Annotated in this window: 58 protein-coding genes, 1 tRNA gene and 1 other annotated feature (2 of these 60 only partly in view); of the genes, 18 read left to right on the forward strand and 41 right to left on the reverse strand. The window is 36.4% G+C overall.

The window, feature by feature from the left end:
* The 5 genes from LKF16_RS02920 to LKF16_RS02940 all read right to left on the reverse strand — a co-directional run.
* Positions 1-267, reverse strand: the beginning of a protein-coding gene (locus tag LKF16_RS02920) for a bifunctional folylpolyglutamate synthase/dihydrofolate synthase (protein WP_291468482.1). It extends 1,002 nt beyond the left edge of the window; 267 of the gene's 1,269 nt are visible here — the first part of the coding sequence; it begins with the start codon at positions 265-267; the stop codon falls past the left edge of the window.
* Between the two features lie 59 nt (positions 268-326).
* Positions 327-2,975, reverse strand: a complete 2,649-nt coding sequence (locus LKF16_RS02925; protein ID WP_291468483.1) for a valine--tRNA ligase — start codon at positions 2,973-2,975, stop codon at positions 327-329.
* A 39-nt stretch (positions 2,976-3,014) separates the two neighbouring features.
* Positions 3,015-3,201 (reverse strand) — a binding site (T-box leader).
* Between the two features lie 40 nt (positions 3,202-3,241).
* Positions 3,242-4,459, reverse strand: a complete 1,218-nt coding sequence (thiI, locus tag LKF16_RS02930) for a tRNA uracil 4-sulfurtransferase ThiI (protein ID WP_291468485.1) — start codon at positions 4,457-4,459, stop codon at positions 3,242-3,244.
* Positions 4,460-4,468: 9 nt separating this feature from the next.
* Positions 4,469-5,614, reverse strand: coding sequence for a cysteine desulfurase family protein (locus LKF16_RS02935; RefSeq protein WP_291468488.1), 1,146 nt, complete (start codon positions 5,612-5,614; stop codon positions 4,469-4,471).
* 76 nt (positions 5,615-5,690) lie between these two features.
* The gene (locus LKF16_RS02940) at positions 5,691-7,379 is read right to left on the reverse strand and encodes a septation ring formation regulator EzrA (protein WP_291711393.1); all 1,689 of its coding nucleotides are present in this window, start codon (positions 7,377-7,379) and stop codon (positions 5,691-5,693) included.
* Positions 7,380-7,708: 329 nt separating this feature from the next.
* Here LKF16_RS02940 and rpsD point away from each other — a divergent pair, with 329 nt between their 5' ends.
* Positions 7,709-8,317, forward strand: a complete 609-nt coding sequence (gene rpsD / locus LKF16_RS02945; protein ID WP_291468493.1) for a 30S ribosomal protein S4 — start codon at positions 7,709-7,711, stop codon at positions 8,315-8,317.
* An 80-nt stretch (positions 8,318-8,397) separates the two neighbouring features.
* Here rpsD and LKF16_RS02950 read toward each other — a convergent pair whose 3' ends face one another.
* The gene (locus tag LKF16_RS02950) at positions 8,398-8,985 is read right to left on the reverse strand and encodes a DUF1054 family protein (protein ID WP_291468496.1); all 588 of its coding nucleotides are present in this window, start codon (positions 8,983-8,985) and stop codon (positions 8,398-8,400) included.
* Between the two features lie 57 nt (positions 8,986-9,042).
* Between LKF16_RS02950 and LKF16_RS02955 the strand changes: the two genes are divergently transcribed.
* The 3 genes from LKF16_RS02955 (at position 9,043) to LKF16_RS02965 (ending at position 11,174) form a co-directional block, all read left to right on the forward strand.
* The gene (locus LKF16_RS02955) at positions 9,043-10,329 is read left to right on the forward strand and encodes a replication-associated recombination protein A (protein WP_291468498.1); all 1,287 of its coding nucleotides are present in this window, start codon (positions 9,043-9,045) and stop codon (positions 10,327-10,329) included.
* Between the two features lie 3 nt (positions 10,330-10,332).
* Positions 10,333-10,614, forward strand: coding sequence for a hypothetical protein (locus LKF16_RS02960; protein ID WP_291468499.1), 282 nt, complete (start codon positions 10,333-10,335; stop codon positions 10,612-10,614).
* A gap of 83 nt (positions 10,615-10,697) precedes the next feature.
* Entirely contained in the window at positions 10,698-11,174 is a 477-nt protein-coding gene (locus tag LKF16_RS02965; protein ID WP_291468500.1) for a universal stress protein, read from the forward strand.
* Between the two features lie 62 nt (positions 11,175-11,236).
* On the opposite strand, the gene LKF16_RS02970 is transcribed toward LKF16_RS02965, so the two are convergent.
* The 22 genes from LKF16_RS02970 to LKF16_RS03075 form a co-directional block, all read right to left on the reverse strand.
* The gene (locus LKF16_RS02970; RefSeq protein ID WP_291468502.1) at positions 11,237-12,100 is read right to left on the reverse strand and encodes a helix-turn-helix domain-containing protein; all 864 of its coding nucleotides are present in this window, start codon (positions 12,098-12,100) and stop codon (positions 11,237-11,239) included.
* A gap of 97 nt (positions 12,101-12,197) precedes the next feature.
* A complete protein-coding gene (locus LKF16_RS02975; protein WP_291468503.1) occupies positions 12,198-12,491 on the reverse strand; it encodes a glycine cleavage system protein H in 294 nt (97 codons plus the stop codon).
* 16 nt (positions 12,492-12,507) lie between these two features.
* Complete coding sequence (locus tag LKF16_RS02980; protein WP_291468504.1) at positions 12,508-13,710, reverse strand: FtsW/RodA/SpoVE family cell cycle protein; 1,203 nt, start codon at positions 13,708-13,710, stop codon at positions 12,508-12,510.
* Positions 13,711-13,721: 11 nt separating this feature from the next.
* Entirely contained in the window at positions 13,722-13,943 is a 222-nt protein-coding gene (locus LKF16_RS02985) for a DUF2969 domain-containing protein (RefSeq protein WP_291468506.1), read from the reverse strand.
* 9 nt (positions 13,944-13,952) lie between these two features.
* Positions 13,953-14,246 (reverse strand): membrane protein insertion efficiency factor YidD, encoded by a 294-nt coding sequence (gene yidD / locus LKF16_RS02990; RefSeq protein ID WP_291468508.1) that lies wholly within the window; start codon positions 14,244-14,246, stop codon positions 13,953-13,955.
* Between the two features lie 2 nt (positions 14,247-14,248).
* A complete protein-coding gene (locus LKF16_RS02995) occupies positions 14,249-14,431 on the reverse strand; it encodes a DNA-directed RNA polymerase subunit beta (protein WP_291468510.1) in 183 nt (60 codons plus the stop codon).
* Between the two features lie 10 nt (positions 14,432-14,441).
* Positions 14,442-15,431: a rod shape-determining protein gene (locus LKF16_RS03000; RefSeq protein ID WP_291468512.1), complete on the reverse strand. Its 990-nt coding sequence runs from the start codon at positions 15,429-15,431 to the stop codon at positions 14,442-14,444.
* Positions 15,432-15,527: 96 nt separating this feature from the next.
* Complete coding sequence (gene murA, locus LKF16_RS03005) at positions 15,528-16,850, reverse strand: UDP-N-acetylglucosamine 1-carboxyvinyltransferase (protein ID WP_291468514.1); 1,323 nt, start codon at positions 16,848-16,850, stop codon at positions 15,528-15,530.
* A gap of 28 nt (positions 16,851-16,878) precedes the next feature.
* On the reverse strand, positions 16,879-17,112 hold the full coding sequence (locus LKF16_RS03010) for a DUF1146 family protein (RefSeq protein ID WP_363305155.1): 234 nt from the start codon (positions 17,110-17,112) through the stop codon (positions 16,879-16,881).
* A gap of 194 nt (positions 17,113-17,306) precedes the next feature.
* The gene (locus LKF16_RS03015) at positions 17,307-17,738 is read right to left on the reverse strand and encodes a F0F1 ATP synthase subunit epsilon (RefSeq protein WP_291468516.1); all 432 of its coding nucleotides are present in this window, start codon (positions 17,736-17,738) and stop codon (positions 17,307-17,309) included.
* Between the two features lie 16 nt (positions 17,739-17,754).
* Positions 17,755-19,206 (reverse strand): F0F1 ATP synthase subunit beta, encoded by a 1,452-nt coding sequence (gene atpD, locus LKF16_RS03020; protein ID WP_291468518.1) that lies wholly within the window; start codon positions 19,204-19,206, stop codon positions 17,755-17,757.
* A 20-nt stretch (positions 19,207-19,226) separates the two neighbouring features.
* Positions 19,227-20,144 (reverse strand): F0F1 ATP synthase subunit gamma, encoded by a 918-nt coding sequence (locus LKF16_RS03025; RefSeq protein ID WP_291468519.1) that lies wholly within the window; start codon positions 20,142-20,144, stop codon positions 19,227-19,229.
* Positions 20,145-20,161: 17 nt separating this feature from the next.
* Complete coding sequence (gene atpA / locus LKF16_RS03030) at positions 20,162-21,691, reverse strand: F0F1 ATP synthase subunit alpha (RefSeq protein ID WP_291468521.1); 1,530 nt, start codon at positions 21,689-21,691, stop codon at positions 20,162-20,164.
* 15 nt (positions 21,692-21,706) lie between these two features.
* A complete protein-coding gene (gene atpH / locus LKF16_RS03035) occupies positions 21,707-22,255 on the reverse strand; it encodes an ATP synthase F1 subunit delta (protein WP_291468523.1) in 549 nt (182 codons plus the stop codon).
* Positions 22,242-22,769, reverse strand: a complete 528-nt coding sequence (gene atpF / locus LKF16_RS03040; RefSeq protein ID WP_291468525.1) for a F0F1 ATP synthase subunit B — start codon at positions 22,767-22,769, stop codon at positions 22,242-22,244. The genes atpH and atpF overlap by 14 nt, the downstream gene beginning before the upstream one ends.
* Before the next feature lie 69 nt (positions 22,770-22,838).
* Positions 22,839-23,051, reverse strand: a complete 213-nt coding sequence (gene atpE, locus LKF16_RS03045; RefSeq protein ID WP_291468527.1) for a F0F1 ATP synthase subunit C — start codon at positions 23,049-23,051, stop codon at positions 22,839-22,841.
* 23 nt (positions 23,052-23,074) lie between these two features.
* Complete coding sequence (atpB, locus tag LKF16_RS03050) at positions 23,075-23,785, reverse strand: F0F1 ATP synthase subunit A (RefSeq protein ID WP_291468529.1); 711 nt, start codon at positions 23,783-23,785, stop codon at positions 23,075-23,077.
* Between the two features lie 91 nt (positions 23,786-23,876).
* Entirely contained in the window at positions 23,877-24,506 is a 630-nt protein-coding gene (gene upp, locus LKF16_RS03055) for a uracil phosphoribosyltransferase (protein WP_291468530.1), read from the reverse strand.
* Positions 24,507-24,517: 11 nt separating this feature from the next.
* Positions 24,518-25,528, reverse strand: coding sequence for an L-threonylcarbamoyladenylate synthase (locus LKF16_RS03060; RefSeq protein WP_291468532.1), 1,011 nt, complete (start codon positions 25,526-25,528; stop codon positions 24,518-24,520).
* Between the two features lie 2 nt (positions 25,529-25,530).
* The gene (gene prmC, locus LKF16_RS03065; RefSeq protein WP_291468534.1) at positions 25,531-26,415 is read right to left on the reverse strand and encodes a peptide chain release factor N(5)-glutamine methyltransferase; all 885 of its coding nucleotides are present in this window, start codon (positions 26,413-26,415) and stop codon (positions 25,531-25,533) included.
* Positions 26,360-27,457 (reverse strand): peptide chain release factor 1, encoded by a 1,098-nt coding sequence (prfA, locus tag LKF16_RS03070; protein WP_291468536.1) that lies wholly within the window; start codon positions 27,455-27,457, stop codon positions 26,360-26,362. Before prfA ends, prmC begins: the two co-directional genes overlap by 56 nt.
* A gap of 14 nt (positions 27,458-27,471) precedes the next feature.
* The gene (locus LKF16_RS03075; protein WP_291468538.1) at positions 27,472-28,053 is read right to left on the reverse strand and encodes a thymidine kinase; all 582 of its coding nucleotides are present in this window, start codon (positions 28,051-28,053) and stop codon (positions 27,472-27,474) included.
* A 166-nt stretch (positions 28,054-28,219) separates the two neighbouring features.
* Between LKF16_RS03075 and LKF16_RS03080 the strand changes: the two genes are divergently transcribed.
* Positions 28,220-29,557 carry a Mur ligase family protein gene (locus LKF16_RS03080; protein WP_291468540.1) on the forward strand — a complete coding sequence of 446 codons (1,338 nt, stop codon included), beginning with the start codon at positions 28,220-28,222 and terminating at the stop codon, positions 29,555-29,557.
* Between the two features lie 120 nt (positions 29,558-29,677).
* Here LKF16_RS03080 and LKF16_RS03085 read toward each other — a convergent pair whose 3' ends face one another.
* Genes LKF16_RS03085 through LKF16_RS03095 form a run of 3 tightly spaced genes read right to left on the reverse strand, consistent with a single transcriptional unit; the run spans position 29,678 to position 34,306 of the window.
* Complete coding sequence (locus LKF16_RS03085; protein WP_291468542.1) at positions 29,678-30,649, reverse strand: serine hydrolase domain-containing protein; 972 nt, start codon at positions 30,647-30,649, stop codon at positions 29,678-29,680.
* 55 nt (positions 30,650-30,704) lie between these two features.
* The gene (locus tag LKF16_RS03090; protein WP_291468545.1) at positions 30,705-32,585 is read right to left on the reverse strand and encodes an ABC transporter ATP-binding protein; all 1,881 of its coding nucleotides are present in this window, start codon (positions 32,583-32,585) and stop codon (positions 30,705-30,707) included.
* A complete protein-coding gene (locus LKF16_RS03095) occupies positions 32,585-34,306 on the reverse strand; it encodes an ABC transporter ATP-binding protein (RefSeq protein WP_291468547.1) in 1,722 nt (573 codons plus the stop codon). Before LKF16_RS03095 ends, LKF16_RS03090 begins: the two co-directional genes overlap by 1 nt.
* A 99-nt stretch (positions 34,307-34,405) precedes the next feature.
* Here LKF16_RS03095 and LKF16_RS03100 point away from each other — a divergent pair, with 99 nt between their 5' ends.
* Positions 34,406-35,080: a CPBP family intramembrane glutamic endopeptidase gene (locus LKF16_RS03100; RefSeq protein WP_291468549.1), complete on the forward strand. Its 675-nt coding sequence runs from the start codon at positions 34,406-34,408 to the stop codon at positions 35,078-35,080.
* A gap of 278 nt (positions 35,081-35,358) precedes the next feature.
* A tRNA-Glu gene (locus LKF16_RS03105) sits at positions 35,359-35,431 on the forward strand.
* 1,247 nt (positions 35,432-36,678) lie between these two features.
* Here the strand turns inward: LKF16_RS03105 and LKF16_RS03110 are convergent.
* The gene (locus LKF16_RS03110) at positions 36,679-37,386 is read right to left on the reverse strand and encodes a DUF3800 domain-containing protein (protein WP_291468551.1); all 708 of its coding nucleotides are present in this window, start codon (positions 37,384-37,386) and stop codon (positions 36,679-36,681) included.
* Positions 37,387-37,564: 178 nt separating this feature from the next.
* On the opposite strand from LKF16_RS03110, the gene LKF16_RS03115 reads away from it, so the two are divergent.
* The gene (locus LKF16_RS03115; RefSeq protein WP_291468552.1) at positions 37,565-38,506 is read left to right on the forward strand and encodes an AbiH family protein; all 942 of its coding nucleotides are present in this window, start codon (positions 37,565-37,567) and stop codon (positions 38,504-38,506) included.
* An 877-nt stretch (positions 38,507-39,383) separates the two neighbouring features.
* Here LKF16_RS03115 and LKF16_RS03120 read toward each other — a convergent pair.
* Entirely contained in the window at positions 39,384-39,767 is a 384-nt protein-coding gene (locus LKF16_RS03120) for a hypothetical protein (protein ID WP_291468553.1), read from the reverse strand.
* A 1,758-nt stretch (positions 39,768-41,525) separates the two neighbouring features.
* Here LKF16_RS03120 and LKF16_RS13035 point away from each other — a divergent pair.
* The 3 genes from LKF16_RS13035 (at position 41,526) to LKF16_RS13045 (ending at position 42,650) form a co-directional block, all read left to right on the forward strand.
* Positions 41,526-41,792: a transposase gene (locus tag LKF16_RS13035; RefSeq protein ID WP_363305163.1), complete on the forward strand. Its 267-nt coding sequence runs from the start codon at positions 41,526-41,528 to the stop codon at positions 41,790-41,792.
* Positions 41,768-41,881 carry a helix-turn-helix domain-containing protein gene (locus LKF16_RS13040; RefSeq protein WP_363305293.1) on the forward strand — a complete coding sequence of 38 codons (114 nt, stop codon included), beginning with the start codon at positions 41,768-41,770 and terminating at the stop codon, positions 41,879-41,881. Before LKF16_RS13035 ends, LKF16_RS13040 begins: the two co-directional genes overlap by 25 nt.
* A gap of 229 nt (positions 41,882-42,110) precedes the next feature.
* Entirely contained in the window at positions 42,111-42,650 is a 540-nt protein-coding gene (locus LKF16_RS13045) for an IS3 family transposase (protein ID WP_363305165.1), read from the forward strand.
* 22 nt (positions 42,651-42,672) lie between these two features.
* Here LKF16_RS13045 and LKF16_RS03125 read toward each other — a convergent pair whose 3' ends face one another.
* Positions 42,673-43,878 carry an IS110 family transposase gene (locus LKF16_RS03125; RefSeq protein WP_291711371.1) on the reverse strand — a complete coding sequence of 402 codons (1,206 nt, stop codon included), beginning with the start codon at positions 43,876-43,878 and terminating at the stop codon, positions 42,673-42,675.
* Positions 43,879-44,262: 384 nt separating this feature from the next.
* Between LKF16_RS03125 and LKF16_RS03130 the strand changes: the two genes are divergently transcribed.
* On the forward strand, positions 44,263-44,526 hold the full coding sequence (locus tag LKF16_RS03130; protein WP_291468555.1) for an IS3 family transposase: 264 nt from the start codon (positions 44,263-44,265) through the stop codon (positions 44,524-44,526).
* A gap of 1,579 nt (positions 44,527-46,105) precedes the next feature.
* Here the strand turns inward: LKF16_RS03130 and LKF16_RS03135 are convergent.
* Positions 46,106-48,214 (reverse strand): glycoside hydrolase domain-containing protein, encoded by a 2,109-nt coding sequence (locus LKF16_RS03135; RefSeq protein ID WP_291468556.1) that lies wholly within the window; start codon positions 48,212-48,214, stop codon positions 46,106-46,108.
* A 770-nt stretch (positions 48,215-48,984) separates the two neighbouring features.
* Entirely contained in the window at positions 48,985-49,470 is a 486-nt protein-coding gene (locus LKF16_RS03140) for a hypothetical protein (protein WP_291468558.1), read from the reverse strand.
* Between the two features lie 441 nt (positions 49,471-49,911).
* Between LKF16_RS03140 and LKF16_RS03145 the strand changes: the two genes are divergently transcribed.
* From LKF16_RS03145 to LKF16_RS13055, 4 genes are all read left to right on the forward strand, one after another.
* Positions 49,912-50,427, forward strand: a complete 516-nt coding sequence (locus LKF16_RS03145; protein ID WP_291468560.1) for a transposase — start codon at positions 49,912-49,914, stop codon at positions 50,425-50,427.
* A gap of 108 nt (positions 50,428-50,535) precedes the next feature.
* The gene (locus LKF16_RS03150) at positions 50,536-50,748 is read left to right on the forward strand and encodes an IS3 family transposase (protein WP_291711365.1); all 213 of its coding nucleotides are present in this window, start codon (positions 50,536-50,538) and stop codon (positions 50,746-50,748) included.
* 131 nt (positions 50,749-50,879) lie between these two features.
* Entirely contained in the window at positions 50,880-51,134 is a 255-nt protein-coding gene (locus tag LKF16_RS13050; protein ID WP_434735155.1) for a DDE-type integrase/transposase/recombinase, read from the forward strand.
* A 15-nt stretch (positions 51,135-51,149) separates the two neighbouring features.
* Entirely contained in the window at positions 51,150-51,269 is a 120-nt protein-coding gene (locus LKF16_RS13055; RefSeq protein ID WP_363305295.1) for an IS3 family transposase, read from the forward strand.
* Positions 51,270-51,335: 66 nt separating this feature from the next.
* Here the strand turns inward: LKF16_RS13055 and LKF16_RS03160 are convergent, their stop codons facing one another.
* The 5 genes from LKF16_RS03160 to LKF16_RS03180 all read right to left on the reverse strand — a co-directional run bounded on the left by LKF16_RS03160 (position 51,336) and on the right by LKF16_RS03180 (position 55,509).
* Positions 51,336-52,394, reverse strand: coding sequence for a permease (locus tag LKF16_RS03160; protein WP_291468562.1), 1,059 nt, complete (start codon positions 52,392-52,394; stop codon positions 51,336-51,338).
* A gap of 265 nt (positions 52,395-52,659) precedes the next feature.
* Entirely contained in the window at positions 52,660-53,793 is a 1,134-nt protein-coding gene (locus LKF16_RS03165; RefSeq protein ID WP_291469388.1) for a cobalamin-independent methionine synthase II family protein, read from the reverse strand.
* Between the two features lie 148 nt (positions 53,794-53,941).
* Positions 53,942-54,277, reverse strand: a complete 336-nt coding sequence (locus LKF16_RS03170) for a preprotein translocase subunit TatB (protein WP_291468564.1) — start codon at positions 54,275-54,277, stop codon at positions 53,942-53,944.
* 193 nt (positions 54,278-54,470) lie between these two features.
* Positions 54,471-55,070, reverse strand: coding sequence for a TVP38/TMEM64 family protein (locus LKF16_RS03175; protein ID WP_291468566.1), 600 nt, complete (start codon positions 55,068-55,070; stop codon positions 54,471-54,473).
* Positions 55,071-55,245: 175 nt separating this feature from the next.
* Entirely contained in the window at positions 55,246-55,509 is a 264-nt protein-coding gene (locus tag LKF16_RS03180) for a hypothetical protein (protein WP_291468568.1), read from the reverse strand.
* Positions 55,510-56,752: 1,243 nt separating this feature from the next.
* Between LKF16_RS03180 and LKF16_RS03185 the strand changes: the two genes are divergently transcribed.
* Entirely contained in the window at positions 56,753-57,514 is a 762-nt protein-coding gene (locus LKF16_RS03185; RefSeq protein ID WP_291468570.1) for a glycosyltransferase, read from the forward strand.
* Positions 57,486-57,671: the 5' end (the start) of a glycosyltransferase family 39 protein gene (locus LKF16_RS03190; protein WP_291472670.1), read on the forward strand. The gene runs 1,236 nt beyond the window's last position; 186 of the gene's 1,422 nt are visible here — the first part of the coding sequence; it begins with the start codon at positions 57,486-57,488; the stop codon falls past the right edge of the window. The genes LKF16_RS03185 and LKF16_RS03190 overlap by 29 nt, the downstream gene beginning before the upstream one ends.

The following is a 57,671-nucleotide window of genomic DNA, read 5'->3' on the forward strand; positions in this document are numbered from 1 at the left end:
ATGATTGATCTGAATTCTTTCATTGAATTTAATAACAAAAGGCGAAGTAAACATTCCTACGCGACGATTGGTTTTTTCAAGCAGATTGGCTAAGTAATTGACAGTTGAACCCTTTCCGTTAGTTCCAGTGACATGGACGGTCGGATAATCATTTTGCGGATTGCCAAGCTTCTTTAGAGCATTCTTGATATCGGTCAGATCATTTCGTTTGTGCATCCTGGGCAATGAATGAATATAATTAACTGCTTGTTCATAAGTTTCAATCATAATACTGTCCTTTACAAAAAAACATCTAGTCAAATGGCTAGATGTTTTATTTTTCATCGTTACTTATTCTTTTTAAGTTGAGCGATTCTTTGGCTGATCTTGTCTTGACGACTTTGATAATCAGCTAATTTAGCTTTTTGTTCATCAACGACTTTTTCAGGAGCCTTATTGACAAAGTTCTCGTTTGAAAGTTTCTTTTCAATTCGAGAAATTTCTTTATCCATTTTCTCCATCTCTTCATTTTGACGAGCAATCTCTTCGTCCAAATCAATCAACTCAGCTAATGGAATATACACTTCTGTCCCATTAGTTACGGCAGTCATTGCTAATTCAGGTGCTTGAAGATCTGTTTCTATCTTAAGTTCCTTTGGATGAGCAAATCGGTCGATGTATTCTTGATTGTTCAAAAGGATTTCTTTGATCTCATCAGTTTGAGGCTTGATGAAGATGTCAATTGCACTTGATAATGGTGCATTAGCTTCAAGGCGAATCTTTCTAACAGATTTGATCAATTCGATCATGACTTCCATTTGTTCTACAGCTGAATCGTCCTTAAATTCATCATGATTTTCAGGATATTTAGCTAACGAAATTGATTCGCCATTGTGTGGCATTGATAACCAAATTTTTTCAGTAACAAATGGCATGATTGGGTGCATCAATCTCAATGTTTGATCAAGAACATAAGTCAAGATCATCTTCTTTTGAGTTTTAGCAGCTTCATCGTCACCAGTTAATGTAGCTTTACTCATTTCGATGTACCAGTCACAGAAATCGTTCCAAATAAAGTTATAAAGATTTCTGCCTGCTTCGCCAAATTCAAATTTGTCCAACAAACGAGTGACCTCGTTAACTGTTGTATTTAATTTGGCTAGGATCCACTTGTCAGATAAATCATAACTAGTTACTTTTGAAAGATCATCCATTGCTGGCGTATCGTCGTCCAAGTTCATGATAACGAAACGAGAAGCATTCCAGATCTTATTGATAAAGTTCCAAGCACCATCCATCTTGTCATAGCTAAAACGTGTATCCTGACCAGGAGTCGATCCAACCATTAAGAACCAACGAAGTGCATCGGCACCATACTTATCGATAACATCCATTGGGTCAATACCATTACCCAATGACTTACTCATTTTTCTACCTTGTTCATCACGAATCAAGCCATGAATCACAACGTGGTCAAATGGACGTTTTCCAGTGAATTTCAAACTTTGGAAAATCATTCTTGAAACCCAGAAGAAAATAATGTCATATCCAGTAACTAAAGTATTTGTTGGGAAATAACGTTTGTAGTCAGCTGCGTCTTCATCAGGCCAACCCATTGTTGAAAATGGCCATAAAGCACTTGAGAACCATGTATCAAGAACATCTGATTCCTGATCCCAGTTTTCAATATCTTTAGGTGCTTCTTCGCCAACGTATGTTTCGCCGGTCTTTTTGTTATACCAAGCTGGAATTCTGTGACCCCACCATAATTGTCTAGAAATAACCCAATCATGAACGTTATCCATCCATTGAGTGAATGTGCCTTCAAATCTTTCAGGAACAAAGTTTACCTTGTTGTCGCCTTCTTGGTTCTTCAACGCAGCTTCGGCAAGTGGCTTCATCTTAACGAACCATTGCGTTGAAAGTCTTGGTTCAACTTGAACGCCAGAACGTTCTGAATGTCCAACACTGTGAACATATGGTTCAATGTTGATCATATAGCCCTGATCCTGTAAGTCTTTAACGATTGCCTTACGTGCATCGAAACGATCCATGTCCTTGTATTTACCAGCATTTTCATTCATTGTTCCATCAGGATTCATGGTATTGATACGTTTCAAGTCATGACGGTTACCAACTAAAAAGTCGTTAGGGTCATGGGCTGGCGTAATCTTAACCATACCAGTTCCAAAGTCTTTATCAACGTAATGATCAGTAATGATCGGAATCTTACGGTCAACTAGAGGAACGATAACTTCTTTACCAACTACGTCTTTATAACGTTCATCGTCTGGAGCAACGGCTACGGCAACATCCCCAAACATTGTTTCAGGACGTGTTGTTGCAATTTCAATAAAGCCAGAACCATCAGCATATGGATACTTAACGTGATAAAAAGCACCTTGATCATCCTTATGGATAACTTCAATATCTGATAAAGCAGTTTGAAGTTGAGGATCCCAGTTGATGATGTATTCGCCACGATAGATCAAACCTTCGTTGTAAAGCTTAACGAAGACTTTGCGAACCGCTTTAGAAAGTCCCTCATCAAGTGTGAAGCGTTCACGAGAATAGTCTAATGAAAGTCCTAATTTACCCCATTGAGATTTAATGATCCCTGCGAATTCATCTTTCCATTTCCAAACTTCTTGAACGAACTTCTCACGACCTAGATCGTATCTAGAAATTCCTTGTTCGCGTAATTTAGCTTCAACCTTAGCTTGTGTAGCAATACCAGCGTGATCCATTCCTGGAAGATACAAAGTATCGTATCCTTGCATACGCTTGTATCTGATCAAAGTATCTTGAATCGTTGTGTCCCAAGCATGACCTAAATGCAACTTACCAGTAACATTTGGTGGTGGGATAACGATTGAATAAGGCTTTGCTTTCTTGTCGCCAGAAGGTTTGAAAACGCCTTGATCAAGCCAAGTTTGATAACGGCCTTTTTCAACTTCGGTTGGATTATATTTTGTATCCATATCGATTTCTCTCATATTGTCCTCCATTTTTAAATAAAAAAAGAGCACCCGTCCGAATAGGACGAATGCTCGCGGTGCCACCTAAATTAAGGGTAATATTTACCCTTCACTTACAGATAACGGATGGCCCGATCATATGATAGCTCGCAGGTAACAGTCAATATTCAAAATTAAGCAACTCTCAGCAAATATTGCTCTTTCTGAAATTTATTCTAATGACACTCCTGTTCAAAGCTGTTGAATTGATATTAAAACATTTTTGTTAAATCGTCAAACAATTTCTATAGTAAATCATTGATTTGCTTTTGGTCTTGTTCCATAAAGTGGTCGCCGTGTTCGATCGTAGTGATCTTAACGCCATCCATGGCACGCTTGATCAAACCGTCAATATCTAGGACGCTTTCAAATTCGCGTGTCTTTTCGATGCCGGGACGAGTCTTTGGTGCTGGTGGAGCAAAAACTGTACAGCAATCTTCAAATGGTTGGATCGATAAGTTGAAGGTATCGATATCTTCGGCGAGTTTAATGATCTCAGTTTTATCCATCGTTGCTACTGGACGTAAAATTGGCGTTGTCGTGACATCATTGATTGCAGCCATACTTTCCAACGTTTGCGAAGCCACTTGTCCAACAGCTTCACCATTGAAAATTGCTAACCCGCCTTCTTTTTCACGGAGCATGTCAGTTAATCTCAGCATGAATCGACGTTGAATCGTCATCAAATATCCTTCAGGAACTGAGGCCTTGATAGTTTCTTGAATCTCGGCAAAAGGTACTTCGATAAATTTGATATTGCCACCGTAAACGGTCAATTTACTAGTTAGCTCTTTAGCCTTATTCAAAGCTTGTTCAGAAGTATATGGTGGACTAAAGAAATGGACCATCTCAATGTCCACGCCACGCTTCATAGCTAAATAACCAGCAACCGGTGAGTCGATCCCACCAGATAGCATCAACATAGCTTTACCTGCTGTACCAACTGGAAGACCACCGGCACCTTTAACCGTCAAGTATGATAAATAGATTCCATCTTGGCGAACTTCAACCGAAATCTTAATATCTGGACGTTTCATCTCAACAGGAATATCAGGAAATTCCTCGCAAATAGCATCCCCAAGTTGTAAGTTGATCTGATTAGTGTCAAGTGGATATGAATGATCAGAACGCTTCGTGGCAACTTTGAAACTATCGCCAGGTTGATATGCTTCATGCATCATTTCGATGGCTTTTTTCTTCACATCTTCAAAATCTTTTGAAACCTTGACACTCAATGAAAAAGTTTGGATACCAAAAACTCGTTTAAGTTTTTCCATAATTGGTTGAGCATCGGTTCCATTTAATTTGATATGGAGACGATCGCGATGTGGTTGTAATTTAAGGTCAGGAAAATCCTTTAACACTTTAGTTACGTTTCCGTGCAAGCGGCCAATGAAATTCTTGCGGTTCTTTCCCTTTGTCGATAGTTCGCCATAGCGAACCATAATTTCAGTATATTGCATATGTTTCTCCTAGTTTAAAATTTGAAAATGGTCATGGATCTCGTCTAAATTTTTGATGAATTCTTTCATTTCTTGTTCTGTATTGTTCTCGTCCAAACTAACACGAATTGCACTTGTTGCGATACTTTCACGAGTATTCATAGCCTTTAAGGTGCCTGATTCTAAGCCTTTTTTCGAAGAACAAGCACTTGTGGTAGAAATATAAATATCTCGGTCTTCAAAAGTATGAACAGTTGTCTCTCCACGAACTCCATCGATAGTAAAGCAAATAATGTGAGGAGCAAAATCGGGTGCTAATTTTGAAAACACATGGACGTTGTCGAGCGTTTGTAAATGTTCGATCAACATAGTCTTTAATTTCAACATTTCAGCAGACTTAGCAGCTTCATTTTCCTTTAATAAACGTAAAGCCCTTGCCATGGCAGCAATTGCTGGAGTATTTTCCGTACCGCTGCGTTGGCCTTTTTCTTGACCGCCACCGGCCATCAAAGGTTCGAGCTGTTTACCTTCTTTCATGTAGATAAATCCAATCCCTCTAGGTGCATGGAATTTATGTCCAGAGAAAGTATAAAAGTCGACGCGTGGATCGATAAATTGATCATCGATACCCTTGCCGATTGCTTGAGTGCCATCGACATGCAAACTAATACTTGGATAATCGTCTAAAACTCGAGCAATTTCTTTGATTGGTTCGATCGAACCGATCTCATTGTTAACGGCCATTACCGACACCAAGATCGTATCATCACGAATAGCTTCTTTTAAGTCTTTAGCACTAACATGACCTGTTTTATCTACAGGTAAATAAGTGACTTCAAATCCTAATTGTTCAAGTTGTGCCATCGTGTTCATAACTGATGGATGTTCGATCGATGAAGTAATAATATGTTTACCGAACTCACGCTTTTTAAAAGCAGTTCCTTTAATGATCCAGTTATTACCCTCGGTACCACCACTAGTAAAAAAGATTTCATGGGGTTTAAATCCCATTAAATTAGCAATGTTCTTTCTGGATGATTCAAGTAGCTCAAATGCTTTTAGTCCCAGTTTATGCAAACTGGATGGATTGCCAAAGTATTCTTGACTAGCGACGTTGTATGTCTTTAATACTGAATCCTCAATTTTTGTTGTTGCACTGTTATCAAAATATATCATAATTTTCCCACCAAAATAAAAAGGCCTCAACGGCCTTAAATTTTTTACCTATTATAATCTACAACAAAAACAACTTTTATGCACTAATTGTATCTTTTATTCTATCGACTGAACCTGGTTCAACGGTTTCAAGCGACTTTGAAAGGACTTCAAATGCTGCATCGTAGTCAAAATCATCATCGAACAATGAGCGTGCATGTTCTAAGTTATCTTTGAAATCGTCGTCTCGATCTGCGAAGCGATTAGCATACTGGAATAACTTTTCATCCAATATAACAGTTTTCTTCAAGGCGTTCGTTTTTTGAACTAGATTATCAAGATCTTCTTGAGTCACGATAACTTGCTTGCTGATATCTTCCATATTCACGCGTTCGCTGTTTAAGCCATCGTAGAGCTTTTGGATCTCATCAGAAACCATATAGAAATATTCGAGATAGTCTTCTGGCAATCCTTTTAGATTTAATTGTTCAAGCGACTTCTTTTGAATTTCGATCCGACTAGCATACTTCTCAACACTATTACGTGAGATCTGTTCACTCGACAACATTTGATTCAAATTATCATTAATAGTCTTTTCACGAGATTCGATTCGATCTAAGTCAGCAATTATTTCTTTAAAATCTGCTTCTGCCTTTGAAAATACGATACTATTATCAGCAATACTTTGAACATCTTGATCGTATTCAGCAACAATTCGATTTAATGTTTGACCATGTTCTTTAAAATCATTCATATCATCTTCGTTAAGAATATAATTTTCTTGAAGTTTTTGGATAATTTCATCCAAATGATTGTGTTGAAATTTAGCATGGTTCAAATAATCAAGCACAGGTTTTTGTTGCTTTAAAACATCACGTTTTGAATTGATCTCTCGACTTAGTGCGTCATATAGGTCATTGATATCATCATGGATCTTTTCATTAGTACGATCCACGATATCAAAATTTAAATCGCTCAATGCAGCATTAGATTTCTCAATGTTGGCATTAACTTGTTCAATTTCTCCTTCAATATCTTCATTGAATCGATATTGTTGTTGGACTAATTTTTCATAGACTGAATTGATCTCTTCAATTTGTCCAGGATAAACCTTGTTTAAATTATTGAATAAAGGAACGATCAACTGAACTTGATCCTTGATCATCGACAATTTAACTTTAGCATCGTCCAAATACTGGCGTGCCTCTAAGTGATCGCCTTGTTCGGTCAATTTATCTTCTTGATCTAAAAATCCGGCGATCTCATTTAACTCTGATTCCAATTTGTCAGTTGCAGGTCCATAATTAAAGGACTTCGTTAAAATTTCTTTACGCAGCGCTTCATAATCAGAATGAAGCACCTCACTAGTAGAAGCGTTCTGTTCATTGCTTTCGACGATTTTAGAAAAATCAGCCTTAATCGACTCTGCATGTTTTTCTAACTCATCAACCTGCGTGCTGATATTTTTGGTATCATTCGCTGCGCCAAAAACATTGAATTTATCATTCTTACTAGTGGCGTTACTGATTTCAGCTAACAATTTAGGAACAGAATCGTTTCTTTGTTTGGAATACTCTTGACGGCTACGACCGAAACTTTCCAAACTGGCACCCGTCAATTTCATATCCTCAAGATCTTGAATCTGATCTTTTAATGTGTTTTCCTTTAGTGCTTCAGCACGTTGCTTATATAGATGCAACTCGCTGTTATTCCGTTTTTGTACAAACCACATGTACCACAGAAATCCCAGCACCAATAAAATTACTACTATTATAAATACAAACAAAATTCCACCCCTAGCCACTATACCTAGTCATTATATCCACGTCATTATACCAAAATAGCTATGTTAGAATTTAATTCGTAACGTTTCATAATAAAGTTTTAAAATCTTTCAATAAAAAAATCTTTTGACAATGGCCTCGAATCACGATACACTAGCCTTTGTGTAAAATATGCAGCAAAGAGCGGCAAGCTCGTCAACAGTTATCGGCTGGATATAGTGCAATCAGTAACCTGCGGCTGCACGAGGTGAAAATTGTAACGATGACTGAACGAATGCTAAACTCTTGTTAAATTATTTTACTCCAATCAAATTTTTTGGAGGACAATTAAATGTCTAGATATACAGGACCTCGCTGGAAGTTATCACGTCGTTTAGGACTTTCACTTTCAGGTACAGGTAAAGAATTAGCTCGTCGTAACTACGCTCCTGGCCAACATGGTCAAAACCAACGTCGTAAGATCTCAGAATACGGTTCACAATTACGTGAAAAGCAAAAATTACGTTTCATGTATGACGTTAACGAACGTCAATTCCGTAACTTGTTCTTGCGTGCCGGTAAACTTGACGGTATCCACGGTGTTAACTTGATGGTTCTTCTTGAAGAACGTCTTGACAACTTAGTTTATAGATTAGGTTTTGCATCATCACGTCCACAAGCTCGTCAATTAGTTAACCATGGTCACATCACAGTTGATGGCAAGCGCGTTGATATTCCTTCATACGAAGTACAAATCGGCCAAGTTATTGCCTTGAGAGAAAAATCAAAGGATCTTGCAATTGTTAAAGATGCCCTTGAAAATGTTGTTGGTCGTCCTGGTTTCGTAAACTACGACGAAAACACACAATCAGGTTCACTTGTACGTTTACCAGAACGTGATGAACTTGAACCAAATATTGATGAATCACTTATCGTTGAATACTATAACCAAATTCTTTAATATTTTGGCAAAAATCCACTTCGGTGGATTTTTTTTTTACAGTAAATTAAAAAGCCACCCTAATCAGGCGGCTAAATAAACTAATGATTGAATTGAACCATAAACTTGCTCAATGACATAAATTTATCAAAAAGCAGTTGATCATAATTTCCGGACTTAACAATCTGACTGTTGGCCATCAAATTAAAACCAATCACCAAATCGCTGGACTTAACTTTCATATATCGAGCTAAGGCATCTGGGAAATGATCAGCAGAAAGCATCTCTGGATTTGTGTGGTCATTTGAAACCAGCCAGTCGCTTTGAACAATTTGATCAGAAATATCCTGATATTTTGGATAAAACTCAGCACGGTTATAAGCATCTGCGAGCAAACTAAAGGTAACGAAATATCGATCTGGCCAAAGTCCCAGTTCAACGTGAGGATTTTTCTTATATCCCCTTTTATCCTGACTAATGGCTAACCATGTGTCAGGAGGCGGATTTCTGGTCCGACGTTGATGTTTGGCTATCTTCATGTAAAATTGTTCCTGATATTCTTTTTCAAGCGCAGACATCAAATCAGAGCCGATTTTTTCAAATGAAGGGTCGATCTCTTCCCTGATCAATTTCAAGCGACCATCCAAAGTGTCGTCGTGGAAAACTGTAAAATCATCTTTGGTAAACATGTTTCAACGTCCTTTGATGTAGAATAATATTAATACACTAATTATAAAGGAGACATTATGCAAAAGCCACTAGCGTATCGTATGAGGCCGACCAATATCGATGAAGTCGTCGGCCAACAACATTTAGTGGGCAAAGATAAGATCATTCGGCGAATGGTTCAAGCTAAAATGCTCAGTTCAATGATCCTGTATGGTCCTCCAGGGATTGGTAAAACTAGTATTGCTAGTGCGATTGCTGGATCAACTAAATACGCATTTCGCATGCTAAATGCTGCCACCGACAGTAAAAAAGATCTGCAGATTGTGGCTGAAGAAGCTAAAATGAGCGGAACTGTCGTTTTACTGCTTGATGAAATCCATCGGCTCGATAAAACCAAACAAGATTTCTTGTTGCCACTGCTTGAAAGTGGCTCGATCATTTTAATTGGTGCCACGACTGAGAATCCATATATCAATATCAGCCCTGCTATCCGTTCCAGAGTGCAAATTTTTGAATTAAAGCCTCTTGAACCTGCCGATTTAAAAATTGCGGTTGAACGTGCCTTGCATGATAAAGAAAAAGGTCTAGGCAAGTACGATGTTAAAATTGATGACAACGCCATGGATTTATTAGTCAGTTCTACTAATGGCGACTTGAGAAGTATTTTAAATGGCCTGGAACTATCAGTTCTCTCAACCGAACCAGAAGAAAATGGCCAAATCCATATCACCTTGAAGGTAATCGAAGAATCTGTCCAGAAAAAAGCTATTTCTGCGGATAAAAATGGTGACAGCCATTACGATGTGATCTCGGCTTTTCAAAAATCCATTCGTGGAAGTGATCCTGACGCTGCCCTGTTATACTTAGCCAGGCTCTTGGAGGCCGGAGAACTCACAACAGCAATTAGGAGACTAATCGTCTGTGCATATGAAGATGTTGGTCTAGCGAACCCTCAGGCCTGTTCTCGAGCAGTTCAAGCCGCTCAGGTGGCTCAAATGGTCGGATTGCCTGAAGCAAGAATTCCATTAGCCGATGCGGTGATCGATTTATGCTTGTGCCCAAAGTCTGACACTGGTATTGTCGCAATTGATGCTGCATTAGATGATGTTCGTTCTGGTAAAGCTACCTCGATACCGGATGACTTAAAAGATGCTCATTACAAGGGTGCTGCTAAATTGGGGCATGGTGTGGGCTACAAGTATCCTCACAATTACCCAAATGATTGGGTCGAACAACAGTATCTACCAAACAACTTAGTCAATCGCACATATTACCAACCTAAGACTACTGGTAAATATGAACAAGCCCTCAAGATGCGTTTAGAACAAATTAACGGTCTTAAGAAAAATACGAAACGGAGCTAATTTATGATTATTCAAATCCTGATGGTAGTATTCATTTTATTTTTACTAGCATTGGCCTACAATTTATGGTCTCATTTAGACAAAAAATTCTTGATCTACTCACCTGGCGAAAATAAACGTTTGCAGAACGCAATGAAATTTACTGCAATTTTATTAGTAGTAATTTCCATTGTCGGCGTACTGATCTTATTATTTGGGAGCAAAGAAGCCAACTTTATTACTTTGATCTTAGGTAGTATCACAGCAGCAAGTTTTTCAATTTATTTAGGTAATATTCGTGGATAACTGTATTTATTTTATGAAATCAACTAAAATGAAGTTATAGGAAACTATTATCCAATCAATAAATAAAACATGGGGTGATTATTATGTTACAACAATATAAAAACATTCTTGTGCCTATCGATGGTTCTTTTGAATCTGAATTAGCTTTCAAAAAAGCCGTAGAAGTTGCTAAGAGAAACGATGCCAGCGTTCATCTGGTACACGTTATCGATACACGTGCATTCCAAAACGTTTCAAGCTTTGATTCAACAATGGTAGAACAAATTACTGAAAAGGCTAAAGAAACCGTTAAAGGCTATGTCAAAACTGCTAAAGAAGGCGGTTTGGAAAACATTGACTACAGCATTGAATACGGTGCCCCTAAGGCAATTATTGCTACAGAGTTTCCAAAGAAATTAAACGTTGATTTGATCATGATCGGTGCTACTGGTTTAAATGCCATGGAAAGATTGCTCATTGGTTCAGTTACAGAATACGTAACAAGAACTGCTGCATGCGATGTTCTAGTAGTTAGAACTGACCTTGACAACAAGTCAATCAAGAAACCTAAAGAAAACTAGATCATAACCATAAAAAGGGACTTAGTTCAGAAAATCTGAACTAAGTCCCTTTTGTGTTGCATCTAGTTATTGAAAATATTTAAACTCATCTTGCTGATCTTTGATTTCAATGTATCAAAGACATTCTTGTTGTCGCTAATACTTGAGATGACATAAGCTTTGATGTAATCTTCATCACTCTTTTGACCATCTTTAGTACCGGCTTCAGCCATGTAGCAATACATTGAATCAAGTTTGAACAATGATTGTTCTTTTCTAGCAATGTAAATTCCTTCGTTAGCATATTCGATGACACTTTCGTTATCACCTAATTCAAGTGCTAATTCAGCCATGTTAGCATAAATTAAAATGCTGTCACGGTAATTTTCATCGTTGATTTTTTCAACGCTAGATTTGATAAGTTCTTTAGATTGATCATAGTAAACTTTAGCTTCATCGTCAGAACCCTTGTTGACATAAGCCTTGGCTGTATAAATATTAATTAAAATATCATACATATCAACGCTCACAATATTGACGTTCATAGCACGGTTGAAGTCAAAGATTGCTTTGTCATAATTCTTTTCCACTTCATATTCAACGAGACCGCTGAAGAAGTGAATTAATTTAATTTCTTGTTTATTGTTAATATTAATATCTTTTAATTTATCCAATTTTGCAACGATACCATCGTAGTCATCTTGATAAAACAACTTCTTGATTTCGCTAATAATTGAATAAATTTGACTATCGTCATTTACGATTACGAGGTTCATTGTGATACCCAGTCTTTCACAAATACGAACCAAGATCTCCATGCTAGGAATCTTATCCTTTTTTTCGATCAGACTTACGGTTGCCTGTGTACAGATACCATCAGCCAATTCTGACTGTGAAATACCTCTTAATTTTCTGTAATGACGAATCTTTTCACCCAAGATTTTCATAAAAACTATCCCCATTCATTTATTAATTTCAAGATAATTTAAACAGTTTTGAAAAAACCTTGCAAGAAATACGCAACAATAAAAGAATAAATTAAAACTATTCGTTAACTTCGAAAAGCCAAGCGTCAGATTCAGAACCATTCAATAGTTCTGGATCGTCGTTCAATTTATCATTCACAGTAACAATTTTACCTGCGACTGGTGATTGTAATTCAACCACAGCCTTTTGAGCCTCAACAGAACCAGTTGAGTCACCTTTACTGATTTCTTTACCAATCATTGGTAAATCGACAAATTTAACTTTACCTAAAGCTTCTTGACCTTCTTTAGTTAAACCGACACGCTTTGAATCAGCAATGTCTTTTACCCATAAATATTCTTTTTTTGCCATTAATATTCCCTACTCTCTATCTCTGTTTAAACGATCCATTTTCGAACATGTAACTCTTGTGATGGAATCTCATCGACATGACTAACCCGATACCAATCATATTCCCAAGTAACGCAGAACCACCTTGAGATATAAACGGTAACGGAATACCCGTTAGCGGCAAGAGTCCAACACTCATACCAATGTTTTCAAAGACGTGGAACAAGATCATCATAATTACACCAGTCGAAACATATGCGTAAAATTCGTTCTTCGTATCAAATGTGATTTGTACCATTTGGTAGATCAACAAGAAGTACAAGAGAATCAATACACATGAACCGATGAATCCGAAGTTCTCAGCAATAACTGAGAAAATCATATCTGATTCACGAACTGGCACATAGACATTGGAAACATTAAAACCTTTTCCAAAAAGTTGACCTGAACCAATCGCCTTCATATTTTGCCATATCTGATAGCCGTTTTCAGTCGTATCCTGAGAAGGATTCAACCAACTATCAATACGGTTAAATTGATATGATTTAAAACCTAAGTGCATTAGAATTGGACGTCCCCAATCAGTCGCAGCAAGAGTTAACGCAATACCACCAACAATTGCAACGACTCCAAAGACGGTTCCAATGATACGCCAATCAATTCCTGAAACTAGAACCATTCCGCCTAAAATCGCAACGAAAACCAGCAATGTACCAAAATCATTTTGTAGTTTTAACAAAACCATAATTGGAGCTGTCCATAGAAGTAATTTACCTAGCAAGATAAAGTCAGTTCTGATCGTATGGACATGATACTCGCTGTTATGCATGGTAATTACTTTACCCAGCATTAAGATATACGCGGGTTTCATAACTTCAGACGGCTGGAAAGTTAATGGTCCAAGTGCAAACCAACTCTTAGCACCAGTCGTCTGGGCATAAGATCGACTATAGAAAATCAGGACTAACAGCAATAGCGCTAGCCCTGCGTAGTACGCGTAATTAGCTATCTGCCACAATTGCTCTGCATCAAATTGCATTACCACCGCAACAATGATTGCGCCAATCACGTACCAAATTACTTGAGTAATGACATTCTTCAGTGGATTCTGCGAATCATGAATGGTCGCGACGTAAATCGACATCAGACCAATAATTGCAAGCATCATAACTGAAAAAATAATACCATAATCAATCCGTGATTCTAGTTCATTTTCTTTATTATTATTCCTCATTTGCATTTTAACACCTATTAATGATTATGTAGATTATATTGCATTAACAATTCGTTTATTGCATCATCCAATTTTACAGACTTAAATGGTGTGTCGTTACTTTCGACAAATGACAAATAACGGTCGCCCTCTTTACGAATTGTACCGATATATTTTTTGCCATCCCAAAGTTCATAAGTTTCGGGATCACTACTTATATCTTTTAAATTAACTTCAATGGATTTATTCTTTCTTGCCATTAAATTTTCCTATTCTTTACTATGAAATTTTTTTGCAATGATTTCGTCTTCGTAGGCTTCAGGATGTGGGTTCCTAAAAATCGTGAAATTATCAGGAACTGGATCCACTCCACCACGAACAAAGGGATTGCACCGAAGAATTCTTGCAGTCCCCATGATCGTCCCTAAAATTGCACCGTGTTTCTGCACAGCCGTAATAAAATAACTTGAACAAGTTGGGTAATATCTACAACTGGGTGGTAGCACGGGTGAAATAAATTTCTGGTATATTCTCACTATACCAATCAAAAGTTTTTTTAACATATTTATCTCAGAAAGTCGAACATATGAATCCAAGTTCCTGGCCATAAGACTGCTAATGGATTAGATCCACCTAAGCCTGAACCGATCAACATACCTAAAACGAAAAAGATGATCATGAATAAGATAACCCAGCCAATCTTTTTAAATATGTCGCGCCGATATTCTTTTCCAAAGTCTCGTTTCATATATTACACCTTAATATTTCTTATGTTTTTCAATATTCTCAAGTAGTATTCCTGTACCCAAGGCCACTGAATCTAGTGGTCTGTCAGTCATCAAAACTGGGACCTCAAGCTCTTGCGATAGTAATTTATCCAAGTTCTTCAACAAGGCGCCACCACCAGTGAGCATGATACCACGATCAATAATATCTGCAGATAATTCTGGAGGAGTTTCCTCTAAAACGCTCTTAGCAGATTCAATGATCTGATTGATACCATCACGCAAAGCATCCTCGATTTCTTTTTCGTTGAGCGTGATTTCTTTTGGCAAGCCAGAAACGATATCAATACCACTAGCAGAAAATGTTGTACTTTCGTTTCCGCCCTCAGCAGAACCAATTTCCATCTTGATTGCTTCAGCAGTACGTTCACCAATAATCAAGTTATGAGCGGCCTTAACGTACGTTTGAATAGCAGTAGTCATTTTATCGCCGGCAAATCTTAAAGAGCGGCTAGTAACAACATCGCCCATTGATAAAACAGCGATATCACTAGTACCACCACCGATATCAATTACCATATTCCCTTGTGGTTTGAAAATGTCCAATCCTGCACCAACAGCAGCTACTTTAGGTTCAAGTTGAAGATAAACTTTCCCCCCACCTGCTTGTTCCGCAGCCTCAATAATGGACTTTTGTTCCACTGGAGTTACGTTTGTAGGCGCACAGATCATAATTACAGGCTTTGAGAAAAAGCTCTTAACGTTCAATTTATCGATAAAGTATTGAAGCATTTTTTCAGTGATGTTAAAGTCAGCAATCACACCATCTTTAAGTGGTCGAATGGCAGTGATGTTAGCTGGTGTTCTACCAACCATTTGGTAAGCATCTTTACCAACAGCAACCACATCGTTTGTTTTCGAGTTGATTGCAACAATCGATGGTTCGTTTAGAACAATACCCTCGCCTTTGACATCAATTAATACATTCGCAGTTCCTAAATCAATTCCAAGATATTTCGCCATACTATATCCTCCAAAAATCTAGACAAAAAAAGTATATCATAACCAGCAACAGCATGACATTGTTAAACAAAAAAAGAAAGTGGCTAAACCACTTTCCTAAGCAAGTTTATCGGCACTAGAAACAGTTTTGAAGACTAAACTCTCTCTTCCGTTCTGATCTATTGAGACACGTCTGATATTTGCTCCTAAGTTTTGGAGCTTTTCAGTGAAATTGTAATAGCCTCGATCTAAATATTGCAAGTTTGAAACACGTGTTTCACCCTCGGCAACGATTCCAGCTAAAACAAGAGCTGCAGCAGCTCGAAGATCAGTCGCAGAAACATTAGCACCTGTTAATTGTGCTGGCCCAAACATTATGGCTGAATTACCTTCGATCTTGTAATCGGCATGCATCTTACCAAGTTCTGGAAAATGCATAAAACGATTTTCAAAGACAGTCTCAGTCATGACCGTTGTACCATTACTCAAAAGTTGAGCCAATGTCATTTGAGCTTGCATATCAGTTGGAAATCCTGGATGTGGCAATGTTTTAACATCAACTGCCTTCAAATCATCTGTACCAATCACACGAATCCCTTCGTCAGAATCAATGATTTGAACACCCATTTCAGTTAATTTTGAAATTAATGGTTTGTTGTGTGCTACTAAAGCATCTTTAATCATGATATCGCCGTTTGTAACTGCAGCCGCAACCATGAATGTTCCAGCTTCAATACGATCTTGCATGATTGCATGTTCACAGCCATGCATTTCTTTAACACCTTTAATGCGGATTGTATTGGTACCTGCACCAGAAATATTTGCACCCATTTTACTTAATACGTTAGCAAGGTCAACAATTTCTGGTTCACGGGCAACGTTATCGATGACCGTCTCGCCTTCAGCAAGAGTTGCCGCCATCATGATATTTTGAGTTGCTCCAACACTTGGAAAGTCCAAATAAATGTTTGCACCATGTAATCCATCAGTTACAGCATCGATGAAGCCGCCGTTTTGTGAGAATTTGGCACCCATTGCTTCGAGTCCCTTTAAATGCAAATCAATAGGACGTGAGCCAATTGCACAGCCACCGGGCATGGCAACATGTGCTTCCTTTTTACGAGCTAAAATAGGTCCTAAAACAACAATTGAAGCACGCATTTTATCAACTAAGTCCTCAGGAGCAGTCGTTGAAATACCGGCAGCTGAGTCTACGACGATTGTTTCAGTATCTTGATCAAAATCTACTTTGGCATCCAATGCTCCCAAAACTTTGCACATCGTTGTGACGTCAGATAAAGGAGGAATATTACTTAAATACGTCTTTCCTTCCGAAGCTAACAATGTCGATGCAAGAATCGGCAGTACGGCATTTTTGGCACCTTCGATCTTTACAGTTCCTTTAAGGCGTGAAGGCCCGTCTACGATTATTTGTTGCAATGTATTTCCCTCCAAAACGTTCAGCTAATTACATTAGTAATGTTAGGTTTTGCGATACATTTATGATGCTCAAGAAAAATGAGCTCACTGTATAACCCAGTGCAATTGAAATTAGCGCTACGAGTAATTGTAACATTCTTGTGTTATTTTTGTCATAAATCTTTCGCCAATCAACTGCTTGAAGTGCATTATAACTAAGCCAAATAAAAAATAAGTGACTCACGATGGTAATTATTGCGGTAATTCCTAAACTGTGCATCATCAAAACCTCTATTCAAACGGTAACACGAATGGATACCTGATAGTTTGTTCTTTAAAGTAATTTAAAATATAAAAAAATGAGTCAAATTGACTAAAAAAATGATTTTTTATCTAGCAATTCGTTTCATTGTAACAGACTTAATACAATTTAAATACAAAAAAAGTCCAGGAACATGTCCTAGACTTTTGGTTGAATTATTTGTGTTCACTAACGTTAATTCTGTTAATAGCTTTCCGCAATGAAACTTCAGCACGGTCCAAATCATCAACATTATTACCATCACGAGCAGTTTGAATAGTTTGTTCAGCTTGCTCTTTTTGATATTTGGCACGTCTTAAGTCAATGTCGCGGGCTCTTTCAGCAGAATTTGCAACAATTGAAACAAGATCATTGCTGAACTCCAGGAAACCACCGTTAACCGCAATACAATCCTCATGATTAGGATTGTCTACTCGTTTAACACGAACTTCAGCGATTTTGAGTGGCGCAATTATTGGTTCATGTCCACGCATGATACCAATATCACCATCAATAGCACTTGCAACGATGACTTCAGCGTGATGATTATAAACGACACCATCAGGAGTAACAATATTGACCGTCATTGGTTGTTCTTGATCAGCCATATCATACCCTCCTTATTTAGTTTGCAACTGCTTGAGTTGAGTTATCGTCTTGTTCATCAGCTGGTTTCCAGCCCATCTTCTTAGCTTTGTCCAATACGTCAGAAATTCCACCGACACCGTTGAAAGCATCTTCAGGAACATCATCGTATTTACCTTCCAAGATTGACTTGAAGTCTTTAACTGTTTCTTCAACAGGAACGTATGAACCTGGAAGACCAGTAAATTGTTCAGCAACTGAGAAGTTTTGTGATAAGAAGAATTGGATACGTCTTGCACGAGCAACGACTGTCTTTTCTTCATCAGACAATTCGTCCATACCCAAGATAGAAATGATATCTTGTAATTCACGATATCTTTGCAATACTTGTTGAACTTGTGTAGCAACTTCATAATGTTCTTTACCAACAATTGCTGGGTCAAGAGCAGAAGATGATGATGCTAGTGGATCAACAGCTGGATAAATACCCATTTCAGTTAAACTACGTTCCAAGTTGGTTGTTGCATCCAAGTGAGCGAAAGTTGTAGCTGGAGCAGGGTCAGTATAATCATCAGCAGGAACATAAACGGCTTGAATTGAAGTGATTGAACCCTTCTGAGTTGAAGTGATTCTTTCTTGCAATTGACCCATTTCTGTAGCCAATGTTGGTTGATAACCAACGGCTGATGGCATACGTCCAAGCAAAGCAGAAACTTCAGAACCAGCCTGTGTAAATCTAAAGATGTTATCAATGAACAATAGAACGTCTTGTCCTTCAACATCACGGAAGTACTCAGCAATTGTCAAACCTGTTAAGGCAACACGCATACGAGCACCAGGTGACTCATTCATTTGGCCATAAACCATGGCAGTCTTTTTCAAAACACCTGATTCTTTCATTTCATAATACAAGTCATTACCTTCACGAGTTCTTTCACCAACACCAGTAAATACTGAGATACCACCGTGTTCTTCGGCGATATTGTGAATTAACTCTTGAATAAGAACGGTTTTACCAACACCGGCACCACCGAACAAACCAACTTTACCACCACGAACGTATGGTTCGAGAAGGTCAATAACTTTAATACCTGTTTCCAGGATCTCTGTAGATGTATTTAATTCATCGTATGCAGGAGCATTACGGTGAATACTATCACGTCTAAAGTCAGCAGGGAATTTCTCTCCGCCATCAATAGATTCACCTAAAACGTTAAACACACGTCCTAGGGTTTCTTTACCAACAGGAACCGTGATAGGACTTCCTGTATTAATAACTTCAGCACCTCTTTGAAGTCCATCAGTTGAACCCATAGAAATAGCACGCAAGGCGCCATCACCAAGTTCCAATGCAACTTCAACGGTGATTACTGATCCATCGCTCTTAGTAATCTTAAGAGCATCATTTAATTCTGGAAGATCTCCATCTAAAGGAAACTCCACATCAACAACGGGACCAATAACTTGAATAACTGTACCTTTGCTACTCATTAATTTGGCTCCTTTCTAAACTATTCTAGTGCCGCAGCACCGCCAACAATCTCTGTGATCTCAGTAGTAATTTGAGCTTGACGTGCACGATTATAGTGAAGCGATAAGCTGGAAATTAAGTCATCAGCATTATCGGTAGCACTCTTCATCGCTGTAACTGAAGCAGCATGTTCTGCTGTTTTAGCGTCCATCATTGCTCCAAACATCAATGATTCAATATATTGCGGAACGATCGCTGAAAGTACTGTTTCAGGATCTGGATCAGTAATATATTCACTGGCAATATTTTCTTCTTCTGCCGTAACGTCGTCAGGTTTATCTAGAGGCAATAATTTTTCATTAGTGAATCTAGATACCAACGAGTTAACGTGATGGTTGTGGTCAAGGTATATTTCATCAAATGTACCTGCTTGATATAACTGGAGGATCGATTTAACAATCGGAGTAATATCTTCGACAGTTGGAATATCTGGCAAGCCACGATATTCGTATGCAATGTCGTAACCACGAGCTTTAAAAAATTCTGTTCCGGTATTACCTAATGAGATAATCGTAAATTTACTTTTATCATTGTTATGTTTAGTACGGAAGATATCCATCATAGCTTTTAAAATATTACTATTGTATCCGCCAACTAAACCACGATCACTAGTTAATACGATGTAAGCAGTCTTTTTAACATCACGAACTTGAAGAATATTATTGACACTTAATGGATCGGCAGCATTGCTACAAGATGGAACATTTTTAAAAACATTCCCTAGCGTCAAGTGACGAACAATATCTCCAACTTTCTTAGCATAAAGTTGATAAGCTACAGATTGTTTTTCAATACGTGAGAGTTTGGCACCAGAAACCATTTGCATGGCTCTTGTGATTTGACCGGTTTTTTGAGTAGAAGTGATTCTTCTTTTAATGTCCATTAGGGACTCAGCCATGATTCAAACCTCCTGTATTATTTGTCCTGCTTATCAGCGCTCTTTGAAGCTAAAAAGTTCTTTGTGAATTCATCCACGCCGGCCTTCATAGCATCTTCATCAGGAAGAGCACCAGTATCTTTGATTGTCTTTAAGAGATCAGCATGATTGGCTTCGAAGTATTCAGAAAGTGAAGCTTCATAACCAAGGATATCGTCAACCTTTACCTTGTCCAAGAATCCTCTTGTCAAAGCAAATAAGATCAATACTTGATGTTCCACTGGCATTGGAGCGTGAACTGGTTGTTTTAATACTTCAACAGTTCTTGCACCACGATCTAGTTTGGCCTTTGTAGCTTCATCTAGATCTGAACCAAATTGGGCAAATGATTCAAGTTCACGGTATGAAGAAAGGTCTAGACGTAATGTACCAGCAACCTTCTTCATTGCCTTGATCTGTGCGTCACCACCAACACGAGAAACAGATTCACCGGCATTAATAGCTGGTCTTGTACCTGAATAGAATAAATCACTACTCAAGAAAATCTGTCCATCAGTGATGGAAATAACGTTAGTTGGGATATATGCTGAAATATCACCGGCTTGTGTTTCGACGATAGGCAATGCAGTCATTGAACCGCCACCTAGATCGTCACTCAACTTAGCAGCACGTTCTAGCAAACGTGAATGCAAGTAGAAAACATCACCAGGATATGCTTCACGCCCAGGTGGTCTACGGAGCAATAGTGATATTTCACGATAAGCATTAGCTTGCTTGCTTAAATCATCATAAACGATTAAAACATGCTTGCCGTTATACATGAAATATTCACCCATTGCACAACCAGCATAAGGTGCAAAGTAAAGCATTGGAGATGGTTGACTAGGACCAGCTTCGACAACGATAGTGTAGTCCATGGCACCATTTTTTCTCAATGTTTCTACTTGGTTTCTAATTGTTGATTCTTTTTGACCAATAGCTACGTATACACAGATCATATCTTGATCTTTTTGGTTGATGATTGTATCAATAGCAATTGATGTTTTACCTGTTTTACGGTCACCGATGATTAACTCACGTTGACCACGCCCGATAGGAACTAATGAGTCAACAGCCTTTAAACCAGTTTGTAAAGGTTCGAAAACTGATTTACGTTGCATAACTCCGGGTGCAGGAGATTCGATAGGTCTAGTTTTATCGGTTTTGATTTCACCAAGTCCATCAACTGGTTGGCCCAAAGAATTTACGACACGTCCAATTAGTGCGTCACCAACTGGAACTTCCATGATACGACCAGTTCTTTTAACTGTATCGCCTTCACGAATTTGATCATAATTTCCTAAAATGATGATACCAACATCATCACTTTCAAGGTTTTGAGCCACACCAAAAGTACCGTCTTGGAATTCAAGTAACTCACTCGCCATAGCATTTTCAAGGCCATTAGCACGAGCAATACCATCACCGACATATGTAACTGTACCTACTTCATCAACTGAGAGTTCATTGTTATAGTTCTTTAATTGTTCTTTGATTAGAGAACTAATCTCTTCAGTTTTGATGCTCATTCTTTTCACCTCGACTTAATTGTTAACTAATAGCAAATTCTTGATAGCAGTGTAACGTTTGAGCACGCTGCCGTCGATAACTTGATCACCAACACGGATAATGACTCCACCGATGATTGAAGGATCTACTATTTTTGTTAAGTTTACTTGTTTCACTGAGAAACGTTGTTCGATCACGGATTTTAATTTATCTTCTTGATCAGAACTCAACTCAATTGTTGAAGTTACTTCAACTTCAACAATTCCGTTATCAGCATCATATTTATCAATATATGCGTCTGCAATCTCATCAACGCAGTCCATTCTTTTACGATCGACTAACATTGATAAAAAGTTTTGCATGAGCTCGCCAAAAGGCTTTTTCAAGGTATCCATAATCTTGTTCTTTTCAGTGGCACTAATTGAATTGCCTGAAAGAGCAAAACCCAAATTTGGATTTTCCTTATAGATAACCTTGAGAGCTTTGAGGTCTTCAAGAATTTCGTCAACGACGTTTTCTTCTTGAGCGACTTCATAGAGAGCTTTACTGTAACGTTTTCCCACTTGTAATTTACTTATCTTCATTGTGTACAGTCAACTCCTTAATATAAGAGTCGATTAGTGACTTTTGATCGTCAGCGTTCAGCTCTTTGGAGATAACTTTTGAAGCAATCTCTAAAGACAAGCTTGCAATATCATTTTGTGCTTCTGACATTGCGTCTTGTTTAGCTTTTTCAGCGTCCGACTTAGCCTTTTGTCTTACAACTTCTGCTTCGCTATGTGCATCGGCAACGATTGATTTCTTTTGAGTATCACCGCTGTCCTTTGCTTTATTAACAATTTCAATAGCTTCAGCACGTGAATTGCGTAGTGCTTCTTCACGTTCCTTTTTCAGCTTTTCTGCACTAGCACGTTCAGAATCTGCATAATCAAGGTCTCCCGTGATCTTTGCAGAACGAGCATCCATCATCTTAGTGACTGGACCCCATGCGTAATGCTTTACGGCTAAGGTTAAAAGGATAAAAGATATAAGAATAAAAAGCATGTCACCCAAAGCTAACTTACCTGTACCTGCTCCAAGTACTAAAATACCTGCCATATTCTCAACTCCTTCCTCTCATATAAAACATAAAAAGGCGATCTATTATCGCCGGAAATAATTCGATGTTTATACGAAAAGAATAACGAAAGCAATAGCGATGGCGATGATAGGAACAGCTTCGATCAAACCAACACCAATAAACATAGTACCTCTTAGTTGGCCAGATACTTCGGGTTGACGTGCCATACCTTCAAGTGTCTTAGAGATAACGAGTCCGTTACCAATTGATGCACCAAAAGCGGCTAAACCAGCTGCAAGAGCTGCGGCGATTTCTTTCATAATGTAAAATCCTCCAATAAAAGTTATTCTTTTGTCATTTTACGTGCGATATAAACCATTGATAAGGTTGTAAATACGTACGCTTGGATGGCTCCAATAAATACTGAAAAGCCTTGCCAGATCATCTCGATCGGTATTGCTACCACAAATGAAACTATGCCAAAACTCTTAGCAACAGTTCCAATAAGTGCAAGAAGTACTTCACCAGCAAAAATATTACCATAGAGACGTAGTGACAACGTAAGGAAGTTTGTGAACTCCTCAAGAAGGTTAACTGGCGTCAAAAATGAGACTGGACGTGCAAAGTTACCAATGTATCCACCAAAGCCCCACTTCTTAACTGAGAAGTAGTGAGCAAGTAGTAATGAAACTAATGCTAACGACATGGTGACAATTGGGTTCGCAGTTGGTGATTTCAAATAGGTATATCCGCCAACTTTAACTTGTAAGATCAAGCCTAATTGGTTAGATATGAAAATGAATAGGAATAGTACAAAAGCATACAAGCTAAATCTGTTTCCAGAGTCACCTTGAAAGGCTTGTTTGACTATACCATTCGTGAAATCTATCATCCATTCCAAAACATTTTGTGCTTTGCCTGGTCTCATTTGGATCTTGCGTGAAAGCGAGAACACCAAAATGAAAACCAGAATTGCTGCAATCAATGCAGATAAGCAATTGGCAACATTGAACCGAAGGCCAAGGAAGTCAATAAACTTATATTTATCATCCAATAATAACCCCCCTTTCTTCGCTTATTGAAAATACATATTGATACTTCAAAAATAATAACACTTAAAAAAGTTTATTTAAATAGTGATTTATTTATTTAGTACCAAATAATCTATCTCCAGCATCACCTAGACCTGGGAAGATATAGCCACTCTCAGTAAGTTTTTCATCCATAGCAGCAGCATAAATATCAACATCAGGATGTTCTTTTTGAACTTCGCGAACACCCTCAGGTGCAGCAACTAAAACAACTAATCTCATATGCTTAGCACCACGTTTTTTCAAGGCTTCGATAGCCATGTTTGCAGAACCACCAGTGGCAAGCATTGGATCGACGATAAACAAGTCACGTTGATCAATATCGCTAGGTAGTTTTACGAAATATTCATGAGGTTTCAAAGTCTTTTCGTCACGATACATACCAATATGCCCAACTTTAGCTGCTGGGATCAATTGCAAAACACCATCAACCATTCCCAAACCGGCTCTTAAGATAGGAATAACAGCTAGTTTTTTACCAGCGATCATCTTTTGAGTTGACTTGCCCATTGGAGTTTCTACTTCAACGTCTGTTAGTGGAAGGTCACGAGTAATTTCGTAAACCATCAATTCGGCAATTTCATTCGCAACTTCACGGAATACCTTGGTACCTGTGTGTTTGCTACGAATAATAGTAAGTTTGTGTTGAATTAATGGGTGATTCAATACTTCGAATTTTGACATTTTAATGCTCCTTATTTTGTGTAGTGTTGTTGTCCTGCGGATTTATTCAAGCGGTTCGTATAAGCGGCAGAATGTTCAGTGTCAGGAAACCCTTGTGCAAGGATATAATCCATTTGTGAATTATCTAACTCTCTTAACCCTGCAAACAAGTGCTGCGACGCAGTGATGACATCTTTGCCCAATGAAAACTTGGGATAATTTTCAGAAATCTGATTTAAAACTTGATCAGTTGCAAGGATACCAATTTTAGAAGTCTCTTGAGAATATTTTGCAATTGCACTCTCAAAGTCAGCTTGGTTATCAATGATGATAACTTGGGCGTTGGGTGCATAATGCTTGTATTTCATCCCTGGAGCCTTTGGTATCTCCTCTTGAGTAACTTTATGGTGATCACTTCTAACGTCCCCTAAGACCTCGATCAAATCATCTTCTGTGACCATCCCTGGTCGTAATATCGTTGGAATATCAACAGACAGATCAATAACAGTTGATTCCACTCCAATCTTAGTTGGACCATCATCAAGAATCGCTGCTATTTTCCCATTTAAGTCGTGATAAACATGTTTAGCTTCAGTCGGACTAGGTTTACCACTAGTATTTGCTGAAGGACCAACTATTGGCTTACCAAATTGTTTGATCAAACTTAAGGTAACTTGATTATTTGGCATCCTAAATGCAGCAGTCTTCAAACCACCGGTAACTTCGGGCGACAAAGTTCCAGGCTGAATAGGCATGATGATCGTCAACGGACCTGGCCAAAAACGTTTCATCAACTTTTCTGCCAGCGGCTTGTAGTCTAAATCAGCATATTGCCAAACCATCTCCGGACCATCAACGTGCACGATCAGTGGATTGTCACTGGGACGGCCCTTTGCAGCATACACATCCTTAACGATATCTGGACGAGTCGCATCTGCTCCCAAACCGTATACAGTTTCGGTGGGAAAAGCAACTAATTTACCCTTAGCTAGGAAATTAGCAGCTTGAGCGATTTGATCATCGTTCAAAATAACTGTTTCCAACTTTACACCTTCCTTCTAAATGCTTTTAAATAACGAAAATTGCCACTAATATCCTTATAAAATTCTACCGCATATTGAGGTAAGTTTTTATCAAATATTTGCTTTATTTCAGTTTTTTGATGATATCCAAATTCCATGTACAGATTTCCCGACTCGCTGAGGTAGTTATCAACTTGTTTTGAAACCCGTTCATAAAAATCTAATCCATCATTTTCCCCATATAAAGCCAATTTCGGCTCATATTTTTTGACGCTCTCATCCATCACATTTTTTTCAGAGCGAGCAATATAAGGCGGATTCGAGACGATCACATCAAATTCCTGCGGTTTGATATCAGCAAACAAATCACTTTTTACAAAAAAAGCGTTGTTTGCTTGATAATTGTCAGCATTTAGTCGTGCGACAGAAATCGCATCTTCAGAAATATCCGACATTAAAACTTCATCATCAGGAAATTCAATTGCCAGAGTGATTCCAATCACGCCTGATCCTGTGCCGATGTCTAAGACCTCGGCCGAATCCTCTGTGTGGTCATCGATGATTTTCTGGACCATTTCTTCGGTCTCTTGCCTAGGTATCAAAACGTTTGAGTTAACTGTAAAATCCCTGCCCATAAAATAAGCATGACCCAAGATATATTGAACTGGTTCATTATTTTTGAGGCGGATCAAGCCATCCCGGAATCGATGAAGCACCCGCCCCGGAACTGGGTCGTTTCGATGCAGCTGCAACTGGGTGTAATTATATCCTGAAAGTTCTTCGAGTAAATACTGAGCATCCTCAGGAAACTGATCATTTTCCTTTAATAGCAAAAAAGCCCTCTTGAGGGCATTAGAATAACTTAGTCTCTCCACTTTGAATCTGCTCCAATTTCTTAGTTTGATCATAAACGATCAGCGCGTCGATGATCTCATCTAATTCACCATTCATGATACGGTCTAATTTGTTCAATGAAAGACCGATACGATGGTCAGTAACACGGTTTTGAGGATAGTTATATGTACGGATACGTTCAGAACGGTCACCTGTACCAACAGCTGACTTACGTTTTTCATCATATTCGCTTTGATTTTCCGATTCATAGTAATCGTAAACACGTGAACGCAAAATTTGCATAGCCTTTTCACGGTTTTGTTGTTGAGAACGTTGATCTTGCATGGCAACCACGATACCAGTTGGCAAGTGAGTCATACGGACAGCAGATGATGTCTTGTTGATATGCTGTCCACCAGCACCAGATGAACGATAAACATCGACACGAATATCTTTAGGATCGATATCAACGTCAACTTCATCGTATTCTGGCATAACAGCAACAGTTGCTGTCGACGTGTGAACACGACCAGCTGATTCAGTTGCAGGAACACGTTGAACACGGTGAGCACCATTTTCATACTTCAATTTTGAATATACTCGATTACCAGTGATCATGACAGCAACGTCTTTGTATCCACCTACTTCAGTGGAGTTCTCATCGATGATTTCAAAATTCCAGCCTTGTTTTTCAGCATATTTTGAATACATACCTAATAGATCGGCCGCAAATAAACTCGCTTCGTCACCACCGGCAGCTCCACGAATTTCCATGATAATATTTTTATCATCGTTAGGATCTTTAGGAAGCATCAAGAGAGTGATTTCATGTTCAACTTTTTCAAGCTCAGCCTTTGATTCATTTAATTCATCTTTAGCCATTGCTTGCATTTCGTCATCATCAGTCTCACGCAAGATCTCATCGCTATCGCTGATGCTCTGTTTTAATTCCTTATACTTCTTAAAAGCAGCTACGACATCACGCATGTCGGCTTCTTCTTTAGAAAGTTTCATGTATCGTTTTGTATCATTAATAACTTCTGGATCACTCATTAATTCTTGTAGTTCATTGTAGCGGTCTAAAAGTCCTTCAAGTTGGTCAAATATTTTATCCACTTTAAGAATCCTTTCTACTTATCTTCTAGCATTGGAGGATGATTGTAGTGGCGACGGCAAACTGGATAGTACATTTCGTTTCCGCCGATAGCAATCTGGTCTCCTTCATAAACTGGTTTACCATCAGACATACGCATGTTCATTGTAGCCTTTTTCTTACAAAACCAGCAGATAGTTTTCATTTCTTCTAGTTTATCAGCATATAGTAGGAAATACTTAGATCCTTCGAATAATTCATTACGAAAATCATTCTTAAGACCAAAAGCCATAACTGGTATATCTAAATCATCCACTACCTTAGTTGCTTGAATAACTTGTTCCTTTGTCATGAACTCGCATTCATCGATCAATACGCAAGCAGCATCGGTATTTTCCTCTTTAACAATATCATAAACGTTAGAATCATGTTGAAGAGCGATTGCCGAAGCCGACAATCCAATTCGACTCGAGATCTTGCCTTTTCCAGAACGAGTATCTAAAACACTAGTCATTAAAATAACTGACTTGCCTTGTTCCTTGTAGTTGTGGGCAACCTTTAAGATCTCAATTGACTTACCGCTGTTCATCGCACCGTATTTAAAAAATAGTTGAGCCAAATTTACGCCTCCAAATTTATTTCCTTGAAAATTATACCCAATGCACTACTCAAATAACAGAAATTTCAATAATTGTTAGTAAGTTTCTGTAAATTGAAATCAAAATTGTCTAAAATGTAATTTATATATGCTAAGATATTTCTAATAAATCAATTGAGGTTTAATAATGACACTTAAATCAAGCTTTGCAACACTCACTGGAAAAAGTTCTTATTTTATTCTGAGCCGTTTTTTTAACGGGGGCTCTTCATATCCAGGAAAAATCGCTTACAAGATCGACCCAGATATTTTGGCAACTTTGGGTAAAAATTACGAATTGATCGTCGTTACCGGTACTAATGGTAAGACTTTGACAACTTCGCTGATCAACAAGATGCTCACCCAAAAATATGATGACGTGTTGACTAATCCGACAGGTTCGAACATGATCCAAGGAATCGTCACTAGTTTTATCACCCATCGCAAAACTAGCAAGAAACCATTGGCTGTTCTAGAAGTCGACGAAGCCAATGTCGAGATCATCTGTCGTTATATCAAGCCTAAATATTTCGTCCTCACTAATATCTTCCGTGATCAAATGGACCGATATGGTGAAATCTACACCACTTATCAAAAAATCTTAAATGGTATCAAACTAGCGCCAGATGCTACTATCATTGCTAATGGCGATGCTGCTATTTTCTCATCGAAAGAATTACCAAATAAAGTCGTTTATTACGGATTCACAGATAAAGGTCATGAAAATGACGATATCAAAGCTCCAACTAATACCGACGGCGTCTTGTGCCCTAAATGCAACCATATCCTGCACTATCACAACATTTCTTACGCTAACTTAGGCAGCTACTTCTGCCCAAACTGCGGTTTCAAACGTCATCCTTTAGATTATCAAGTAACTGGCATCGAAACACTGTTGCCTAACAAAACTGAGTTTTCAATCGATGGAAATAAATTTACGATGAACATCGGTGGTAAATACAACGTCTACAATGCATTAGCCGCTTACGCCATTGCCTCAGAGATGGGCATTTCCACTGAACAAATTGCTAAAGCTTTTTCATATGATGAAAAGGTCTTTGGCCGTCAAGAAACAATTACCGTAAATGACAAAGACGTCAACATCATTTTGGTCAAAAACCCAGTAGGTTTAAACCAAGTTATTGAAACTATTTTAAGCGATAAGTCAGATTATAGTTTGGCCTTCCTACTTAATGCCAACTATGCTGACGGTATCGATACTAGTTGGATCTGGGACGCTAACTTTGAAGATTTTGACTATGACAAACTTCCGCTAGTGATCACTGGTGGAAAGCGTGTCAAAGACGTAACTTATCGCTTCAAGATTGCCGGACTCAATATGGACAAGAACATCGAAACGATTGAGATCGAAGATTTCGTTAAAGAGATCCCAAACATCCCAACTAAAAAGATATACGTCCTAGCTACCTATACTGCCATGATGTCCTTAAGAAAAACTTTAAGCGAACAAGGATATATTAAATAAGAGCGTGCCACAAAGTATGGCACCCTCCGCGTAACAACGAAGACGACCTAATTCAAATATGAATTAGGTCGTCTTTTACGTTAATGCTTGAGCGCTCACCATGCTTTGTCGCACGCTCTTTTAATTGTCTTCTTCTAAAAACGATTCTAGGATAGTCTTGCGTCTGAGCAAAAAAATCTCATTGTGTTCAATTGGATGAACTCGATTGGTCAAAACGACCATCGCTTTTTGCGTCTGATAATCTAAAGCGATGAAATGGCCGGTATAACCTGTGTGAAACAAGACTCTTCCCTGTCCGTCTGGCTTAACGTCCCACCCCAAAGAACGTCCAGGATCTAACTTAGTAAAATTATGGTACAAAAATTCATATTGAGGCTGCAGCATAATTTGGGCAAATTTTACGACATCGTCCAAATTTGAAAACATCCCCGCTGATCCACAGCGCCTGCCCAATTGACGTGCTTTGGGGTCGTTAGGAATTCCGATTAACATTTCCCCATTGACTGGATAAGTTGGCGTACAACGACTCTCAACTGGATCAAAGGTTGAATCTTCTAATTCCCAAGGATCCAATATTTCTTTAACAATAATATCTTGGACCGGTTCGCCATAAATTTTTTCAGCGATCAATCCTAACATGATCATTCCAGTATCAGTATATTTAACGACTTTATCAAAATTATCAGTTACTGGTAACTTCAACAACGCATCAATCAACTCTGGTGCATCTAACGAATCACGGTTCGGAATATATCCGGCAATACCTGAAGTATGCGTCAATAAATGAAAAATTTCGACTCGTTGATCTGTGAATTCGGGCAAATATTTAGAAACCGGGTCATGCAAAGAAATCTTGTTTTCGTCAATCATTTTTAAAATCAGCGGAATAGTTCCCATAACCTTAGTCAACGATGCTAGATCGTACAATTCATCGCCAGACAATAAGGTTTTTTCAGGTTGCCATGATTTGTATCCCAAAACATGTTTGTCCACGTGTGTGCCCTCTATGAAGGCATAACTTGCTCCAGGGACTATTTGTTGATTAACCAAGTCTCTTATTTGAGCATTAGTTTCTACAAAATTGTTCATCATTAATTATCTCCACAAAAAAAGACATGCGATGCATGCCTTAATTATAACAAATATTTTAAATAGCCACGTTACCAGCGAACTGACTGTTATAAAGGTCAGCGTAAAATCCGTTTTTAGCCATAAGTTCATCATGATTTCCGGTCTCAACAATTGAGCCTTCATTCATAACAATGATCTTATCAGCATCACGGATCGTTGATAATCTGTGAGCAACTACGAAACTAGTTCTGTTCTTCAGCAATCGTTGCATAGCATGTTGAATGTGGACTTCAGTTCTGGTATCAACGGATGAAGTAGCTTCATCAAGGATCAAAATTTCTGGGTCAGCGACAAAAGCACGAGCAATCGTGATCAATTGACGTTGTCCTTGAGAAATGTTTGATGCCTCTTCGTTAAGAACTGTGTCGTATCCATCAGGAAGTTGACGAACAAAGCTATCAACATGGGCAGCTTTAGCTGCAGCAATAATCTCTTCTTTTGAAGCATCTTCATTGGAATACTTCAAGTTGTCATAGATCGTACCTGTGAATAGCCAAGTATCCTGAAGAACCATAGCATAATGACTTCTGACGTCTTCACGACTCATGTTTCGGATATCGCGACCGTCAAGCTTGATCGAACCACCCTTAACATCGTAGAAACGTTCAAGCAGATTGATAACCGTCGTCTTACCAGCACCAGTTGGTCCTACGATAGCAATCATTTCTCCAGGCTTAACTTCCAAATTGTAATCTTCCATCAACAATGGCTTGCCCTCATATCCGAAGTCCATATTATCCAAAATAACTTTTTTATCAGTTTGAATATCTGGAACATCAACTGGACTGTCATCCATTTCAGGTTCATCGATCACTTCAAAAATACGTTCGGCAGAAGCAACAGTAGCCTGAATAGTATTAGCTAAGTTAGCCAGTTGAGTGATTGGTTGTGAGAATTGATTCATGTATTGCAAGAATGCCTGGATATTACCTAAAGCAATTGTTCCATTGGCAACTTGAATACCACCAAACATAGCAATGAATACGTATCCCAAGTTATTGATCAAAGTCATTAATGGCATGATGATACCTGAGATCATCTGAGCTTTCCATGAAGCTTTGTATAAAGTTTCATTTTCAGCATCAAATTTTGAAATTGCCTCATCTTCGTGGTTAAAACTCTTAACTACCACGTGGCCAGCATAATTTTCTTCAACTTGGTTATTTAATAAACCAAGCGATTTCTGTTGACGAGCAAAAAACTTTTGTGATGATGGTGCCACTAATCCGACTACGACCAAACTCAGTGGAATAGTAGCTAAAGCAATCAGAGTTAATTTCCAACTGATCGTGAACATCATCCACAAAACACCAACGAAGGTCACGGTACTGGTAACGATTTGCGTGATACTTTGTTGCAAGGTACCTGCAATGTTATCCATATCGTTGATAGCACGGGACATAATATCACCGTTTGAATGTTCATCGTAATAGCTGATCGGCAAACGACGCATCTTAGCTTTCAAGTCGCGACGCAACTTGTAGACTGTTCTCTGTGAAATTCGTGTCATCACAAATTGTTGAATGAAACTGAACAAAGCAGAGAATAGATACATGATGAAGACGATCAGGATGATTTGTTTGATCTTATCAAAATCGATTGGGAATTGATCCACCTTGATGCCGGCTTTTTGCTGAGCGACACCAGTCATGAATCCTTTATAAATTTCAGTCGTTGCTTGTCCTAAAATTTTCGGAGTCACAACAGAAAAAATTGACGATAAAATTGCCAAGATCAAAACGGCAATGATCCCCCAGATATAGGCGGACATGTATGATGCTAAGCGGCGCACCGTTTTCCAAAAGTTCTTTGGCTTATCAGGTTTTGGACCTGGTCCGTGATGGTTGCCTGGTCCGACATGTTGACTTGGTGCAGTGGTCTTTTCGTCTTTAGCCATTATTGTCCCTCCCTGATCTGAGACTCAATAATTTCTTGATAAGTCTTATTATTTTCTTTAAGTTCTTGATGAGTACCTAAACCAACCATCTTACCGTCGTCTAGAACCAATATTTGATTGGCATCGGCAACTGTAGAAATACGTTGACCAACAATTACGACCACGCTTTGATTGATTTTTTCATCATTTTGAAGTGCTGTTCTTAAGTTAAGGTCAGTCTTGAAATCAAGTGCTGAGAACGAATCATCAAATACATAGATCGAAGCATCCTTAACTAAAGCACGGGCAATTGCCAAACGTTGTTTTTGACCACCAGAGAAGTTGTCTCCTCCTTGTTCAACCACTGCGTCGAGCTTGTCGTCTAATTCATTAACAAAACCGTCCGCTTGGGCAATTTCCAATGCGTGCCAGATCTCATCATCAGTCGCATCTTCTTTACCATAAAGCATATTGGAACGAATCGTTCCTTTAAACAAGACGGCTTTTTGTGGGACCATGGCAACTTTACGGTTAATATCTTCAGTGTTCAAGGCCTTAACATCAGTTCCATTGATGCGTACAACACCAGTTTCAGAATCGTAAAAACGTGGGATCAAGTTGATCAACGTAGTTTTACCTGAACCAGTACCACCAATAATAGCTAAGGTCTGACCTTTATCCATCTGGAAATTAATGTTAGTCAAAGCTAATTTTTCAGCCCCAACATAACGGAAATTAACATCGTTAAATTCCAATGATGCCTCACCCTTGATCTTGGCAGGTTTTGCGACTGTATCGATAGTACTTTCTTTAGACAAAACCTCTTGAATACGTGCTGCAGAAGCTGAAGCACGTGGAACCAAAACAAAGATCAATGACAAGATCATAAAACTCATCAAGATCTGCATTGCATAAGTCATAAATGCAATCAAATTACCAACTTGCATTGATTGGTTGGCAATATAATTAGCACCTAACCAAGTGATACCAATGTTAGTACCACTCATGATCAATGTTACAAATGGCACCATCATGGCAACAATTGTGTAAACTTTGATGGCATTGTTTGTATAGTCGTCATTAGCGCCCTTAAAACGATTTTGTTCAAATCCATCTTGTCTAAAAGCTCTAATAACTCTGACACCAGTCAAACCTTCACGGAAGATCAGGTTCAAGCGGTCAGTCTTTTTCTGCATTGCTTTAAATAATGGAACTGCGAAATACATGACACTACCAACAACAATGATCAATGCTGGAATAACAATAATAAAAATCTTCGTCATCTCCGCATTTTTTTGGTAGGCCATAAAACTAGCACCAACTAACATGATTGGCGCCATGATCATCATTCTTAACATCATGACGATAACATTTTGAATTTGCATAACATCATTAGTTGTTCTTGTCGTTAATGATGATGTGTCAAAAGAATCAAATTCATCATGTGAAAAGAACAAAACTTTTCTGAATAAATCCGAGCGTAATTTTTGTCCTAAGCCTTGAGAAGCTTGAGAAGCAAGAAAAACGTTACAAACAGAGGCTAAGACTGTCAGAACTGAAATAATGATCATTTTCATTCCGGCAGTCATGATGTAGCCTGTATCACCCTTGGCAATACCGTTATTAACGATATCAGATGTAATATTAGGTAGATACAATGAAGCTACGACCTGACCGATCATGAACAAGATCGAGCCAGTAACTTGCCAAATATTCAGACGTCCTCGAACTATCTTAAACATTCATTCACTCCCTTTTTTCTAGACCAAAGCAGTCATTGTAGTATTAAATCACTATTTGCGATATTATTCTATAAATAGAATAAATAAGGTGGTCCCTCATTGACTAATAAAAATATTCAACCAAATCCATTTAAAAGTCTATTTCATATTATAGCCTTTATCCTACTGTTTTTAGTAGAGCAAATTCCATTAAGTATTTTAACGCTTACAAAAGCTAATCTTGGTAAAAACTATGACGCCTATATTCGAATCGCACCAATAATTTCATTAGTATTGATGGCCATTGCGGGAACGATACTATTCTTGGTCTTTCGACGAGCTCAACAGTTCGATACCATCCCGTTTTCAGGAAAAACTTGGCTGACAGTTTTAGCAGGGATCATACTTGCGATGTTAGTTAACTACGGATTGCTCCCGTTCATGCGGGCACAAAATTCCAACGTTGATGCCTTGAATACCCTCGGACAGAACAGTCAAGCTATCTTGATATTTTCTGTCCTAGTCATCTCGCCAATTTTTGAAGAGGTCCTCTTTCGAGGAATTTTGATGAATTGGTTTTTCCCAAATCGTCCGATCATTTCGATCTTGATCAGTGGAATCGTCTTTGGATTCGCACATGCACCAATTTCAAACGATACCGACTGGATCTACGCATTATCAAAAATCCTATTAGGTGTTATCCTGGCAACTGTTTATTACCGGACTAAGAATATTAAAGCTGATATTTCCGTTCACTTCTTAAACAATTTCTTGTCGATCGTCCTGGCTATCTAATATGCAAAATAAAAATAAACAAGAACTAGAAACTTCATATAAAAATACGATTCGAAATATTTTAGTCTACGCAATTTTAAGTATTGTTTTAATGGCAACGGGACTCGTTACCAAATGGATCATCTTTGAATTTGTCTCATTAGCATCAGCCGCAATTACATTTATCTATGTAATTTATTTAGTATATTTATTGATTCTTAAATTGAGGTTAAAAAAATGAATAAATCATTATTGACACAACAACTAACTTCAAGGTAAAATATCCTTTGTTGTTTGATTGCCCGTTGGTCAAATGGTTTAAGACGCCACCCTCTCAAGGTGGAGTTATGGGTTCGATTCCCATACGGGTGATATTTTTTAATCTTGAGAATTATTCTACTTTCCAAAATAGCTGTAAACGTTGAGTTTGTGGCTTTTTTATTTATTTGGAATTCCATAGAACTCTAAACTCTCAAGTTATTGTCACACATAAATCAAAGCATAGATGTAATTTTGAATGTACTATGATTTTATTGAGGGTATGAATAAAAAATAGGCCAATTAATAAATATAATCATTTTTATTAATTGGCCTATTTTTGTTGATCATGAATACAGATACCAAGAATTGAAATTGAGATTACTAAATAATTAGCTCAAATCGTTTTTCTATGCACACTTTACCATAAATTGTTTGAGCTAAACTTGCTCAATTATAAAAATACATTTCGATTCCTGAGCTTCATATCGCTGAAATAAAAACACCTTTTAAAAAAATAAAAACTTTGAATAAAAAATTTATATAAATAATAATCTCTACTCCTTTCATTCTAATTGGAATAAAAAAACCACACCATAATCAATTAGGTGTGGTTAATATTCGACTATCCCAAGAACATGATTTTACAACCCATACTCAATATATCCAAATTTCGTCATATACTCCATTTTCTTGATGGGACATATCGTACAAAATCAAAAATATAACAAAGTTTCATAGTAATATTTTACAATGTGATTGTATTATAAACAAAGGCCATACGATCTGTCTCTTAAAGATTTGAAAATCAATCAGATAGTCGTAACGTACAAAACAGATATGAGAGATGACCACGAGAATATTTACATCTGTTATATCAACATTGTGTATGCTGTCGTGGAATCTTATCTATGAAGAAGATTCCCTTGATTGTACAGGTAGAAATGTTCCCCTGAATAGGGGTAAATAACACCCCATCTTCTGGGATGGGTACAATCTCTAGCAATTGATTAAATTAATAACAATGAATAAGTAGCAACATTATACACAGATCTATTTAAAATTACCGCCACTATAATTTTCGCATAATCCGCACTGGAATTAGGAAAATGATCAATCTCAAATCTCTTTATTTATAAAAACCAGCATAAGACAATTATTTAGAAACAAAAAGCCGCTACTTAGTAGCGGCTGGTTTCGACATGAGAATGGCCATCCACACAGGTGGCTTACGTGATTGTCGCATTTTCAACATTTCGCATTTACTCATGAATTACGATAACCTGTATAAGTATATTACCTTTTAAGCTACATCTTTGTCAACACATATCCACTAACCAAAAGTTGCAATCACGCATACATTAATCATAATAAACATCATTACTGAATACTCTAAGTGTGTTATTTCTATATGGAAAATACATATTATATCGTGCACCAATGTCTTTAAGTAATACACAGTTTCCATTAATTTGAGAATCTTTATCCGCTAAACAAGCTCTAAATACGAGGTTTGCAAAAACATCTGCAACTTGAAGAACGTCTTTTTCTTTAGAATCTGCATAAGAACATTGCGAAACGTCGCTTAGAACACTAGATTCAAAACAGAACTTTATGGTCAAATAGTCTTTAAGACTGTTTATACTAGATACCGTACAGTTTCTTTCATCAAGTGTCATTTTTAGATTATAATCATCTTGATAGTTCTTTGGTATAAATTGCTTCAAATAGTTTCCAATAACATAATTGAAACACAACTCAACGTCATCGTGAAATCTCTCAGACAAAAAATTATTGTCAATAACAATATAATGAAACTTTGCATCCGTTTTTTCCAACACCTGATCGAGTATGTATCTTTTCATTTTGACCGGCATTTGCGATCCTTTTACTTCCACAGAATAGTTCATTTGAAGATTGGGATTATGGGTGATGAAATTTTTCTTTGCACGTCTAAAAACACGTCGAACCTTATACGGCTCCTCTGTTTCGACTATCGAAATAATGAAATAACGTTTTTTAGGATTTTTACTTCTAGTTATACTTCCTGATTCATCAATAAAGAGCATATTATTTCCCTTTTAACTTTGTTTATTCCCTTATCATACATATTTACTCCACCAATTGCCATTATTTCATGTACAGGGACCCTGAACTAATCAGCACTCAAAATCATTTGAACATCCATAAAATATTTACAATTATATTTCCATAAAATATTATATCTAAATCTCGAGGTAATAACGTATGAACGATAGTAGGCTAATCATTATTGGAAATGGTTTTGATTTAAGCCATAATCTCAATACTAAGTATCAGAGTTTTAAAAAGTTTTTGTATAATAAATCGTCAAAAGACGAAACATTTTTTGTGCCTGAACAGATTGAAGATCCTTATGGTGAAAACTTCTACGATGAATCTGAACTGTGTAATTTTTTATTTAATATATTAGACGAGGCAAATCGCCAGCAGTATGGAAAAGGAAATTCAGAATGGTCTCATTTTGAAGATTCGTTAGGAAGCTTGGATTTCACGGGATTTTTGCATTCATATTCTGATATCATGAAAAATTATAAAAATGAATGGTATGGTGAACATGAAAACGAAGATACCACATGTGATGCGCGAAATGCATTTATAGAGCTTCGACGAGAAATGTACGAATGGATAAAGAGTGCATCTCTCCATAAAAAATGTAGTCCTCAAAAAGAATTTCAAAAATTACTAACCCCTCGAACAACGGTTCTCAACTTCAATTACTCTTATACGATTGAAAAAATTTATAACTTCAAAAATGTAATTCATATTCACGGAAATATCTATAATAAAGATTCAATTATAATAGGTCACCAAAAAAAATCAACAATTGAAGAGACGGATCTGATTTTCCCAGGTGCATTCGGAATTTCCGAAATTAATGAATTTTTCACAAAGAATACCGATGAAATTATAAAAAAAAACGAAAAATATTTTCATTCACTTTCTAAAATTAATAGCGTTTATGTTTATGGATTTAGCTTTGCAGCTGTAGACATACCATATATTTCAAAAATAATTTCCGAGACATCGAATCAAACAAGGTGGTTCCTTGATGCTAACTCAATCGAGAGAGAAAATATACTTAAGTATGCCGAAATTCTCCACAAGAATAACTGTAAAAACATCTCAGTATGGAATAATTTAATATAAAAAAACAAATAAATTATTACCATATTTTAATTATGATAATGATTTAAATCAAAATAATTGATTATATCAATGATAAATAACTTATTATTTCGAATATTTTTACGAAAATGCATAATAAACGGCTTTTAAAACTTTTGTGCAATTTTCGATATTGAATTTTTTTATATCGCTTATTGTACGTGAAACCAAAAACTATACTGATATGCTTAATGTAAAACGTGCAACGATAAATCCAGTTATTGTAGATTTCCAGTCTATTCCAGTAGCCCAAGTAGCCATGGTATAAAAAAATAACATCTTCCACTATTGGACAAAATAATCCTACACATTGCTTGATCAGGTGCAAGAAGATAATTAATCAATGAGTATACTGTCAAAAATTTTTTCTATATCTAAAATATCGAGAGTTTACTTATTGAATTTCCCTACAAAGTTTCCCAATGTTTTTTCGCTTCTAAAAATCTAATAATCATCAGAATGATTAAAACCTCTTCAATGACCTGACAATATTGAGCAATGCGCAATTCGAAGTAAGTAATTCTTTTTATCTCTTTTCATTTACACATTACATATCCTCTAACCATCATTCTAGATAATAACCATTTCTTGAGCATGATATCTTTTTCTAATTGTTACACTCTGTTTGAAATCAACAATGTCATAATTTTCATCTAGATCCTTCATTTTGAATTCATTTTTTTATCTTTGTTCGTAGATTGTAAAATTAATCCGAACACTTCAGAAAAATTTAACTGACTTTAAGGCATCAAAAAAACATGTAACCTCTCAAACTTGAGAAATCCCATGTTGATAAAAGTATTATCTAAAGAAGTAAGTTAGGCTCCTGTTACGCTATTGCAGTTGAATAGTTTCACGTTTAATAACCGTGCCATCCATATTCTGGTCGATTAGCATCTTTCAATGAAGCCATGTCACCATAAGTTTTTATCAAAGTCGTGCCATCTGTATCGTAAAGATTTCCATGCGATTTAATAATAAAGGATTTGTGACCATACGCATTTTCTTTGGGTTTAATGTAATAGCCGCCAGGAACTGATGAAGACGTATAATTGTCACCAGTTTGATTGTCAAATTCAAATAAACTCAATGCTCCTTGTGCATTGCTGATCTTGTCGCATCCGCTGTTAACTTCATTTTTATTTTTCTGAACTTGATTTTCATTCTTTGATTCATTATTTGGTTTTAACGATTGTTGAGAGCTGCTCTGTTTAGGATTCGTTTTTCCTGATGAATCTGTCACATCACTAGTAGAGCCATTTGTAGAATTTACATTATTCTTTTCATCCTTATTTGAATCCTTTTTATTTACTTCAGCATTCTTTTTTGATGATTTTACTTCGGTACTTTTTCCTTAGTTTACTTATTCCCCACACTCTGATCACTAGCTTGTTTACCACATCCTGTTAGTGAAATACCGATTAATAGAGTTGCAAATCCGATTGCAATTTTATTAAGTTTTTGCATGTTTCTTCTCCTAAAGTTCAAATATATTTATCGATTCGACAAACAGGTATTTTACACTAAGCTTGAAATCCGAACAGCATAAAACGTCAAATTACGATATTTTTGTTTTGGTTTTTTAACATTTGCATATTCACGCTATTTTGATTTTTCTACTAGATAATTTCACCTTTCCTTTTAACTTTTAAAAATGAATCAAAATTAATGTGTGAAATAAATGATTCCACAATAATAATTAATGTAAATCTACACAAATTTCCTTGATCACATAACTCGAATCATATTGTTTGGAAATTTTTAGTCATCTCATTTTCGAGATATATCTTTTTCTACCATTAATCAAAAGAGAACCTGATATTATTAGGTTTTCTTTTTTTATTTTCTCTAGTCATTGATTAGTATATTGGAACTACCGAATTCAGTGTATTTTTGAGTACACTAAATAGACCCCGTTGTTCAATTTTTTTAATTTTTTTATGTTTCACTGAATTTCATGACATTTCAAGGATATGGTATTCACGAGATATTCATCAGAGCTAAAAAACAAACGGGGACAGGACGATAAGACAACAAAAATAATGTGGATTTTATTGATTGATGTTTCTTGCAAAAAATCCTCATTGGAAAAAATTTATTTGATGGAATAAATTAATTGATGAATATTAATCGCTATTACGAATAAATTATCTAGAATATTTTTATAACAATTAATTTCATATCAATTTACGTAAAATTTGGCGTATAACCCAATAACATTTTATGGGATAATTTCTGGACAATACTTGAAAGGTACTTATTAACTAATGTTCATTAACAATTTCACAAAAATCGATTCAAACAATGTATTTAAAATTATTATGAAAAAAAAAGCCTTGCCTGCACTCAACCACAGATTTCTATGCTTCAATATTTATTGTGTTCTAAGTATTCTACTCATAATATTCAATTGTTTAGTCTTAAATGGCGCTGATAATGATAAATGGCAATTATTAGAGATTCAAATACCATTAACTGCAATTTTCCTTTTGATTTTATACATCATCCTCTTCAAAACCATAAAGAAAAAATTCATCGCCAGTCTCCCAATTGGATCAACCATTCTTTTTATTGACAAACCACTTGATTTAAATAAAGCTTTACAAAATTACAATACAGACGATACACATCTAATAAAATTAGTAAATAATCTTAAAAAAGATTCGAATGAACTACAAATTAACTGCTGGTTAAAAAATCCGGATCAACCAAAATATAAAACTATAATAGACACCGAAAAGTATTTTATTTTGATAGGACCGTCATCTTCAGCTAAAGAACGATTCTTGTATGAAAAATACAAGATTACTGTTATACAAAAAAACTTGAGCAATTCCGAAATTGTAGGCTCAGCAATTGAACTTAGAACGTTGTTATATCAAGACATGGTAATCATTTGACGCAGAAAACAATAAATAATTATACAAAAATCCCCTTCAAAAGTTTTTTGGAGCGCCCCATAAATGTTGGACATAAATCTAACATTTATGGGGTATTTTTCATGACTAAATATAGTTATCAATTCAAATTGAAAGTAGTTAAGGAATATCAAGAAGGAAGAACATCTTATTCTGATTTGTCAGAAAAGTATTCGATGGATAAGTCTATTATTCGGGGGTGGGTTCGCCATTTCAAAATGAACGTCCCCTCGGGTCTCAATGTGAGAAGGAGTTATTTCAACTATACACAGGATTTCAAATTGTCCGTGGTAGGCTATTATCAAACGCATGACGTTGGTGCACTATTGTCGCTGCTCATTTTAATATAACTAATAGTCAAGTTTTCAATTGGACATATAGATATAGAAAAGATGGTGTAGCTGGTCTTCGCACAAATGTCAGAGGAAGAAAGCCATGACTAAGAAAAGAAAAAAGTTATCTCCCACGAAGGAAGAAGCCTATAAACAAGAAATCATGGATTTAAAGAAGAAATAATACAATGCAGAAATGGATCATGAATTTTTAAAAACACTAAAGACCTTGAGGGAGAATGATCATCGAAACTCGAAATAGCCCGAGTAATCCATAAGATGAGTGATGATCTTCTTAAAAAGTAAGGTCTTTCAAGGTCTACGTACTATGAACGTTTGAAGCATGATACAAGGCCCGACAAGTATAAATCAATAAAAAAATTCATAACAAAAAAATTTGAATCATCACGACAAACGTATGATTATCGTAGGATGCATTTTGTGACCATTAAAGCTGGTTTTCCATATTGTGAGGAAACCATTGGTAAGTTGATGCGAGAGCTTGGTCTCACAAAACATACGTCAACTTACCATTCATACAAAGGTACAGTTGGACGAATAGCTCTTAATTTCCTTAATCAAGACTTCAGTGCAATCAAACCGTTTACTGTTCTACATACAGATGTCTCACAGGTTAAGTTAACAGATGGAAGTGGGGATATATCTCAAGTATTGAAGATGAAACCAGTGGTGAGATATTTCTACCTTATGTCAAGGGTAAACAGCTATTTGATAGTATTTATAGTGATCTATTATTATTATTTCAAGTACATTAATTTAATTTGGAGTGTGAACTGGACCCAATTCAGTATGCTATTTCTAAATTTGCGTACACCAAATAAACACAGCCATGTTTCTTTAAAAAAATGGCTATGATATGATGATTTTAGAAACTAGATTAGTGTCTTGCGAGTGAAGCAATCTCATAATCATAGGTTTCGTTTTTCATTACAAAATGATAGATCGTTCTTATAAGACGACCCATCGCAGCTACTGCAATCTTCTTAGTCCCATGCTGAGAAGGTTGCTTTTTCTTTTGGTAATAATCATTGATGTGATTGGATTGATATCGAGATGTTGAAACCATAGCCATTACTGCCTGGTAAAGTATTTTCCTTGCATAGGGATTACCGCGCTTACTGATCCTATCAGATGTTGTGTAATTACCAGACTCGTAATGTCTTAGGTCAATACCAACAAAAGCATTGATCTGGTTAGTTGTTTTGAATCTTCTGATATCGCCTAATTCGCCTATTTGTGAAACTGCGATAACGATGGAGATTCCAGGAATACTTCTTAGTACTTCTAGTTCTGGAAGTTTTTTAGCTAGTTTTTCCATTGATTTGATTATTTTGTTTTCCAATTGGCTTATCTCTAGCAATCTTGTCGCATGGTGTTTGACTTGTTCAATTACCAATGAATCTATTGATACAGATGAAACAGCCTTATTCGAAAGTTCTACTAATTTCTTTGCGATATTAGTGCACGTCCCAACTCCAACATTGTTGCCGGAAAACTCATGTATCATTTCTGTTAGTTGCTCAACGCTGTATACGTCCACCATAGAAGGAATAGGGAACGTCTTTACGATGTTCCAATACATTGGACCTGTGGGATTTGAAAACAGCTGAGTGATATCCGGAAAAGTAATTTGCAAGATACGATGAAGGCGATTCTTTTCTTGAACAAGATCGCTTACTTGTTCTTGATAGAATCGACTTTCATCTTTTAGTTCAGAGTAAATAGGATCTTGAAGACGTGTCTTCTCACGATTTAACAGGAACTGTGTCTCGGCCAAATGAAAAGCATCATTTTTGTCTGTTTTGTTCTTTCTAAGACCGTTCAGCTCAATACTTGCCTGCAATGGGTTTAACTGTGCATATGACAAGTGATGCGTCTGAAGGAAATAAGCTAATCTTCTAGAATAGACTCCTGTGGCTTCAAAAATAACTTCAGGTTCTACAAAACTATTTAGGGCTGATTCTAATCTTCCAAACCCGATAAGGTCATTGTTTATCTTAAATTCGCTGACTTTGTTTGAATCTACTAACACACAAATATTAGAAGTAGATTTACTGACATCGATTCCAAATACTGTTCTCATATTATTCTCTCTTCTTGTAATTGTTGAGATGAAATCAATCTTTACTATGACCATCGTATTTAATTTTCTATACATGACCTATTGGCCGACAGACTAAGAGTAGATTCTAATGATCTTAGTAAGATTGCCTGTTTGTCGTGCGGCATCAAGTGCCGATCTCACCAACGACATTCATCTCACATTCACTTTAACAAAAAAGTGAGTAAGCTGATTCTCCGTCGAGAATTAACTTACTCACCTAACTTAGTCTGTTTGTCCGTCGCTATTAGCAATAGTCCCACTAAGAAACTTATTCGTAATACTAATACATTGATAGGACTCAAGACTAAACTATCAGCATCAATGAATCCGATAATTGATTCAGATCAAGGATGGCAATACCAAATGAAAGAATTTAGACAACAGTTAAAAGAACTGGGTATGACACAAAGTATTTCTAGAAAAGAAAATTGTCACGATAACGCACCAATAGAAAGTCACTTTAGTTTTCTTAAGAGAGAATGTTTGAACAGATACAAGATTAAGAATATCAAGCAATTACGACATTTAGTTAATGATTATACAGATTGGTATAATAACGAGAGAATCTCACTAAACAAAAATGGCTTGACCCCTGTTGAATACAGAAATCAAGCCATAGCAGCTTAAGGAAAACACTAAATAAAATGTCTAACATTTTTAAGGCACTTCATTTTAATTTTGGAGAAATTTTTTATAAACACCAACAAGATAGATTTTTATATGTAAGTAGATTATAAAATTAATCCGAACTCTTAATTAAAAAACTCTTAGTAAGTGCCTTACAATGATTAGTGGGCAAACAAACTATGAATAAAGACTTCTACAATAATCATAGCTCCCCCACCACAATTTGAACATGGAATAATAATCTAATTATTAATAAATGGCTGTTCCCATAATGGAATTACCAGAAGAATTTCCATTTCTAAACCAACTATTTACACTAAACCTAGTCGTTCCCATGGCACAAGCTAATACTGATTATAAGAGACGCACTGTGTATAACTGTTTTCTATCTGATGAACACAGAATTTTTTTGCCAAGAGCTACTTGCAATTAACAAGGTCTTCAGAAGAAACAGCTCTGAGCTTGTCTGTTGCATAAAATCAATATATAGTTAAATCTACCAAGGTGTTATCGATTTTGATCCTGGGCTATTGCCAGATAAGGCCAATCGAAAAAAACATATCCGAAATTCGTGGAACATTCAAAGTTTTCCAAACTATTGTGATTAGGCCAAACAGTATCAATAACCATTATAGTTTTGGCCATCGGTATGAGAACACCGTCTTCAGCGTCAAGAGGACAATCTAAGAACTGTCTAGCAACCATTATTGAATGCAAGACTGTTCTTTTGGGTTATCATGATAAATAATCGTACAAAGGAATCAATCTCTAAGACTTTTTTAATTCACGCGTCTATTTTGACATTTGTATGTTCAATCACTGTTGATTACTGAAAAGAATTCTCTAGATAAAATGGATTTAACAAGCAGTACGGTTCCCAGTATACTTTTGTTATCCATACTCACCCTGAGAGAGGAAACAACAAATATTTCAATCAAGTTAGGTATTACGAAATACTGAAAGTAATTGAATTAAACAATAGAAGGCCGTTGAAAGTATTAAATTAGTACACTGCGTTGAGACTGAGACATTTAGTTAGTACTTTTCAAAGTGTTCGGATTAAACCTGCAGCCTGCCCCTATAAATAGAAATTCTCCATATCTAATGCTAATTCACAAAACTACATTACTAATTTTAAAAAGGAATAAACAACAAGGAATCAATTTAAGATAATCAGTATTAAAACCAATATCATGATGTAAATTAATACCTAATTTTATATTATCAACTTGATACATAACTAGAATAAATTTATTGGACATATATTCCAATGGAAGAGTGTTTGTATAACAAGTATTCTCCATGAACCTTAGTTTGAAAAACATGGATTCATCACCACTAAAAAAATACACTTCTAGAAAACAGTATGACTACAAAAGAACACAGAAAAATAATGACAATATTAATTATATAAAATATACACAATGAATCTAAAGGAAAGTATGTATACATTAACTAATAAAAATTAAAATAAACGGACTCAAATAATTTGTAATAAATAAAAAGTCTCCTAATCGCGATACCTAATTAGAAGACTACAAATTCAATAACCACAATTATGATTACTTTAATTTGTTATTTAACGTACAACTTCTAGTGCTTTAACTGCCAGAACTAAAAAAGCAATAAGTTCCGTTGCAACTGAGGTAGCCGTGACTATTAATGCACCTGGCCCTCCAACACAAATCACAACTATAACTCCAGCCAATCCAATAGCAACGGGCATTCCCCAATGATCCAAAAAATCATCAGTCATAGCTAAAACTTCAACCAAAGCACCTGGAATTTCTTTTGGTTTGATGGTTGCTTGCAAAATAACCGAAAAAGCATCCTCAACCGGACCTTCCATCAATTCAAAAACTGTAACAGTTAATTTAGTGACATATTCGAAATTTGATTTTAATGTTGAAGAAATTTCCAATACTCCCTTTTTTATTTTTGAAATAAATTGCATTTTTCCAGTCTGATCAAAAATAAGTTGTCCAAAATCTGCATTAGTATTAAATGCTTTCGATAACCAACTACTCAATGCCGATGAGGATATCTTTCCGTTCTCTATCGAAATAACCCCATTATTAGAAGCATTTAAATTAACTTCCTTACTGGCCAATAAATCCACAGTTAGCCATCCAAAATTCATAAGATTCATCTTTTTTTCAAAACTGAATTTTAAATCTCCAAATAATTCATTAACTGCCTTGTGCGCGGGTATTGATACATTTTGAAATTTTCGAACACCATCATCTTTACCCGAAGAAGCAACTTGATCAATTGGTAAATCCCCAATTGAATATTCGATGAATTGATCAAACGACCAGTTATTTGGCATTTTGAAACCTAAATTACCTGAATATCCGGTTGACATGTCCGAAACGAAGCAAGACTTAGCATACCCTGCTTTCAACGCACTACTACAAACATTCCGTGTTCCGTATATCCCAATTTTAAAATCATATAAATTTTCACGTACTGCTCGGATATATGGAATAACGCTTCCTTGTATGTTACCACCTTCAATATCGACATCAACCGCAAAATAAATTGTTGATCCAGTTGGGAATCCCAATTTTAAAGCAGCACTTCTTGCCAGTCTCGCATCCTTGGCACCTTGTCCTGAAGTAAAATAACTTTGATCCCAACCACCATCTTGATAAATCGGAAAAATACTAATTCCCGCTTTATTTATTTTAGCAATTTCAGTGTTTGTTAGATTCTTATTTCTTCTTTGAGCCCCGACGCCAACTGTACCAGTCAAATATCTTCCAACGACATAAAATCCATATTTTTTTAATAATACAATTTGTCTTTCGTTTAATTGAGTTGACGTATCACATGCGATTGAATCCCTATTGGTATCTCCATTACTAGTTAAAAGACCCTTAATTACAGTTAAATCAGCAGTTTCGCTAATTGGTGACAAATTCATAAATTTTCGAAATGAAATAACCGCATCGGAAACTTTACTAGAAAATGTGCCATCAAAAGGACCTTCATAGAACCCATTAACTAACAATCCATATTGTAGAATTGTTACTGCTTCCCCAGAATCTCCTTTTCTCAACGTAGGAGTTTTATTAATTGTACCCGGACCATAAAATCCATTTGCAGTGGATGGGTCCATCCCTTCAACCGCTTGAAGTGCATATATTAATGCTGTGTTTGTATCTCTTTGATAGATTCCATCACACGGTAAAATTCCGAAATACTTGTTGTAAGAACCGTTTAAATACTGCTGCATAGATCTTATTTTTGAAGATCCACTTTGGACAAGTACGAATGCACTCATATCAAATAATGCCCTCATCAAATGTCCTGTCATCGTTCCATTAGCCGGAATTCCAGCATTTTTCTGTAATATTTCAATTGCTTTCTGAGTTTTGGCACTGAAACGCCCATCAAAATCAGATGGGCTAATTCCCTTACACCAAAATGCCCCCTGAATTAGTCTCACTATATTACTACTATAACCATTAACAAGTTTATTAAGTATATTGGAGACTCCTAATTCAGTAGCAGGACCATATCCTGAAGATACAGGGGAAATTCCAAGTTCGTGTTGCAAACCTTCTCTTAATGAATAAATTGTCTTCCATCCAGTATTGCCATTTTCTGGACAACGTTCGTATCCAGAGATTCCGGCATACTTTTTATTTACCCATTTTTGTGTTTTTAAAACCCATTCGTCCATATTAAGACCTCCGTTTCAAACAACATCAATATAGTTCAGAAATTAAAAGCAGTCCAGAATTGTGTACAACTAATAATCAATAATAAATACCAACACTTTTTTAATTTTCATTTAAAAAACGTAATACATTCTCTCGATTTTCATACAATTCTGATTATATTTATGGTATAATAGTAATTTTTAGTCTCTGACAAATAGGTTCTAATAGATTGCATCACAATAATTACACAAATATCTAACGATTGTGAGATACCTTTTGTATGACTAAATATAGTCCTAAACTGAAAAGAGAAATCGTTAACAAATATCTCAATGATAATTTGGATGTAAATTGCTTTCTAAAGAATATTTTATTCAAGACAGGTAAATCAGAAGATGGAAAGGTCCACTCTCAACGGAAAATAAACATAGAACCATTTTTGGGAAACTGAACGCCCCTACGCACTTCAATCGATTCCGGTAAGTGAATTCGATAAGGTAAAAAAACAAGCATCATAGTGATGGCACCAAATATCAAAAAATAAGTGTCAATAGGGATTAAAATAGTTAAACAAAAAAATATGGAGGAAAGCCAAAATTGGCTTTCCTCCATATTTAATTTTTTTGATGTCTCTTTTGTAACAGATTCATAATAAATCTATAAAAATAGACACCATTATATACTAAATTCAAACATGTAAAGGTGACCTATGAGAAGTCTAAATCACTCCATAAAAATCAATTCAAACTGCGTTTTTATTAATTAAATATGTTATGTACTATAACTTCCATTATCCGACCCAGACAGCATCATTCAAACGAATAAATTCGTTGGATGAAACTTTCCAAAAGCCACTGGATGTATTTACATAAGCTGCCCACTCGGTCCCTGTTGCTAACGACCTTCCAGTTTTTACCATTCTTCCCCATGGTGTGAATTTCCAGACCTCGGCATATGGACGGGCCGTAATGCGAATAGTCGTCAACAAATCTCTTTCTTGTTGTATTTCATTAGAAGCAAAGTTATTCTTTGCCGCGTAACTAATTTGATCATTTGTATAATTGTTAGCAGCATTTGTGTTAATCACTGGTGAAAGTAGAGGTTCACCGTCACGAGTACCTTCATGCATCTGCTTTGCATTAAAGTCAGTTCTTTCGTTATTTTGGTCTGCTTTTTCGTTGATCACGGATGCATTGGCATTTGATGGTCCACCAAGTATCATTCCTATGAACATCACCGATACAAGTGATGCCGTTACTAATAACTTTCGTTTCATATCCATAAATCTCCTATTCTTTTATGGTTTTAGTATTACAAAATAATGTATGTTTTTTTTATATTATATGTAAAGCCAATGTAAAGAATCCTTTACATTGTAAAGGACTAGACCCACATAAAAATAGAAACACAAATATTTTACCAGCGGTGTAAAACTTCTCTTATAAATGTAATATTGATATATGCCTTTTTATTCCCCTTAATTCATCATGACTCAGTTGCTCTATAAATTAGGAAAAGACTTATCATCATATTGAATCACTCGATATGATGATATACAAATAACTTAAATATCATTCCGATAATTCTTAATTTTTCATCAGCTGTTTTATCGGTTGTAGATGCCGGTATAACAGCTTTTTTAATGCAAAAAGCCTTTCAAAATAATGAAGTGCTCCATAAATGTTAGACAAACACCTAACATTTATGGGATATTTTTATGACCAAATATAGTTATCAATTCAAATTAAAAGTAGTTAAAGATTACCAAGAAGGAGGAGTATCCTATTTAGATTTAGCTATCAAATATTCAGTCCCTCACTCTACGATTCGTGATTGGGTTCATCATTTTGAGATAAACGGCATGTCAGGTATCAAAGTGAGAAGAGGTCATTCCAAACATACACAGGATTTCAAATTGTCCGTGGTAGACTATTATCAAACACATGATGTTGGTAATATAAAAGTGCCGCTCACTTTAATATATCCCGAAGTCAGGTCCAAAATTGGATATATCGGTATAGAAAAAAATGGTATAGTTGGCCTTCGTACAAAAACAAGAGGAAGAAAACCTATGTCTAAGAAACCAAAGAAAAGAAAAAAGCTATCTCCGACAAAGGAAAAAGCTTGCAAGCAAGAAATCACCGATTTAAAGACGAAACTTTACTACGCTGAGATGGATCGTAAATTTTTAAAAACACTAAAGACCTTGAGAGAAAACGAGCTTCGAAACTAGAAATAACCAGAATCATCCATAAGATTAGTGCTGTCTTCTCTATAAATGATCTTCAAAAGGTACGGTTTTTCAAGGTCTACGTACTATGAACGTTTAAAGCGCGATACTATGCCAGACAAATATGCCTCATTGATAATAAAGAAGTTTGAATCATCAAGACAAACATATGGCTATCGTAGGATGCACTTTGAGACAGTCAAAGCTGGATTTTCTTATTGTGAGGAAACCATCCGTAAAATTATGGGCGAGCTTGGTCTCAAGGTTGATATCTATTCAAAACATACGTCGTCTTATCATTCATACAAAGGTAAAGTTGGGTGAATAGCACCCAACACCCTTAACCAAGATTTCAGTGCAACGAAACCTTGTACTGTTCTCCATACAGATGTTACACAGGTCAAATTAATAGATGGAAAATGGGGATATATCTCAACTATTGAAGTGGGTAGATATTGTCTGTCGCTATTGATAACAGCGCTAATAAAAGACTTATCTGTAACACTTTAATAGGACTTAGATCCAAGTTGTCAACTTCAATGAATCCGATTATCCATTCTGATCAAGGATGGCAATATCAAATTGAAGAATTCAGACAACAACTAAAAGAACTCAGAATGATACAAAGTATGTCCAGAAAAGGAAACTGTCATGACAACGCTCCAATAGAAAGTCATTTCAGCCTTCTGAAACGAGAATGTTTAAACTGATACAAGATTGAGAACATCAAACAATTATGTCATTTGATTAATGACTATACGGATTGGTACAACAATGAAAGAATCTCACTATACAAAAATGGCCTGACTTCTATTGAATACACGAACCAAGCCATAGCTGCTTAGAATAAAAACTAATTTAATTGTCTGACATTTTTAAGGCACTTCATAATTTCGAGAGGTTTTTATTTTTTATAATACAAATGCTCCGACTAGTCCTGCGACTAATCCGAATGCAAAGACGCTTAATGCGGTAATTCCTAAACTCTTCCAACTTAAAACTGGTTTCAACAAAGCTAATGAAACGATGCTGACTGCAGGCAATGTCATCAGTAAGGCACCTGCTGGTCCACCAGTTAAACCTAAAGCAATCAATGCTTGAATAATTGGTATTTCACCCGCAGTTGGGATAACAAAAATTGTTCCAACTAATGCAAACAAGAGAACTGCTAACCAGCCGCTACTCAATCCGTTTTGAATAGCGGGGAAAAGTACGCCTTCAAACGTTCCTAGTAAAAAGACGATCACAACATAAGCTGGGATACTTTCAATAATCAAAGTGTAAAAAGCTTTCCACCAGCGCTTTAATAAACTCTCTGGATCTTCGTCAACTGGGTCGAAGTCAACGCCTTCAGGGACTTCAACTTGTTTTTTCGTACTTAATTGACCGACCAAGGTAGCAATCGACAATACCATTAAGATTCCAAAAACAATTCTAAAAATAGTGTATTTCCATCCCAACACTAACCCCATGAAAATCAAGGTTGCTGGGTTCAATAATGGATTGGCTAAAAAGAATGCCATGATGCTGTTGACTGAAGCCTTCGATCTTGACAATCCCACAGTCACAGGCGCTGAACAACAAGTACACATCATAGTTGGTACACCCATCAAAGTACCGATTAAGGTATTTCTGAATCTAGTTCCACCGAGATATCTGCGGACCCAACGTACTGGAATCAGCACTTGGACTAATGAGCCAACGATAATCGCTACTGCCAGTGCCTTCCAAACTGATAAAAAGTACGTGATAGTAAATGTATAACCGGTCTTTAATGAGACCCCAGCAGATTTAGCACCAACGCCAGCAATGATCGAGTCACCAACTGAATGGGTCGATGCAGCGGTAATAGCCTTTCCGTAATAAGGCCACCACTTAACGTAGAAAATCCCCAAGATAAAAATTGCAAAAAACAAGACTGCAAAAATTATTTGCTGCTTGTTTCGATGATTAGGAATCTGTCCTTCCATAATAAATCCTCCCCAAAATGTATCCGTTTTCGTACTGTTAAATTATATGATTTTTTTCATAATTTTTCTACAACTTTGTGATTATTTTCATACTGTAATCAATTTGTAAAACATTGATGTAGTATCATTTATCACTCTATAATCGATTTAAATTCAATTTATTGGCTATTTTTTTCACATTGTTTTGATCCTTGGAAGTCCTGGATTGACAACCCATTTCAGAAAAAAAGACCCGCCATATCAATGACGAGCCAAAATTATTAGATTAACAATGTCTCTCCCGTAAAATTTCTGCAGCGCTGGACATTGCGTTCATTTTCTTTTCAATTACATCGTATGAATTTAGCGAACGACTTGAGAATGTTGCAAAACCACAATCTGGATTTAACCACACTCTTTCAGGAGGCAGATACTCTAAAGCTTTTTCGGCTGAATTAACGATCGTATCCACGCTTTCGACTTCTTCGCTTCTTGGATTTACAACACCTAATCCTAAAGTAATCTTGTCCTTTAAGTCATTGTTCTCAAACAATGCTGAAATATCGCCGGCACGTGGTGTCGAGAATTCTAGCGTCAACATATTAGCATTGATCGACTCAAAGAATTTACCTAATTTATCATATGAACCTGACAACAAGGTATCCTCTTTAGTGGTCCAATTTCCACGGCAAACATGAATCGAACCCAGCGTGTCAGTTCCGTTGATCTCTTCAAACAAAGGTGCAATCAAATCATGTGCAAAATTCAATTCTCGGTCAACCTTGACCTTCGCAGATAAGGCACCTCAGTAGAATGAATTTTTAGAATCTGCATTATTAAACACAATATCCGACAAAATCGGCTCATCGATTTGGATCACGTCAACGCCGACGTCGATCAGACGATGGATCTCGTTAGTCAATAGCTTGACTACGTCTTGACCCAATTCGTGGCGATCTTCATAGAACTTGCCACTGATGTCCGGTAGCCACATCGATCTGGTCAGAAGATATGGACTTGGCAAGGTTGCCTTGATTGGATGATCAGTCATAGTCTTCATCCGTTTGATCTCTTCATAATCTAGGATGCTGTCAGTCCCAATTTTATCGACTGCAACTGGATTATGAATATTGGTATCACTTGCGTCCATCGACTTAACGCTCTCTTCAAAGCTTTTCTTATCAGTAGTCTTTTCGGCCATTTCTTCCAGTGACATCAGCTTAACGCCCTTGACCTTATTGGCAACAAATGACATGTAATTGTCACGAGATAACTCTCCATCAACGATTACGTCGATGCCTGAATCCTCTTCCAATTTAACAACGTCTTCCGTGTCTTTGAGCAACGTCTTTTGAAAGGCATCCTCATCACCATTTTTACGTGCATCAAGCAATTCCTTACTTCTGGGCATGCTTCCCATCAATGAAGTTGTGAACGGTTTGAATTTCAAGATAGTTCCTCCTTTCAGTTTTCATTAATTAAAATTTAGTCCTCACACGTAATAACACCATAAAGCTTGAATACTTTATGGTGTCATTAACTCATGCTAATTTTTTAACACAATCTGTTTATGGATGTACAAGCGTATTGTCAGAAGCTAGGATATCAACAACTTCTGGCATTGTTGTGATTCCGCCAACACCAATTTGGTCTCCCATTTCGTAGTAATCTGTACAAATACCACAAGAAAGTACATTTACGCCACTGTCAGCTAGTGCCTTTAAATCATTGAGTGATTCGGCATTCTTTTTAGCCAACTTAACTCCCAAGCCATACATAACTAAGTTTTCTGGTTTCTCTTTTCTCTCAGTCAATGTATGGATAAATGCGAGCATCAGATTTTCCGTTAATGCTTTGTCTCCTGATCCCATTTCAGTACTAGTTAATAACACATCGTAAGCCATAAATATTCTCCCCTTTTCTTGATTTACAAGTTCATTGTATCACAAAGATGGCTTTTTAAAAACGCTTTCATAAAACGATATGTAATCCCTTTTTGTTGCCAGAAAAGTAATTGGAAAATATAAATATTTTTGTGAAAAATTGAACTAGATTTTTCAAAATAAAAAAAATACAAGCATAATTGCTCGTATCTTTTTATTCTGTAACATCTCGATCATCATAATTACGATTAACTAAATAAACTGCTATCAGCATCACTGCAATGATTGCAACTATCCAGACGAGGAGTTGATAATGGCTTTCGATCAAAGCTGCTCCTCCGCATGAATAAATGATGGCCATTGGTAAACTCCCGATCACTGTCGCAATGACAATTGATTTTCTTGAAAGTTTCACATCTGAGACTGTCAAACTGATCACTGAAGTTGGAATAAACGGGATCATGTAGCCTAAAATGATACCTATCATGGGATATTTGATTTTCTGTATTGCCTTGATTATCCGTGGAGTCTTTTTAACATCAGCTTTCTCATGAAAATACATGAAGATTCGTTGGGCTAATAAGTTCCCAGCGATGATTCCGATTGCGTTGATCAGAGAACCAACCACTTGGCCAAAAACGACGCCAGTTAAAATCGCCACGACTGAAACTGGCGTGCCAGGAACGATCGAAAATCCAGCTAACAGAAAAAATAATAAAATAGCATCTGTTGGTGTTTGCTTTCGTAATTGACTCAAAAAATCCATTTGGTTCAAAGACGACATTGCCGCAGTAATGGTCTTAAATTCCCTCACTCCAAAAAACACCAACAGTATCACCAATATTACCGCCAGTATAATCATGAGTTTCTTTGATCTTTTTAACGTCATATGATCCCCTACTATCTATAAATAACTATGACTTCAGTATAAACAAAAAAGCATTCAAATAAACTGAATGCTTGAGTAATAATAATAAATTTATGCGATTTTAACTAACGCTATCAACAGTATATGTTTCAATTGGCAATTCTGTCATGCATTGTTTCATGAAACGATGTAGTTCTTGGTTGGTCAACAATTTCATATCAAAGATTTTATGCGATTTTTTGCAGCTGACCATTTTTCCAGAGCTTTGTTCAATATACATTGTTGTAGTGGATTTGTCCGTATTTCTGACTACCTGAAGTCTTAAGAATTTATCTTTGCTATAGTGTTTTTCAAATTCTTGTACAAACTGATCTGTTTCTCTCATCATAATCACCCTTACTTTTACTCAACCTTCCTGAGTGAAATCAATCGTAAATAGAATTATTTTTAAATGGATTAATATAATTTTATTTATCTACAACATTATAATAACTTATCACTAGATAAATATTAGGTCATTTTTTGTAAAAAATATTTGTGGTATATTCATTGAATTTAAATAATTATTTTTATTAATTTACCAAAATGGTCTAACAAATATCGTTGTAATATCAGGCTATGAACAAATTGGACTAGTTAATGATATATATGTTAATTTTGTTCATAATTCACGTCTAATCCTGTCAATAAACGGTGATTTTGAGCGAAAACTAGATAGAGTTTTTCTGAAATGGTCTATTTCAAGATCGGTAAATATATTTATTCAAACATAGTAGTTTTAAATCACTAAACGGTCATAAAATGTGGTTGTTCTCAGATAGAGGTACTTGTGGTTTCTACCAACGATCATAGTATTTCGATTGAGGACTACTAAAGCAATTTGTTTGTAATTTCAAATATTATTTCATGTGTTTCTCCCCAATAATTTCTCGCCCTCTTTTATTCAAAGAGGACTTTTTTATGCACTTTTCATCAATTTTAATTAGATAAATTGACTAATACTTTCTGTTATTTTAAAATAATGGCAATTAATAAACCAAGTATTTCGTGTTCAGATTGTCCAAACACTGATGACAGTAAAAGCTGAATGTATGGGGGAGATTACGATGACCAAGATCAAAGATTTCTTCAGAAAAATGTTTCGGATCAGTAAAACTATTAGAAGTGTCAAAGAACGGGAGATACTCTCGGAATTAGAAGCAGAGAATCGTAAATAAGCTACGTATAGTTAATGCCCACACCAATAAGGTGTGGGCATTTTTGGTATACATCATAGTTGGCAGCATTATTTTGGAAAGACTTGTTTTTAGTAGTTTTTCAACTGTAATTTCCTTTTTAAAAAAATATTGGTCTAATTAATCTTGAAATCTCTCAAAATTTTATTTATTTTTTTGATTCATTTTTATAGTTTATTTTGTAAATAAAGTGTAATATTATTTTAATATAAAATTTATCATGCGATATATGGTTTTAAGGGGGTAAAAATCATACATATCTTTACCAATGTGTTGCTAGTGCTCTCACTGACGACATTCATTTGTTATTTACTGTGGTTCTCGATCTTCAATTTTGAAAGGGTTCGAAATGTTAAAAGTCATAAGGGTAACGACCAATATGATTTATACATCATGGTGCCCTTACTCAACGAGGAAAACACCATTTTCTCATATGTTAACAACTTGATTAATGAACTAAATTCGGTGCATTCCACAATTCGGCCAAACATCGTTTTGATCGATGATGCCTCAAGTGACCGAACATTAGAGAACTTACACATCATCCGTGATGCCACTATGGGTATCCGGACTAACGTTTACGTATTGGAACGAAAATTTCCAAACGCACAACAAGGAAAAGGCGCTTCATTAAATTACGGTCTGGATTTTATTTCCAGCCTTGAACATCAATACGACCAACAACATACCATTATCGGAATTATCGATGCTGATGGTTTCATGTCATCAAAAGATATGACCAATATTATAGGTACATTTGAAAACAATCCGGTCGGCATGGTGCAAAGTGCCGTAGCCATGAATCGTCGTGAATATAACTGGCTATCAAGGATGCAGGATACCGAATTTTTAGGGGCCAACTCTTTCATGCAAGAAAGTCGCAATCGTCTTGGCCAGGCTATTGCCAGTGGAAATGGACAATTTCTCACCATGGAAATGGCTCTAAATGTCCGTTGGGGAAATTCGTTATTAGAGGACTTCGAATTCACTGTCAGAGGCCTGTTTCAAAACTATCGAGCAATCTTCTTACCTAGCGCAATCGTTTGCAATCCTGGTTGCGATAACCTTACTGATTTTGATGACTGTTGCAACTTGGAAAGGTTCTACCATGACTGGAGACCTTGGATTGGCGATTTTTTCAATGATCCTAGTTAGTTCGCTGTTGTTTGCCTTTGCATATTTAACCGCCTCATATATCAGCGACAAATCATTTGTTTTCTTAGTTCTAGTGTTACTGGCAATCGCTTTGATAAAAGTTTTCCTCGTCTTGACCTATCGGATCGGACCCACATCTGATTATTGGAATTACCAT

The organism is Companilactobacillus sp., from assembly GCF_022484265.1.
Lineage (GTDB): Bacteria > Bacillota > Bacilli > Lactobacillales > Lactobacillaceae > Companilactobacillus.

What these genes read in the sequence shown, in the direction of transcription:
- LKF16_RS02925 (WP_291468483.1), bottom strand. Translation starts at nt 2,975, where the DNA reads ATGAGAGAAATCGATATGGATACAAAATATAATCCAACCGAAGTTGAA.
- thiI (WP_291468485.1), bottom strand. Translation starts at nt 4,459, where the DNA reads ATGCAATATACTGAAATTATGGTTCGCTATGGCGAACTATCGACAAAG.
- LKF16_RS02935 (WP_291468488.1), bottom strand. Translation starts at nt 5,614, where the DNA reads ATGATATATTTTGATAACAGTGCAACAACAAAAATTGAGGATTCAGTA.
- rpsD (WP_291468493.1), top strand. Translation starts at nt 7,709, where the DNA reads ATGTCTAGATATACAGGACCTCGCTGGAAGTTATCACGTCGTTTAGGA.
- LKF16_RS02950 (WP_291468496.1), bottom strand. Translation starts at nt 8,985, where the DNA reads ATGTTTACCAAAGATGATTTTACAGTTTTCCACGACGACACTTTGGAT.
- LKF16_RS02955 (WP_291468498.1), top strand. Translation starts at nt 9,043, where the DNA reads ATGCAAAAGCCACTAGCGTATCGTATGAGGCCGACCAATATCGATGAA.
- LKF16_RS02960 (WP_291468499.1), top strand. Translation starts at nt 10,333, where the DNA reads ATGATTATTCAAATCCTGATGGTAGTATTCATTTTATTTTTACTAGCA.
- LKF16_RS02965 (WP_291468500.1), top strand. Translation starts at nt 10,698, where the DNA reads ATGTTACAACAATATAAAAACATTCTTGTGCCTATCGATGGTTCTTTT.
- LKF16_RS02970 (WP_291468502.1), bottom strand. Translation starts at nt 12,100, where the DNA reads ATGAAAATCTTGGGTGAAAAGATTCGTCATTACAGAAAATTAAGAGGT.
- LKF16_RS02975 (WP_291468503.1), bottom strand. Translation starts at nt 12,491, where the DNA reads ATGGCAAAAAAAGAATATTTATGGGTAAAAGACATTGCTGATTCAAAG.
- LKF16_RS02980 (WP_291468504.1), bottom strand. Translation starts at nt 13,710, where the DNA reads ATGCAAATGAGGAATAATAATAAAGAAAATGAACTAGAATCACGGATT.
- LKF16_RS02985 (WP_291468506.1), bottom strand. Translation starts at nt 13,943, where the DNA reads ATGGCAAGAAAGAATAAATCCATTGAAGTTAATTTAAAAGATATAAGT.
- yidD (WP_291468508.1), bottom strand. Translation starts at nt 14,246, where the DNA reads ATGTTAAAAAAACTTTTGATTGGTATAGTGAGAATATACCAGAAATTT.
- LKF16_RS02995 (WP_291468510.1), bottom strand. Translation starts at nt 14,431, where the DNA reads ATGAAACGAGACTTTGGAAAAGAATATCGGCGCGACATATTTAAAAAG.
- LKF16_RS03000 (WP_291468512.1), bottom strand. Translation starts at nt 15,431, where the DNA reads ATGGCGAAATATCTTGGAATTGATTTAGGAACTGCGAATGTATTAATT.
- LKF16_RS03010 (WP_363305155.1), bottom strand. Translation starts at nt 17,112, where the DNA reads ATGATGCACAGTTTAGGAATTACCGCAATAATTACCATCGTGAGTCAC.
- LKF16_RS03015 (WP_291468516.1), bottom strand. Translation starts at nt 17,738, where the DNA reads ATGGCTGATCAAGAACAACCAATGACGGTCAATATTGTTACTCCTGAT.
- atpD (WP_291468518.1), bottom strand. Translation starts at nt 19,206, where the DNA reads ATGAGTAGCAAAGGTACAGTTATTCAAGTTATTGGTCCCGTTGTTGAT.
- LKF16_RS03025 (WP_291468519.1), bottom strand. Translation starts at nt 20,144, where the DNA reads ATGGCTGAGTCCCTAATGGACATTAAAAGAAGAATCACTTCTACTCAA.
- atpA (WP_291468521.1), bottom strand. Translation starts at nt 21,691, where the DNA reads ATGAGCATCAAAACTGAAGAGATTAGTTCTCTAATCAAAGAACAATTA.
- atpH (WP_291468523.1), bottom strand. Translation starts at nt 22,255, where the DNA reads ATGAAGATAAGTAAATTACAAGTGGGAAAACGTTACAGTAAAGCTCTC.
- atpF (WP_291468525.1), bottom strand. Translation starts at nt 22,769, where the DNA reads ATGGCAGGTATTTTAGTACTTGGAGCAGGTACAGGTAAGTTAGCTTTG.
- atpE (WP_291468527.1), bottom strand. Translation starts at nt 23,051, where the DNA reads ATGAAAGAAATCGCCGCAGCTCTTGCAGCTGGTTTAGCCGCTTTTGGT.
- upp (WP_291468530.1), bottom strand. Translation starts at nt 24,506, where the DNA reads ATGTCAAAATTCGAAGTATTGAATCACCCATTAATTCAACACAAACTT.
- prmC (WP_291468534.1), bottom strand. Translation starts at nt 26,415, where the DNA reads ATGATCAAACTAAGAAATTGGAGCAGATTCAAAGTGGAGAGACTAAGT.
- LKF16_RS03080 (WP_291468540.1), top strand. Translation starts at nt 28,220, where the DNA reads ATGACACTTAAATCAAGCTTTGCAACACTCACTGGAAAAAGTTCTTAT.
- LKF16_RS03085 (WP_291468542.1), bottom strand. Translation starts at nt 30,649, where the DNA reads ATGATGAACAATTTTGTAGAAACTAATGCTCAAATAAGAGACTTGGTT.
- LKF16_RS03090 (WP_291468545.1), bottom strand. Translation starts at nt 32,585, where the DNA reads ATGGCTAAAGACGAAAAGACCACTGCACCAAGTCAACATGTCGGACCA.
- LKF16_RS03095 (WP_291468547.1), bottom strand. Translation starts at nt 34,306, where the DNA reads ATGTTTAAGATAGTTCGAGGACGTCTGAATATTTGGCAAGTTACTGGC.
- LKF16_RS03110 (WP_291468551.1), bottom strand. Translation starts at nt 37,386, where the DNA reads ATGCTCTTTATTGATGAATCAGGAAGTATAACTAGAAGTAAAAATCCT.
- LKF16_RS03115 (WP_291468552.1), top strand. Translation starts at nt 37,565, where the DNA reads ATGAACGATAGTAGGCTAATCATTATTGGAAATGGTTTTGATTTAAGC.
- LKF16_RS13035 (WP_363305163.1), top strand. Translation starts at nt 41,526, where the DNA reads ATGACTAAATATAGTTATCAATTCAAATTGAAAGTAGTTAAGGAATAT.
- LKF16_RS03125 (WP_291711371.1), bottom strand. Translation starts at nt 43,878, where the DNA reads ATGAGAACAGTATTTGGAATCGATGTCAGTAAATCTACTTCTAATATT.
- LKF16_RS03130 (WP_291468555.1), top strand. Translation starts at nt 44,263, where the DNA reads ATGAAAGAATTTAGACAACAGTTAAAAGAACTGGGTATGACACAAAGT.
- LKF16_RS03135 (WP_291468556.1), bottom strand. Translation starts at nt 48,214, where the DNA reads ATGGACGAATGGGTTTTAAAAACACAAAAATGGGTAAATAAAAAGTAT.
- LKF16_RS03140 (WP_291468558.1), bottom strand. Translation starts at nt 49,470, where the DNA reads ATGAAACGAAAGTTATTAGTAACGGCATCACTTGTATCGGTGATGTTC.
- LKF16_RS03145 (WP_291468560.1), top strand. Translation starts at nt 49,912, where the DNA reads ATGACCAAATATAGTTATCAATTCAAATTAAAAGTAGTTAAAGATTAC.
- LKF16_RS03150 (WP_291711365.1), top strand. Translation starts at nt 50,536, where the DNA reads ATGCCAGACAAATATGCCTCATTGATAATAAAGAAGTTTGAATCATCA.
- LKF16_RS03160 (WP_291468562.1), bottom strand. Translation starts at nt 52,394, where the DNA reads ATGGAAGGACAGATTCCTAATCATCGAAACAAGCAGCAAATAATTTTT.
- LKF16_RS03170 (WP_291468564.1), bottom strand. Translation starts at nt 54,277, where the DNA reads ATGGCTTACGATGTGTTATTAACTAGTACTGAAATGGGATCAGGAGAC.
- LKF16_RS03180 (WP_291468568.1), bottom strand. Translation starts at nt 55,509, where the DNA reads ATGAGAGAAACAGATCAGTTTGTACAAGAATTTGAAAAACACTATAGC.
- LKF16_RS03185 (WP_291468570.1), top strand. Translation starts at nt 56,753, where the DNA reads ATGGTGCCCTTACTCAACGAGGAAAACACCATTTTCTCATATGTTAAC.